Source organism: Myceligenerans pegani (assembly GCF_014892515.1).
Lineage (GTDB): Bacteria > Actinomycetota > Actinomycetes > Actinomycetales > Cellulomonadaceae > Myceligenerans > Myceligenerans pegani.
In genome coordinates, this window is record NZ_JADBGR010000084.1 from 57,672 (window position 1) to 113,744 (window position 56,073).

General features: G+C 73.2%; 56 protein-coding genes (2 of these 56 running past the window's edge). 40 read left to right on the top strand and 16 right to left on the bottom strand.

The window, feature by feature from the left end:
• The 12 genes from ftsZ to IIE03_RS12170 all read left to right on the top strand — a co-directional run.
• Positions 1 to 216: the final stretch of a cell division protein FtsZ gene (gene ftsZ, locus IIE03_RS12115; RefSeq protein WP_192863017.1), read on the top strand. It extends 1,116 nt beyond the left edge of the window; only the last 216 of its 1,332 coding nucleotides appear in the window; its start codon lies off the left edge, out of view; the stop codon is at positions 214 to 216.
• A 78-nt stretch (positions 217 to 294) separates the two neighbouring features.
• The gene (locus tag IIE03_RS12120) at positions 295 to 1,137 is read left to right on the top strand and encodes a purine nucleoside phosphorylase YfiH/LACC1 family protein (RefSeq protein WP_192863018.1); all 843 of its coding nucleotides are present in this window, start codon (positions 295 to 297) and stop codon (positions 1,135 to 1,137) included.
• Between the two features lie 200 nt (positions 1,138 to 1,337).
• Positions 1,338 to 1,811 carry a cell division protein SepF gene (locus tag IIE03_RS12125; RefSeq protein ID WP_192863019.1) on the top strand — a complete coding sequence of 158 codons (474 nt, stop codon included), beginning with the start codon at positions 1,338 to 1,340 and terminating at the stop codon, positions 1,809 to 1,811.
• A gap of 138 nt (positions 1,812 to 1,949) precedes the next feature.
• Positions 1,950 to 2,249, top strand: coding sequence for a YggT family protein (locus IIE03_RS12130; RefSeq protein WP_192863020.1), 300 nt, complete (start codon positions 1,950 to 1,952; stop codon positions 2,247 to 2,249).
• 187 nt (positions 2,250 to 2,436) lie between these two features.
• Positions 2,437 to 3,069, top strand: coding sequence for a DivIVA domain-containing protein (locus tag IIE03_RS12135; RefSeq protein ID WP_192863021.1), 633 nt, complete (start codon positions 2,437 to 2,439; stop codon positions 3,067 to 3,069).
• 223 nt (positions 3,070 to 3,292) lie between these two features.
• Entirely contained in the window at positions 3,293 to 3,754 is a 462-nt protein-coding gene (locus tag IIE03_RS12140) for a TraR/DksA family transcriptional regulator (protein ID WP_192863022.1), read from the top strand.
• A gap of 281 nt (positions 3,755 to 4,035) precedes the next feature.
• On the top strand, positions 4,036 to 4,395 hold the full coding sequence (locus tag IIE03_RS12145; RefSeq protein WP_192863023.1) for a hypothetical protein: 360 nt from the start codon (positions 4,036 to 4,038) through the stop codon (positions 4,393 to 4,395).
• Between the two features lie 250 nt (positions 4,396 to 4,645).
• Positions 4,646 to 5,287, top strand: coding sequence for a signal peptidase II (locus tag IIE03_RS12150; RefSeq protein WP_192863024.1), 642 nt, complete (start codon positions 4,646 to 4,648; stop codon positions 5,285 to 5,287).
• The gene (locus tag IIE03_RS12155) at positions 5,287 to 6,225 is read left to right on the top strand and encodes an RluA family pseudouridine synthase (RefSeq protein WP_192863025.1); all 939 of its coding nucleotides are present in this window, start codon (positions 5,287 to 5,289) and stop codon (positions 6,223 to 6,225) included. Before IIE03_RS12150 ends, IIE03_RS12155 begins: the two co-directional genes overlap by 1 nt.
• 100 nt (positions 6,226 to 6,325) lie before the next feature.
• Positions 6,326 to 9,892, top strand: coding sequence for a DNA polymerase III subunit alpha (gene dnaE, locus IIE03_RS12160; RefSeq protein ID WP_192863026.1), 3,567 nt, complete (start codon positions 6,326 to 6,328; stop codon positions 9,890 to 9,892).
• Positions 9,889 to 10,665, top strand: a complete 777-nt coding sequence (locus IIE03_RS12165) for an NUDIX domain-containing protein (protein ID WP_318842950.1) — start codon at positions 9,889 to 9,891, stop codon at positions 10,663 to 10,665. The genes dnaE and IIE03_RS12165 overlap by 4 nt, the downstream gene beginning before the upstream one ends.
• A complete protein-coding gene (locus IIE03_RS12170; protein ID WP_192863027.1) occupies positions 10,662 to 11,066 on the top strand; it encodes a pyridoxamine 5'-phosphate oxidase family protein in 405 nt (134 codons plus the stop codon). Before IIE03_RS12165 ends, IIE03_RS12170 begins: the two co-directional genes overlap by 4 nt.
• Positions 11,067 to 11,116: 50 nt before the next feature.
• Here IIE03_RS12170 and IIE03_RS12175 read toward each other — a convergent pair whose 3' ends face one another.
• Together IIE03_RS12175 and IIE03_RS12180 are read right to left on the bottom strand one after the other, a co-directional pair.
• Entirely contained in the window at positions 11,117 to 11,719 is a 603-nt protein-coding gene (locus IIE03_RS12175) for a response regulator transcription factor (protein WP_192863028.1), read from the bottom strand.
• Complete coding sequence (locus IIE03_RS12180) at positions 11,716 to 12,906, bottom strand: sensor histidine kinase (RefSeq protein WP_192863029.1); 1,191 nt, start codon at positions 12,904 to 12,906, stop codon at positions 11,716 to 11,718. Before IIE03_RS12180 ends, IIE03_RS12175 begins: the two co-directional genes overlap by 4 nt.
• A gap of 184 nt (positions 12,907 to 13,090) precedes the next feature.
• Between IIE03_RS12180 and IIE03_RS12185 the strand changes: the two genes are divergently transcribed.
• The gene (locus IIE03_RS12185; RefSeq protein WP_192863030.1) at positions 13,091 to 14,095 is read left to right on the top strand and encodes a hypothetical protein; all 1,005 of its coding nucleotides are present in this window, start codon (positions 13,091 to 13,093) and stop codon (positions 14,093 to 14,095) included.
• Positions 14,096 to 14,131: 36 nt separating this feature from the next.
• On the opposite strand, the gene IIE03_RS12190 is transcribed toward IIE03_RS12185, so the two are convergent.
• Complete coding sequence (locus tag IIE03_RS12190) at positions 14,132 to 14,389, bottom strand: RNA-binding S4 domain-containing protein (protein ID WP_318842951.1); 258 nt, start codon at positions 14,387 to 14,389, stop codon at positions 14,132 to 14,134.
• A 176-nt stretch (positions 14,390 to 14,565) separates the two neighbouring features.
• On the opposite strand from IIE03_RS12190, the gene hisD reads away from it, so the two are divergent.
• The 4 genes from hisD to IIE03_RS12210 all read left to right on the top strand — a co-directional run bounded on the left by hisD (position 14,566) and on the right by IIE03_RS12210 (position 22,686).
• Positions 14,566 to 15,921, top strand: coding sequence for a histidinol dehydrogenase (hisD, locus tag IIE03_RS12195; protein WP_192863031.1), 1,356 nt, complete (start codon positions 14,566 to 14,568; stop codon positions 15,919 to 15,921).
• Positions 15,922 to 16,007: 86 nt separating this feature from the next.
• Positions 16,008 to 19,334 (top strand): DEAD/DEAH box helicase, encoded by a 3,327-nt coding sequence (locus IIE03_RS12200; protein ID WP_318842952.1) that lies wholly within the window; start codon positions 16,008 to 16,010, stop codon positions 19,332 to 19,334.
• Positions 19,335 to 19,433: 99 nt separating this feature from the next.
• Positions 19,434 to 21,131 carry a cellulose-binding domain-containing protein gene (locus IIE03_RS25840; RefSeq protein ID WP_225997658.1) on the top strand — a complete coding sequence of 566 codons (1,698 nt, stop codon included), beginning with the start codon at positions 19,434 to 19,436 and terminating at the stop codon, positions 21,129 to 21,131.
• Positions 21,132 to 21,354: 223 nt separating this feature from the next.
• Positions 21,355 to 22,686 (top strand): carbohydrate-binding protein, encoded by a 1,332-nt coding sequence (locus IIE03_RS12210; RefSeq protein ID WP_318842953.1) that lies wholly within the window; start codon positions 21,355 to 21,357, stop codon positions 22,684 to 22,686.
• Between the two features lie 195 nt (positions 22,687 to 22,881).
• Here the strand turns inward: IIE03_RS12210 and IIE03_RS12215 are convergent, their stop codons facing one another.
• Together IIE03_RS12215 and IIE03_RS12220 are read right to left on the bottom strand one after the other, a co-directional pair.
• On the bottom strand, positions 22,882 to 25,200 hold the full coding sequence (locus tag IIE03_RS12215) for a RecQ family ATP-dependent DNA helicase (RefSeq protein WP_192863088.1): 2,319 nt from the start codon (positions 25,198 to 25,200) through the stop codon (positions 22,882 to 22,884).
• A 620-nt stretch (positions 25,201 to 25,820) separates the two neighbouring features.
• Entirely contained in the window at positions 25,821 to 26,240 is a 420-nt protein-coding gene (locus IIE03_RS12220; RefSeq protein WP_225997659.1) for a hypothetical protein, read from the bottom strand.
• 88 nt (positions 26,241 to 26,328) lie between these two features.
• On the opposite strand from IIE03_RS12220, the gene IIE03_RS12225 reads away from it, so the two are divergent.
• The 7 genes from IIE03_RS12225 to IIE03_RS12255 all read left to right on the top strand — a co-directional run bounded on the left by IIE03_RS12225 (position 26,329) and on the right by IIE03_RS12255 (position 31,689).
• Positions 26,329 to 26,787, top strand: a complete 459-nt coding sequence (locus IIE03_RS12225) for a Rieske (2Fe-2S) protein (RefSeq protein WP_192863035.1) — start codon at positions 26,329 to 26,331, stop codon at positions 26,785 to 26,787.
• 226 nt (positions 26,788 to 27,013) lie between these two features.
• On the top strand, positions 27,014 to 28,153 hold the full coding sequence (locus tag IIE03_RS12230) for a histidinol-phosphate transaminase (RefSeq protein WP_192863089.1): 1,140 nt from the start codon (positions 27,014 to 27,016) through the stop codon (positions 28,151 to 28,153).
• The gene (gene hisB, locus IIE03_RS12235; protein ID WP_225997660.1) at positions 28,150 to 28,803 is read left to right on the top strand and encodes an imidazoleglycerol-phosphate dehydratase HisB; all 654 of its coding nucleotides are present in this window, start codon (positions 28,150 to 28,152) and stop codon (positions 28,801 to 28,803) included. The genes IIE03_RS12230 and hisB overlap by 4 nt, the downstream gene beginning before the upstream one ends.
• Positions 28,804 to 28,808: 5 nt before the next feature.
• Entirely contained in the window at positions 28,809 to 29,414 is a 606-nt protein-coding gene (locus tag IIE03_RS12240) for a hypothetical protein (RefSeq protein ID WP_225997661.1), read from the top strand.
• Positions 29,414 to 30,073 carry an imidazole glycerol phosphate synthase subunit HisH gene (gene hisH / locus IIE03_RS12245; protein ID WP_192863036.1) on the top strand — a complete coding sequence of 220 codons (660 nt, stop codon included), beginning with the start codon at positions 29,414 to 29,416 and terminating at the stop codon, positions 30,071 to 30,073. The genes IIE03_RS12240 and hisH overlap by 1 nt, the downstream gene beginning before the upstream one ends.
• Before the next feature lie 129 nt (positions 30,074 to 30,202).
• Positions 30,203 to 30,943: a bifunctional 1-(5-phosphoribosyl)-5-((5-phosphoribosylamino)methylideneamino)imidazole-4-carboxamide isomerase/phosphoribosylanthranilate isomerase PriA gene (priA, locus tag IIE03_RS12250; RefSeq protein WP_192863037.1), complete on the top strand. Its 741-nt coding sequence runs from the start codon at positions 30,203 to 30,205 to the stop codon at positions 30,941 to 30,943.
• Positions 30,940 to 31,689 carry an SseB family protein gene (locus tag IIE03_RS12255; protein ID WP_192863038.1) on the top strand — a complete coding sequence of 250 codons (750 nt, stop codon included), beginning with the start codon at positions 30,940 to 30,942 and terminating at the stop codon, positions 31,687 to 31,689. The genes priA and IIE03_RS12255 overlap by 4 nt, the downstream gene beginning before the upstream one ends.
• Positions 31,690 to 31,736: 47 nt before the next feature.
• Here the strand turns inward: IIE03_RS12255 and IIE03_RS12260 are convergent, their stop codons facing one another.
• From IIE03_RS12260 to IIE03_RS12270, 3 genes are read right to left on the bottom strand one after another with little or no spacing between them, the layout of a single operon-like run.
• Positions 31,737 to 32,480 carry a S1 family peptidase gene (locus IIE03_RS12260; RefSeq protein WP_192863039.1) on the bottom strand — a complete coding sequence of 248 codons (744 nt, stop codon included), beginning with the start codon at positions 32,478 to 32,480 and terminating at the stop codon, positions 31,737 to 31,739.
• Entirely contained in the window at positions 32,477 to 33,055 is a 579-nt protein-coding gene (locus IIE03_RS12265; protein WP_225997662.1) for a hypothetical protein, read from the bottom strand. Before IIE03_RS12265 ends, IIE03_RS12260 begins: the two co-directional genes overlap by 4 nt.
• 59 nt (positions 33,056 to 33,114) lie before the next feature.
• Complete coding sequence (locus IIE03_RS12270; RefSeq protein WP_192863040.1) at positions 33,115 to 33,468, bottom strand: DUF1844 domain-containing protein; 354 nt, start codon at positions 33,466 to 33,468, stop codon at positions 33,115 to 33,117.
• 428 nt (positions 33,469 to 33,896) lie between these two features.
• On the opposite strand from IIE03_RS12270, the gene infC reads away from it, so the two are divergent.
• From infC to IIE03_RS12320, 10 genes are all read left to right on the top strand, one after another.
• A complete protein-coding gene (infC, locus tag IIE03_RS12275; protein WP_318842955.1) occupies positions 33,897 to 34,826 on the top strand; it encodes a translation initiation factor IF-3 in 930 nt (309 codons plus the stop codon).
• Between the two features lie 101 nt (positions 34,827 to 34,927).
• A complete protein-coding gene (gene rpmI / locus IIE03_RS12280; RefSeq protein ID WP_192863041.1) occupies positions 34,928 to 35,122 on the top strand; it encodes a 50S ribosomal protein L35 in 195 nt (64 codons plus the stop codon).
• 67 nt (positions 35,123 to 35,189) lie between these two features.
• On the top strand, positions 35,190 to 35,573 hold the full coding sequence (gene rplT, locus IIE03_RS12285) for a 50S ribosomal protein L20 (RefSeq protein ID WP_192863042.1): 384 nt from the start codon (positions 35,190 to 35,192) through the stop codon (positions 35,571 to 35,573).
• A 2-nt stretch (positions 35,574 to 35,575) separates the two neighbouring features.
• Positions 35,576 to 36,478, top strand: coding sequence for a TrmH family RNA methyltransferase (locus IIE03_RS12290; protein WP_192863043.1), 903 nt, complete (start codon positions 35,576 to 35,578; stop codon positions 36,476 to 36,478).
• Positions 36,479 to 36,578: 100 nt separating this feature from the next.
• Complete coding sequence (locus IIE03_RS12295; protein WP_192863044.1) at positions 36,579 to 36,953, top strand: spore germination protein GerW family protein; 375 nt, start codon at positions 36,579 to 36,581, stop codon at positions 36,951 to 36,953.
• Positions 36,954 to 36,995: 42 nt separating this feature from the next.
• Entirely contained in the window at positions 36,996 to 37,667 is a 672-nt protein-coding gene (gene thpR, locus IIE03_RS12300) for an RNA 2',3'-cyclic phosphodiesterase (protein ID WP_192863045.1), read from the top strand.
• Between the two features lie 307 nt (positions 37,668 to 37,974).
• Positions 37,975 to 39,081, top strand: coding sequence for a phenylalanine--tRNA ligase subunit alpha (gene pheS / locus IIE03_RS12305; protein WP_192863046.1), 1,107 nt, complete (start codon positions 37,975 to 37,977; stop codon positions 39,079 to 39,081).
• A 1-nt stretch (position 39,082) separates the two neighbouring features.
• The gene (gene pheT / locus IIE03_RS12310) at positions 39,083 to 41,698 is read left to right on the top strand and encodes a phenylalanine--tRNA ligase subunit beta (protein WP_192863047.1); all 2,616 of its coding nucleotides are present in this window, start codon (positions 39,083 to 39,085) and stop codon (positions 41,696 to 41,698) included.
• Positions 41,691 to 42,572, top strand: a complete 882-nt coding sequence (locus IIE03_RS12315) for an SDR family NAD(P)-dependent oxidoreductase (protein WP_318842956.1) — start codon at positions 41,691 to 41,693, stop codon at positions 42,570 to 42,572. The genes pheT and IIE03_RS12315 overlap by 8 nt, the downstream gene beginning before the upstream one ends.
• Before the next feature lie 162 nt (positions 42,573 to 42,734).
• Positions 42,735 to 44,003: a hypothetical protein gene (locus IIE03_RS12320; protein WP_192863048.1), complete on the top strand. Its 1,269-nt coding sequence runs from the start codon at positions 42,735 to 42,737 to the stop codon at positions 44,001 to 44,003.
• Positions 44,004 to 44,031: 28 nt separating this feature from the next.
• Here IIE03_RS12320 and IIE03_RS12325 read toward each other — a convergent pair whose 3' ends face one another.
• The 7 genes from IIE03_RS12325 to IIE03_RS12355 form a co-directional block, all read right to left on the bottom strand.
• Positions 44,032 to 44,466, bottom strand: a complete 435-nt coding sequence (locus tag IIE03_RS12325; RefSeq protein WP_192863049.1) for an SRPBCC family protein — start codon at positions 44,464 to 44,466, stop codon at positions 44,032 to 44,034.
• On the bottom strand, positions 44,466 to 45,251 hold the full coding sequence (locus IIE03_RS12330; protein WP_192863050.1) for an LLM class F420-dependent oxidoreductase: 786 nt from the start codon (positions 45,249 to 45,251) through the stop codon (positions 44,466 to 44,468). Before IIE03_RS12330 ends, IIE03_RS12325 begins: the two co-directional genes overlap by 1 nt.
• Before the next feature lie 114 nt (positions 45,252 to 45,365).
• Positions 45,366 to 46,169: a methyltransferase domain-containing protein gene (locus tag IIE03_RS12335; protein ID WP_192863051.1), complete on the bottom strand. Its 804-nt coding sequence runs from the start codon at positions 46,167 to 46,169 to the stop codon at positions 45,366 to 45,368.
• Between the two features lie 36 nt (positions 46,170 to 46,205).
• Positions 46,206 to 46,856: a response regulator gene (locus IIE03_RS12340; RefSeq protein WP_192863052.1), complete on the bottom strand. Its 651-nt coding sequence runs from the start codon at positions 46,854 to 46,856 to the stop codon at positions 46,206 to 46,208.
• Positions 46,853 to 48,085 (bottom strand): sensor histidine kinase, encoded by a 1,233-nt coding sequence (locus IIE03_RS12345; protein WP_192863053.1) that lies wholly within the window; start codon positions 48,083 to 48,085, stop codon positions 46,853 to 46,855. The genes IIE03_RS12340 and IIE03_RS12345 overlap by 4 nt, the downstream gene beginning before the upstream one ends.
• Positions 48,082 to 48,768, bottom strand: a complete 687-nt coding sequence (locus tag IIE03_RS12350; protein ID WP_192863054.1) for a DUF2306 domain-containing protein — start codon at positions 48,766 to 48,768, stop codon at positions 48,082 to 48,084. Before IIE03_RS12350 ends, IIE03_RS12345 begins: the two co-directional genes overlap by 4 nt.
• A 94-nt stretch (positions 48,769 to 48,862) precedes the next feature.
• Positions 48,863 to 49,846 carry a quinone oxidoreductase family protein gene (locus IIE03_RS12355; protein ID WP_192863055.1) on the bottom strand — a complete coding sequence of 328 codons (984 nt, stop codon included), beginning with the start codon at positions 49,844 to 49,846 and terminating at the stop codon, positions 48,863 to 48,865.
• Between IIE03_RS12355 and IIE03_RS12360 the strand changes: the two genes are divergently transcribed.
• On the top strand, positions 49,845 to 50,027 hold the full coding sequence (locus IIE03_RS12360; protein WP_192863056.1) for a hypothetical protein: 183 nt from the start codon (positions 49,845 to 49,847) through the stop codon (positions 50,025 to 50,027). The two genes, IIE03_RS12355 and IIE03_RS12360, sit on opposite strands and share 2 nt — an antisense overlap.
• Positions 50,024 to 50,518, top strand: coding sequence for a GNAT family N-acetyltransferase (locus IIE03_RS12365; RefSeq protein ID WP_192863057.1), 495 nt, complete (start codon positions 50,024 to 50,026; stop codon positions 50,516 to 50,518). The genes IIE03_RS12360 and IIE03_RS12365 overlap by 4 nt, the downstream gene beginning before the upstream one ends.
• A gap of 50 nt (positions 50,519 to 50,568) precedes the next feature.
• On the opposite strand, the gene IIE03_RS12370 is transcribed toward IIE03_RS12365, so the two are convergent.
• Positions 50,569 to 51,501: a cation diffusion facilitator family transporter gene (locus IIE03_RS12370; RefSeq protein WP_192863058.1), complete on the bottom strand. Its 933-nt coding sequence runs from the start codon at positions 51,499 to 51,501 to the stop codon at positions 50,569 to 50,571.
• Between the two features lie 131 nt (positions 51,502 to 51,632).
• Between IIE03_RS12370 and argC the strand changes: the two genes are divergently transcribed.
• The 4 genes from argC to IIE03_RS12390 form a co-directional block, all read left to right on the top strand.
• On the top strand, positions 51,633 to 52,715 hold the full coding sequence (argC, locus tag IIE03_RS12375; protein WP_192863059.1) for an N-acetyl-gamma-glutamyl-phosphate reductase: 1,083 nt from the start codon (positions 51,633 to 51,635) through the stop codon (positions 52,713 to 52,715).
• Between the two features lie 121 nt (positions 52,716 to 52,836).
• Positions 52,837 to 54,018 carry a bifunctional glutamate N-acetyltransferase/amino-acid acetyltransferase ArgJ gene (argJ, locus tag IIE03_RS12380; RefSeq protein ID WP_192863060.1) on the top strand — a complete coding sequence of 394 codons (1,182 nt, stop codon included), beginning with the start codon at positions 52,837 to 52,839 and terminating at the stop codon, positions 54,016 to 54,018.
• The gene (gene argB, locus IIE03_RS12385) at positions 54,015 to 54,980 is read left to right on the top strand and encodes an acetylglutamate kinase (protein ID WP_192863061.1); all 966 of its coding nucleotides are present in this window, start codon (positions 54,015 to 54,017) and stop codon (positions 54,978 to 54,980) included. Before argJ ends, argB begins: the two co-directional genes overlap by 4 nt.
• Positions 54,977 to 56,073: the 5' portion of an acetylornithine transaminase gene (locus IIE03_RS12390; protein WP_192863062.1), read on the top strand. 385 nt of this gene lie beyond the right edge of the window; only the first 1,097 of its 1,482 coding nucleotides appear in the window; the start codon lies at positions 54,977 to 54,979; its stop codon lies beyond the right edge, outside the window. Before argB ends, IIE03_RS12390 begins: the two co-directional genes overlap by 4 nt.

Genomic DNA, 56,073 nt, shown 5'->3' on the forward strand with positions numbered 1-56,073 from the left:
GCGGTCACCACGCTGCCGCACGTCGTGACCGACGACGGCGGGGACGACGTGCCCGAGAGCCTCGATGAGCCCGCGGTCGTGGTCTCGCCCGCGTTCGAGCGGCGGAACGCCGAGGGTGGTTCGGGCAACGGGGCGCGGGTCGAGGTGCCGCCGCTGTTCGACGAGGCGTCGCGCCGGTCGTCCGAGGAACTCGACGTCCCGGACTTCCTGAAGTGATTGTGGCGACGTGACCTCGTACGGCGGACGGTGCGGCGGCCGGCACGGCAGCTCGCACGGCCCGGTGGGCCCGTGCTCATGACGGCGGCGACCGGCATCGGCACGATCCCCGTCGATCTCGGCGCGGGCGTGCGGGCGTTCTTCACCACGGCGGCCGGGGGAGTCTCCCCGGCGCCGTGGGCGGGGCCGTCCGGCCCCGGCCTGAACCTCGGGCTCAACGTGTCCGACGACGCCGGTCGCGTCCGGGCGAACCGGGCCCGGCTCGGCGCGGTCCTGGGCGGCGCCCCCGTGGCGTTCGCCACGCAGGTGCACTCCGCCCGGGTGATCCCCCTCGGCCCCGGGGAACGCCGGCGCTGGCACGCCGACCCCGTCCCCGACACCGCGGGCGACGGCGACGCGCTGGTCACCGCCGAGCGCGGCCTGGGCCTCGGCGTCCTGGTCGCGGACTGCGTGCCCGTCCTTCTCGCCGATCCGGAGGCGCGGGTGGTCGGTGTCGCGCACGCGGGGCGCAAGGGCGTCGCCGCGGGTGTCGTGCTGCGCGCGCTGGAGTCGATGACGGAGCGGGGTGCCCGGCCTGGCCGGGTGCGTGCCGCGGTCGGCCCGGCGGTGTGCGGACGCTGCTACGAGGTGCCCGAGGAGCTCCGTCACGAGGTCGCCGCCGTGGAGCCCGCCGCCTTCGCCGAGACGTCCTGGGGAACGCCGTCCCTCGATCTGCCCGCGGCGGTCGGGGCGCAGCTCGCCGGTGCCGGGGTCGCCGTGACCCGCATCCCGCGCTGCACGCTCGAGGACGAGGAGCTCTACTCGCACCGCCGCGCGACCGCCCGTGGGACGACCACGGGCCGCCAGGCGGGCGTGGTTGCGCTGCTCTCCGACGTCGCGCCCCTCGACTGTCAGTCACCCCGGCTACCGTTCGAGTCCTGACCTGCGGAAGCACAGGCTTGTAATTTCAGTGGGCATGAGCTGAACAACTTTGGCAAAGTTGGTCATGGCACGGCGTGTCGCACTTCGGTGTCGGATCGCGCCAGGCTACTTTTGTCAAGCCGCACGGATCCGTGCGGACGCATGCAGGCAGACCGGATGGCGGAGAAGGACTCGCAAGAGGGCGACGAACGGAGAGAGCGATGGCCGGAGCGCTTCGAAAGACCATGCTGTATCTGGGCCTCGCCGACGAGCAGGGCGAGCGGGACGCGTACTACGACGAGTACGAGGACGTGGAGGAGACCGTGCAGGAGCACCGACACGCCCAGGTGACCCCGCTGCACCCCGAGGGCGCGCCCGATCACGTCGCGCTGTCCACGTCCGAGCTGCGCCGGATCACCACCGTGCACCCGCGTTCGTACAACGACGCGCGGATGATCGGTGAGGCGTTCCGCTCGGGCACGCCGGTGATCATGAACCTCACCGACATGGACGACGCCGACGCCAAGCGCCTCGTCGATTTCTCGGCCGGCCTGATCTTCGGCCTGCACGGCTCGATCGACCGCGTGACCAACAAGGTGTTCCTGCTGTCGCCGGAGCACGTGGAGATCGCGGGCGAGGAGCGCGTGGCCGAGCCGCCCGTCACGGGCAAGGGCGCGTTCTACAACCAGAGCTGACACCACCTCCGCGAGATCCTCTCCAGCCCTCCGGCCGAGCGCGCCGGGTATCCCCGTGATGCCCGGCGCGCTCGGCGCGTCCGGGTGTCCCCGGCGCGCTGCTACCGCGTTCCCAGACGCGTCGCGTAGGTTGGCCTCGTGGCTCTGTTCTGGGGAATCATCGACTTCGCGTTGTTCGTGTTCCTGCTCCTCCTCATCGGGCGGCTGATCTTCGACTGGGTGCAGTACTTCGCCCGGGACTGGCGGCCGTCCGGCGTCGTCCTCGTGCTCGCCGAGGCGATCTACACCGTGACCGACCCGCCCCTGCGGGTGCTGCGGCGGATCATCCCGCCGCTGCGACTGGGCTCGGTCCAGTTGGACCTTGCTTTCATGGCGCTCTTCTTTCTGGTGGTTATTGCCAGGTCGATCGTTGGCGGTCTCGCCATTGCGACGGCATGACTGTGACCCGCGTCATGCGATGGCGGGCGGGCTTGTGATGAATTCGTGACCGGGCGCGGTCCTGGTGTCCAGCCCGGTAACAATCCGCTAACGTGGGAACCCGGCGGGCGCACCAGGCAGCCACCATCACCGGTGAGTGCGGGTGTCCGCCGAGCAATTCCGGCTTCAAGGCATTGAGGTGACATGTATGGCACTGCTGACGGCTGAGGACATCCTGAACAAGAAGTTCTCTGCAACAAAGTTCCGTGAAGGGTATGACGTCGAGGAAGTTGACGACTTCCTGGACGAGGTGGTGCGGACCCTCACGTCCGTCCAGGAGGAGAACGAGGGGCTGCACTCGAAGCTGGCGGCCGCCGAGCGACGGATCGCGGAGCTCTCGCGCGGTGAGGGCGCAGCCCAGCGCCAGGCCGCCCCGGCCCCGGCGCCGGTCGCGGCGCCGATGGCGGCCCCGCAGGGGGCGCCCGAGCCGGAGAACGCCACGGGCATGCTCCAGCTGGCCCAGAAGCTGCACGACGACTACGTGCGCTCCGGCCAGGAGGAGGGCGACCGCCTGATCTCCGAGGCGAAGGCCGAGGGCGCCCGGATCGTGCGGGACGCCGAGGAGACGAGCCACCGCACCCTGTCGCAGCTCGAGCAGGAGCGTTCGCTGCTGGAGCGCAAGATCGACGAGCTGCGCCTCTTCGAGCGCGACTACCGCACGCGCCTGAAGAGCTTCCTGCAGAACCTGCTGGGCGACCTCGACGCCCGGGGTTCCGCCCTTCCGCAGGGGCGCGGGAGCCAGCCGCAGGGTCGTCCCGCGGAGATGGCGCAGGGAATCTGATGCCCCGGCGGGCGGAACGGGCCACCGGGCCTGCCCGCCCGCGGTCGCAAGGGCGCCGAGCGCCGGCCCCGGACAACGACCTCAATGCCACCGGCGCGCGGCGGCACCGACAGCGGTCCGCACAGCGAGTTCTCGTCGTCAGTTCGGCGAGTCCCGTTGTGCGGGCCGCTTCTTGTGCTTACGCTTCTCGGACTTGACTCGGGGCGGCCGTGAAGGGGATCCCATGACCAAGCTTTCGACGACGACGCGCACCGCGCTGAAGCAGTCGTTTCCGAACCTTGCCAAAGACGTGAAGAAGTTCCCGGTGCGTGATGGCGAGGAGCCATGGACGTTGCACGAGGTCGAGGAGCTCGCGGCGCTGCTGCTCGAGGACAGGGAGCGTCTGGAGGGCGAGCTGAAGGCGGCGGACGCCGAGCTCAGCGAACTCCTGCGCAACTCCGGCGACGGGGCGGGTGACGACCAGGCGGACTACGGCTCCAGCGCGCTCGAGCGTGAGCAGGAGCTGACCCTCGTGAACAACATGCGCGATCTGCTCGATCAGACGGAGCATGCCATCGAGCGGATCGCGGCGGGCACCTACGGGGTGTGCGAGATCACGGGCCTGCCCATCGGCAAGGCACGTCTTCAGGCGTTTCCGCGGGCGACCCTGTCGGTCGAGGCAAAGGCTCGCGAAGAACGCCGCTAGGCGGGCACGAAAGGCCGGTGTCGATGCCGGTGCCAGGCCGATTGTGACCCGATATCAATGTGGTGATGTCTGTGTTGCGGGTGTTGCTGGTGCATTGTCCAGGCATTCCATCCGGAAATGTCGCATTCTTTGTCGATGATCCTCGCGGAGTTCCGATTGACAAGGTGAATTTCTCGGAAGATGCTCGTCGCGATGAATCACACGCGTGTCATTCATGCGTGTGATTCATCGCTTTACATTCGACGCTATTTCGAGGAGACACAATGAAGCGAGGATTCCGCGTGGCAGGTCGCGCTGCGGCGGCCGTGGTGATGGCGGCCGGCCTGGTGGGCGCCGCCGCGACGGGCGCGAGCGCGTCGGTCACGACGGCCGAGGGCCCGGGCGACGGCAGCCTCAACGTGCTGAACAACGTCTGCGTCGCGCCGTGGCACTGGGACGGTCCGGGCAACGTCAGCGCCACCGGCAACCTGACCGACTACATCGCCTGCAACGGTGAGCCGGCCGAGATGGGCGGCGCCGGCTCGATCAACATCCTGAACAACGTCTGCGCCCTGCCCTGGTACTGGGAGGGCCCGCTGAACCTGCTCAACACGGGCAACGTGACCAGCTACAACGCCTGCAACGCCCCGGCCGGTTCCTGACCGAGGCGCTGTAGTCCGCGGCACGCGTCCGTAGACCGGCCGGCGCATCCTCCCAGCCGCCGCATGGTGAGCGACGATGCCGCATCAGGTGAGGCCCTTTCCCGGATTCCGGGAAAGGGCCTCACCTTCTTTCGTGGGTGCGCTTCCTCGTGCCGTTCCCGGCGGACGGAACCGCCTTCCGTGGACGGCCCGGGACACGGCCGTCCACCGCGGGCCCGTCCCGCGCGCGCCGCATGGGAGACTTTGCCTGATGTCTACTCCCGCAGAATCCTCCGCCGCGGCCGGCGGCGAGACCGACGCCCCGGCCACGCCCGCGCCGTCGGGCAGTCGCGTCCTGATCACCTGGACCGTCGTGCTCGCGGCCGCCGTCCTCGCCGCCGACCAGCTCACGAAGTGGTGGGCGGAGTCCGCGCTCGTCGAGGGCGGTGAGCCGATCCGCGTGATCGGCGAGCTCCTCCAGCTGCGCCTCGTGTACAACCCGGGCGCCGCGCTGTCCATCGCCACGGGGATGACGTGGGTCCTCACCATCATCGTGGTGGTCGTGGTGATCGCGATCCTGCGGCTGATGCGCAGGATCGGCTCGCGCGGGTGGGCGGTGTCGCTCGGCCTGCTGCTCGGCGGCGCCGTCGGCAATCTCACGGACCGCCTGCTGCGGGACCCCGGGTTCGCGCGCGGGCACGTCGTCGACTTCATCGACTACGCCGGGTTCTTCGTGGGCAACGTGGCGGACATCGCGATCGTGGTCGCCGCGGTCTGGATCGCGGTCCTGTCCCTCCTGGGCATCGGGGTCGACGGCCGGCGGGAGAGCGACGGTTCGCGCCACGCCGAGCAGGCGGCGGACGAGGCCGGCAGGACGTCGGGGGACGCGGACGGCGTCGCCGGGCCCGCCTGATGCCGCTGCGCACGCTGCCCGTCCCGGACGGGCTCGACGGCGACCGGGTCGACGCCGCGCTCTCGCGGATGCTCGGCCTGTCCCGGACGCGCGCGGCCGACCTGGCCACCTCCGGCGCGGTGCGGCTGGACGGACGCCCGGTCGGCAAGTCCGACCGGGTCCTGGCCGGCTCGAACCTGGAGGTCGACGTGCCCGACGAGCGCGGCGGGGACGGCGGTCACCTCGTCGAACCCGTGCCCGTCGAGGGCATGGGGATCGTGCACGACGACGACGACGTCGTCGTGATCGACAAGCCCGTCGGCGTGGCCGCCCACCCGTCCCCGGGGTGGACGGGGCCGACCGTGGTCGGAGCGCTGGCCGCGGCCGGCTACCGGATCTCCACCTCGGGCGCCCCCGAACGGCAGGGGATCGTGCACCGGCTCGACGTGGGCACGTCGGGCCTGATGGTGGTCGCGAAGTCGGAGGCCGCGTACTCGGCGCTGAAACGGGCGTTCAAGGAGCGGACCGTGGACAAGGTCTACCACGCGCTCGCGCAGGGCCACCCGGACCCGACGTCGGGCACCATCGACGCGCCGATCGGGCGGCACCCGAGCGCGGACTGGAAGTTCGCGGTGACCGCCGACGGCAAGCCGTCGGTGACCCACTACGAGACGCTCGAGATGCTGCCCGCCGCGTCACTGGTCGAGATCCACCTCGAGACCGGGCGGACCCATCAGATCCGGGTGCACTTCGCCGCGGTGCGGCACCCGCTCGTCGGTGACCTGACGTACGGCGCGGACCCGGTGCTGGCCACGCGGGCCGGTCTCGCGCGGCAGTGGCTGCACGCGGTGCGGCTCGGGTTCGAGCACCCTGCCACGGGGGAGTGGCTCGAGGTGTCCTCGGACTACCCCGACGACCTCGCGGCGGCACTCGACGCGGTCGGCGGAGAGTACCGCTGAGCGGGTGACGGCGCAGGCCGTGGCCGTGGAGGGAGGCTGTCGCGGGGAGTCCTGCGCGTCGTCCTTCGTCAGTGTCGGTGACCCCGCATAGGATCGGCCCATGCCGACCGCGACTGCTTCCTCCACGGCCTCGAAGAGCGAGGATTTCGTCCACCTCCACGTCCACACGGAGTTCTCCATGCTGGACGGCGCGGCGCGGATCGGGGACCTCATGGACGAGGTCGGGCGGCAGGGCCAGAAGGCCATCGCGACCACCGACCACGGGTACCTGTTCGGCGCGCACGAGTTCTGGGCGCAAGGGCAGAAGAAGGGCATCAAGCCGATCATCGGCGTCGAGGCGTACGTGACGCCGGGCACCAGCCGGTTCGACCAGACGCGCGTGCGCTACGGCGAGCCGGGCCAGGAGGCCGACGACGTGTCGGCGCGCGGCGCCTACACGCACATGACGCTGCTGAGCAAGAACAACACCGGCATGCACAACCTGTTCCGCGCCTCGTCGCTGGCGTCGATCGAGGGGCAGATGGGCAAGTGGCCCCGGATGGACCGGGAGCTCCTGGAGCGCTACTCCGAAGGGCTCATCGCGACCACGGGCTGTCCGTCGGGCGAGATCCAGGTGCGCCTGCGGCTCGGGCAGTGGGACGAGGCCGTCCGGCAGGCCGGTGAGCTGCAGGACATCTTCGGCAAGGAGAACTACTACGTCGAGCTGATGGACCACGGGCTCGAGATCGAGACCCGGGTGACCAAGCAGCTCCTGGAGCTGGCCGAGCACATCGGCGCGCCGCTGGTGGCCACGAACGACCTGCACTACGTCCGCGAGGACGACGCCACGAGCCAGGAGGCGCTGCTCGCCATCAACTCGGGGTCCACGCTGGACGACCCCAACCGGTTCAAGTTCGACGGCACCGGCTACTACGTGAAGTCGGCCGCCGAGATGCGGCGGATCTTCAAGGAACTACCCGAGGCCTGCGACAACACCCTGCTCATCGCCGAGCAGTGCGAGGTGTCGTTCGACACGAGCGCGAACTACATGCCGCGCTTCCCGGTGCCGGACGGGGAGGACGAGATCTCCTGGTTCATCAAGGAGGTCGAGAAGGGACTGCACCGCCGGTATCCCGCCGGGGTCCCGGACGCCGTGCGCAAGCAGGCCGAGTACGAGACCGACGTCATCGTCCAGATGGGCTTCCCGGGGTACTTCCTCGTGGTCGCCGACTTCATCAACTGGTCCAAGCAGCAGGGCATCCGCGTCGGCCCCGGACGCGGCTCCGCGGCGGGCTCGATGGTCGCCTACGTCATGGGCATCACCGAGCTCGACCCGCTGGAGCACGGTCTGATCTTCGAGCGGTTCCTCAACCCCGAGCGCGTGTCGATGCCCGACGTCGACGTGGACTTCGACGAGCGCCGGCGCGGTGAGGCCATCCAGTACGTCACCGAGAAGTACGGCGACGACCGCGTGGCGATGATCGTCACCTACGGCACCATCAAGGCCAAGCAGGCGCTCAAGGACTCCGCGCGGCTGCTCGGCTTCCCCTTCGCGATGGGCGAGAAGCTCACCAAGGCGATGCCCCCGGCCGTGATGGGCAAGGACATCCCGCTGTCGGGCATCTTCGACCCCAAGCACGACCGCTACGCCGAGGCGGCCGAGTTCCGGCAGCTCCACGACACCGACCCCGAGGCGCAGCGTGTCGTCGAACTGGCGCGCGGTATCGAGGGGCTGAAGCGGCAGTGGGGCGTGCACGCCGCGGGCGTGATCATGTCGAGCGATCCGCTGATCGACATCATCCCGATCATGAAGCGCCTGCAGGACGGCGCGATCATCACGCAGTTCGACTACCCGACGTCCGAGGGCCTCGGGCTCATCAAGATGGACTTCCTGGGCCTGCGCAACCTCACGATCCTCGACGACGCCCTCGAGAACATCGTGATGAACGGCAAGGACCCGGTCGCCATCGAGGATGTCGCGCTCGACGACAAGCTCACCTACGAGCTGCTCGCCAGCGGCAACACGCTCGGCGTGTTCCAGCTCGACGGCGGGGCGATGCGCTCCCTGCTGCGCCAGATGCGGCCCGACAACTTCGAGGACGTCTCCGCCGTCATCGCCCTGTACCGGCCGGGGCCGATGGGCATGAACTCCCACACCAACTACGCGCTGCGCAAGAACGGGCAGCAGAAGATCGAGGCGATCCACCCGGAGGTGGTGGAGCCGTTCGCGGAGATCCTCGACGAGACCTACGGCCTGATCGTCTACCAGGAGCAGGTGCAGCGCGCCGCCCAGATCATGGCCGGGTACTCGCTCGGCCAGGCGGACCTGCTGCGGCGCGCCATGGGCAAGAAGAAGCCCGAGGTGCTGGCCAAGGAGTTCGTCAACTTCGAGAAGGGCGCCAAGGAGAAGGGGTACAGCGACGGCGCGATCAAGGCGGTCTGGGACACCCTGGTCCCGTTCGCCGGCTACGCGTTCAACAAGGCGCACTCTGCCGGCTACGGCCTCGTCGCGTACTGGACCGCGTACCTCAAGGCGAACTACCCGGCCGAGTACATGGCCGCCCTCCTGCAGTCCGTGGGCGACAACAAGGACAAGATGGCGCTCTACCTCAACGAGTGCCGCCGCATGGGCATCACCGTGCTCCCGCCCGACGTCAACGACTCCGCCGTGAAGTTCACCGCCGTCGGGGGCGACATCCGCTTCGGCCTCACAGGCGTGCGGAACGTCGGCAAGAACGTGGTCGACGCGATCGTGGCCGCCCGCGAGGAGCGCGGCGCCTACACGTCGTTCACCGACTTCCTCGACAAGGTGCCGGCCGTCGTCTGCAACAAGCGCACCATCGAGTCGCTCATCAAGGCGGGCGCCTTCGACTCCCTCGGGCACACGCGGCGTTCGCTGCTCGTCGTGCACGAGCAGGCGGTCGACTCGGTCATCAGCGTCAAGCGCAAGGAGGCGGAGGGCCAGTTCGACCTGTTCGCCGACCTGGGCGGCGGCGACGCGGGCGACGACGGCGGGATGAGCTTCGCGGTGGACGTGCCCGACCTGCCCGACTGGGAGAAGAAGCAGAAGCTCGCCTTCGAGCGGGAGATGCTCGGCCTGTACGTCAGTGACCACCCGCTGTCCGGTCTGGACCACGTGCTGTCCCGGGCGTCGGACACGTCGGTGGCCTCGCTGCTCGGCGACGGTGAGCGGCCGGAGAACTCCGTGGTCACGGTCGCGGGGCTGCTCACGTCCGTGCAGCGCAAGATGAGCAAGAACGGCAACCCGTGGGCCGCGGTCACCCTCGAGGACCTCGAGGGCGCCGTCGAGGTGATGTTCTTCGGGGAGACGTACCTGGCCTACTCGACGGTGCTGGCCGAGGACCAGGTGGTGGTGCTGCGCGGGAAGGTGCGCAAGCGCGACGAGCAGGTTTCCCTCCAGGCGATGGAGGTCGCGCTGCCGGACATCACGGTGGGCGCGGACTCCCCGCTCGGCGTGACCGTGCCGCACACCCGCGCGGTCGAGCCGGTGATGGTGCGTCTGCGCGAGGTGCTCGCCGACCACCCCGGGTCGGCCGAGGTGCACGTGGCGGTGGACGAGCCGGGCAAGCGGACGATCGTGCGGGCCGCGGACTCGCTGCGCGTGGAGAAGACGCCCGCGTTGTTCGGCGACCTCAAGGCCCTGCTCGGGCAGAACTGCCTGTCATGAGCGACGCGGGGATCGTGCGGGACGCGGGAACGGTGCGAACGGGCGAGGAAGGGATGACCGACGCCGTGGTGGCTGGTGACGAGATCTCCGGGGCAGGGAGCATCTCCGGAGAAGAGAGTGCCGGGGAAGAGACCGCCGGACGGGAGAACGCGGGGGAGGAGGGCGCCGGGCAGGAGGCCGTGCCCAACGACCGCTACGACGAGCGCGACCACACACGGTTCGCCCTGGTCCCGGCGGCGTACGTGCTGCTGCGCCGGGAGGCGCCGCCGGCCCCCTGGAACGGCGGCACGGGCCGCAGAGGGCTGCCGCCCGGACCGGGCGCGCCCGGCTCCACGGAGGTGCTGCTCCAGCTCCGGCAGAACACCGGGTACCGCGACGGCTTCTGGGCGTGTGCCGCGGCGGGACACGTCGAGGAGGGCGAGTCCGTCGTCGAGGCGGCGGTCCGGGAGGCCGCCGAGGAACTGGGCGTGACGGTGGACCCGGCCGACCTGCGGCCGCTCACCGTGCTGCACCGGGGGGAGCCCGGCGGGCCCGCCGTCGAGCAGCGCGTGGACTTCTTCTTCGAGACCACGCGCTGGGAGGGCACCCCGCGCATCCTCGAACCGGAGAAGACGGCGGACCTCGCCTGGGTGCCGCTCGCCGAGCCACCCGTCTCGCTCGTGCCGCACGAGGCCGTCGTGCTGGACGCGGTCCGTGCCCGCGAGATCTCCGGCCGGGACGTGCCGCGCCTCATCACGTTCGGATTCGACGACGCGGCGGGGCGTGCCGGGTGATCAGGCTCAACCCGGAACAGCTCGTGTTCGTCACCGAGCGGCACCTGGCCACGCTCACCACGCTCCGCCAGGACGGCACACCGCACGTGGTCCCCGTGGCGTTCACGTGGGACGCGGCCGCCGGCGTGGTGCGCATCACGGCGAACCGCGGCTCGGTCAAGGCGCGCAACGCGCGTGGCTACCCGCCCGGCGGCGCAGCGCCGCGGGCCGCCGTCTGCCAGGTCGACGGCGGCCGCTGGATCACCCTGGAGGGACACATCGAGGTCAGCGAGGATCCCGGCGAGATCGCCTCCGCCGTCGAACGGTACGCGAGGCGATACCGTGCACTGGGTCCGAACCCCGAGCGCATCGTCCTGCGCCTGACCCCGGACAAGGTGATGGCCAGCACGTACATGGCCTGACCCCGCGTCGCCCCCGCCGGCCGCAGGCGGGCGCACCCGGCCCGGCGGCGTCAGATCCAGCCCTCCTCCCAGGCCCGGTGCGCCGCGGCGTGCCGCGTCGCGACCCCGAGCTTGGCCATCGCGGCCGACAGGTAGTTGCGTACCGTGCCGGGTGCGAGGTGCACGGCGGCGGCGATCTCGCTCACCTGTGCACCCGAGCGCGCCGCCCGGAGCACCTCGATCTCCCGGTCGGTGAGGGGACACTCGTTCTCGGTGAGGGCGGACGCCGCGATCTCCGGGTCGACGTACCGGCGGCCCGCCGCAACGTCCCGGATGATCTCCGCGAGTCGTTCCGCGGGCGTGGACTTGGGGACGAAGGCCCGCACTCCCGCGGTCAGGGCGCGGCGGAGGACGGCCGGCCGTGCGTGCCGGGTCACGAGGACGCAGTGCGTGGGCAGCTCGGCGCCGATCCGCGCGGCGGCGTGCAGGCCGTCGGCCGGCGGCATCTCCAGGTCGAGGACCGCGACGTCGGGCCGGTGCGCGGCCGCGAGGCGCTCGGCGTCGGTGGTGGTGGCGGCCTGGGCGACCACCGTGAGGTCGTCCTCGAGCTCCAGCAGCGCGGCCAGTGCCCCGCGGAGCATTTCCTCGTCGTCGGCGATCAGCAGCCGGATCACGGGACGGCCACCGTCGCGGTGACGACGAACCCGTCGCCGGCCGCCTCCCAGGTGAGCCGCCCGCCGACAGCCGTGAGCCGCTCCGCCAGCGATGCGAGCCCCGTACCGCCGGGCAGCACGTGGGTGCCGTCCGGCGCCCCGGTGGCGTCCACGCCGTCGTTGGAGATGCGCAGTCGTGCGCCGTCGTCGTCGGCGGTCAGCTCGATCGACGCCCGCGACGCGCCGCTGTGCCGGAGGATGTTCGTGGTCGCCTCGCGGACGACGAGGCCGAGCAGGTCGCGCCCGGCCGCGTCGAGGCCCGCCTCGGCCGCCGGGTCGGCCTCCACCCGGGCCACGACCCCGGCCGAGGACAGCACGCGGGACGCGTTGGTGAGCTCCGCGTCCAGCGTGGTGCGGCGGTAGCCCTGCACCAGCGCGCGGGTCTCGCGCAGCGCGTCCCGGGCGAGCTGCTGCACCTCCCTCATCGAGGCCGCCGCGCGCTCCGGGTCGGCCTGTGCCAGCCGGGCGGCCAGCTCGCTCTTCAGGGCGATGACCTGCAGGTGATGGCCCTGCACGTCGTGCAGCTCGCCCGCAAACCGCAGTCGTTCGCCGGCCACCGCGAGCTCGCCCGCCAGGCGGCGCGCGTCGTCGAGACGCTCCGCGAGCTGCCAGGCGTGGAGCATGCCGAGCGTCGTCGGCCCGAACGCGGCCACCATGAGCAACGGCATCCACGCCGCGTGCGCGGTGTCCCGCTCGCCCAGGAGGACCGCGACGGTCGCGCCGGCCAGCGGCAGGACCACCGCCGCGACGCCCAGCACCGCCCAGGCGCGGCGTGCCGGCAGGAACATGGCCAGCGCGGAGATGGTCGCCGCGGGAGCGAGCGACCAGAGCCCGAAGTTGCCGACCGCGAGCGGGACCACCCCCGCGACGAGCCCGCTGGTCGCGGCACCGGCGGTCAGCACGGCGGACGGCGTCCGGGAACGCAGCCGGAGCTCCAGCAGCGCCCCGCAGGCGACGATCGTGCCCGCCGTCGCCACGGCGGTGACGACACGGACGACGACGGCGACGCCGGGGTCCAGCACCCAGTCGCCCACGACCAGCCCCAGCACGCACGCGACCGTGCCGGCGAGGCCCCACCAGACATTGCGGCGGAACGCCGCCAGGCTGCGTCCGCCGTCGTCCCGGACCGCCGGTGCCACGGTGCTCATGGCGCCATTGTGGCAGCGCAGCGGCCGATCCGGGTGGCCCGTCGCGAAGGCCATGACATCTGTCACGGCGGGTCGTGACATCCGCCCGGCGGGGGGTGGTGTCCGGCACTACGGACGCCCCGCGCCGGGCGGAACCCTGGTTCATGAGGCGGCGGGCGCCGCCCGGCGAACCGAGGAGGACACGATGACCGAAGAGACGATCGACGCGGCGGTGCGGCCGGTGGTGCGGCCCGGGCGGCGGCCGGCGCAGGCGCGGGCTGCGGACGTGCGGCACGACACGACGCCGGGGACGCGGAAGGAGCGGTCCGCCGGACGGTTCCTGCTCCACCTGGCCGAGATGGTCGCGGCCATGCTGGTCGGGATGCTGGTGCTGGGCGGGGCCCGCGCCTGGGCGGTGGACGCGCTCGGTGTCCCGGCGTTCCCGTCCCGGCCCGACCTCGACACGATGCTGATGGTGCTGGACATGGTCGTGGGCATGACGCTGTGGATGCGGCTGCGCCGGCACGGCTGGGCCGCGATCGGCGAGATGGACGTGGCGATGGCCGCGCCGTTCGTGGTGCTGCTCCCGCTGTACTGGACCGGGCTCGTCTCCGACGGGGGCCTCGTCCTCTGGGGTCACGTGCTCATGGTCCCGGCGATGGCCGCGGCGATGCTCCGGCGCCCGGCCGAGTACGCGGGGCACAGCGCCGCGGGGCAGGGCAGCGCCGAGCAAGGCAGCGCGGACCCCGGCACCGCGGAGCGCGGCGCTGATGGTCGTGGTGCCGCCGGTCACGGTGCCGGCCGCGGGCTGGACCTGGCCTGGCTCGCCCGGCGCTGGCCCGTCGCGCTCGCGCTGCTCCTCTTCGTCGGCACGGTCGCCGGGGACGACGCGACGGTGCCCGCGTGGATGGTGGCCGGTATCGCCGCCGTCTATCCCGTCGTCGGGGTGCTGCGACGCACCATCCGGGACCGCTCCATGGCGCTGCTGCAGGCCGCGGGACTCGTGGCGTTCGCCGGCATCGCGGTGCTGGCGTCCGTGGTGGACCCGGTGACGGGGGCCTTCGTGGTGGCCGCCGGCCTCGTGGGCCACGCCGTGTGGGACGCGTTCCACCATCGGGCCAACGCTGTCGTCTGGCGGTGGTACGCCGAGGCCTGCGTGGTCTACGACCTCCTGCTGGCCGCCGCGGTGGTCGCGGCCGTGGCGGTGTGAGCGGGCGGGAACGACCCCGGAGCGTCGTCGTCGGACTCAGCCGACGACGGCGCTCTCCTCGCCGCCCGGGCCCCGTACCGTCACGCGGTCGCCTCGGGTGAGCTGCCGCCCGCGCCGGGTCTCCTGCTGGCCGTTCACCAGCACGTCCCCGGCGGTGACGAGTTCACGAGCCTGCACGCCGTCCTCGGCGAGGTTCGCCAGCTTGAGGAACTGGCCGAGGCGGATCGACTCGTCCCGGATCGGGACACGTTCGGGTTCGGGCAGCGCACCGGGCTGCGGATCACGGATCTTCACGCCCCCATCATCTCCCACGACGCACCGCCGTCGCGGGCGTGCCTCCCGTCGATGGTCCGCGCGGCGCACCTGCCGGCACGCGCCGCGAGGAAGACGCGGCGCCACGACTCCGGCCACCTCCGTCCACCACCTGGCCGTCCCTGTCGTCGGACCCCCGGGAAACTAGACTGGGCGTCGTGATCCAGCGCATCGATCTGACCGGGCGCGACCTGACGGCCCCGGTCGCACGCCGCGACCTGCTCGCCACCCTGCCACGCGCGGAGATGCGCGTGGACGACGCCGCCCGTGCGGTCGAGCCGTTGCTGCATCAGGTGCGCGACGGCGGTGCCGGTGCACTGCGCGACATCGCCGAACGCTTCGACGGCGTGCGCCCCGAGCACTTGCGCGTCCCGCCCGAGGCGCTGGCGAACGCCCTCGACACCCTCGCACCGGACATCCGTGCCGGCCTGACGGAGGCGATCCGCCGCGTGCGCGAGGTGCACGCCGCCCAGGTCCCGGCCGAGCGGGTCACGGAGCCTGCCCCGGGAGCCGTCGTCCGCCAGCGGTACGTGCCCGTGCGGCGCGTCGGCCTGTACGTGCCGGGCGGCCTGGCGGTCTACCCGTCGAGCGTCGTCATGAACGTCGTCGCGGCGCAGACCGCCGGCGTCCCCGGGATCGCCCTGGCCTCCCCGCCGCAGAAGGACCACGGCGGGCTCCCGCACCCCACCATCCTGGCCGCGTGCGCGCTGCTCGGCGTCGACGAGGTGTACGCCGTCGGCGGCGCGCAGGCCGTCGCGATGTTCGCGTACGGAGCCGCCGGCACCGCACCGCAGGACGGCGAGACCCTGTGCGAGCCCGTCGACGTCGTCACCGGCCCCGGCAACGTCTACGTCGCCGCCGCCAAGCGCCTCGTGCGTGGCCTCGTCGGGATCGACGCCGAGGCCGGCCCCACCGAGATCGCCGTCCTCGCCGACCGCACGGCCGACGCCACGCATGTCGCGCTCGACCTCGTCAGCCAGGCCGAACACGACCCCATGGCAGCCTCCATCCTGGTCACGGACTCGCCCGAGCTCGCCGACGCCGTCACCGAGCGCCTGGCCGACCTCGCCGCCGCCACCAAGCACAGCCTGCGCGTCGCCAAGGCCCTGGACGGCCCGCAGTCCGCGATCGTGCTCGTCGACGACATCGAGGCCGGGCTCGCCGTCGTCGACGCCTACGGTGCGGAACACCTCGAGATCCAGGCCGCCGGCGCCGCGGCGCTCGCGGACCGTGTGCACAACGCGGGCGCGATCTTCGTGGGGCCCTGGTCACCCGTGTCGCTGGGGGACTACCTGGCCGGATCGAACCACGTGCTGCCCACCGGAGGCACCGCGCGGTTCGCCAGCGCGCTCGGCGTGCACTCGTTCCTCAAGCCGGTCCAGGTGATCGAGTACACCCGGGACGCGCTGGAGCAGGTGGCCGGGCACATCAGCGCGCTCGCGAACGACGAGGACCTGCCCGCGCACGGCGAGGCGGTGCGGGGCCGGTTCGCCCATGGCGGCTCGGAAGTTTGAGGGTCGAGGTGTGAGGCTCGTTCCGTCGCGTCCGGGACCTGTGGATGACGCCGCGCCGTCCCGGGCGCGGATGGAAGACTGTTCTCGTGCCCTCGACCCCGCCGCCTCGCATCGGCATCGCCGCGATCAAGCATCTCGTGGGCGGCGGCGCCTTCGAACGGGGGCGGGGTTACCAGGCTGACGGGCGCGTGCTGGGCCGGATGTGGGATCCCGCGGCGCGCGTGCTGACCGGTTCGGTCGGCGGGACCAGGAGTCGCCCCTACGAATGCGAGATCCGGTTCACCGTGAGCCCCGTGGGACGGTACGCGGTGGCCGGGACGGAGTGCTCGTGTCCCGTGGGCGCGTACTGCAAGCATGTCGTCGCGGTGCTCCTGGACGCCGAGCAGGGCGCGGACGTGCCGCCCGGCGGCTCGGCCGCGACCCCGCGTCACACGCAGTGGCGGGGCTGGATGCGGCGGTTCACGGCGGCTCCCGTGAGGGCGCCGCGCGTGTCCGGCGGTGCGGCCGAGCCGGAACTCGCCCTGGGGGTCCAGGTGCGCGAGCGCGCCGAGGGGACGGTGCTGCAGGCCAAGCCGGTCCGCCGGACCCTCAAGGGGACGTGGAGCAGGAGCAACGACGTCACGTGGGACTCGCTGCGCCACGGGTACGGCTACGGCGTCGGCCGCGAGGTGGCGGGACGGGCGGACCGGCGCGTGCGGGCCTGGTTCGCCGAGCTGGGTGATCTCGCCGGGATGCGGTACGGGTCCGGAGCCTGGCGGGACCTGGGCGATTTCGGCCGTCTGCTGTGGCCGCTGTTGGGTGAGGCGGAAGAACTCGGGGTGCCCGTGGTGGGTGTCGGGCGCGGCGACGAGGTGCGCCTCGCGTCGTCGTCGGACCTGGCGCTGGACCTCCGCAGGGCCGACGGGGCGTCCGGGCTGCGCGTGGGCGCCTCGGTCCGGTTCGACGGCGAGGAGCCGCGCCGGGACTCGGAGTGCGGGGCGCTGGGCGCGCACGGGCTGTTCGCGGTGACGCCGCTGGGCACGACCCGGCGCCTGATCACGATCGGGCCGACGGCGGAACCGCTCACGGAGGCGCAGCTCGACGCGCTGGCCATGCCGGAGCTCGACGTCCCGGAACGTGACGTGCCGGAGTTCCTCACCGACTACTACCCGCGGCTGCGCAGCCGCGTGACCGTGCGGGCGGCGGGCGACCTCGACCTTCCGGAGGAGGTGGAGCCGGTCCTCGTGTGCACGGCGGTCTTCTCGGGGCCGGACCGGGCGACGGTCACCTGGTCCTGGGAGTACGGCACGGGCGCCCTCGGGCGACGGTACGCCGTCGGCGACGGCGGTGGGATCGACCTGCGTGACCTCGCCGCGGAGGCGCGGATCGCGGCCCTCGCCTCGGCGGCGGTACGGCAGAGCTCGACGTTCTCCGGTTTCCGGCTCGTCGGCCGGCACGAGGTCGGCGGCCTGGCGGTGCTGGAGCTCGGCACCGAGGTGCTGCCCGCGCTCGAGGCGATGGCCGGGGTCCGCGTCGAGACGCACGAGCGCCCCGACTACACCGAGCTGAGCGATGCGCCGACGGTGTCGGTCTCCGCCGCCGAGTCCGGCGACCTGGACTGGTTCGACCTCGGCGTCGCGGTGAGCGTGGACGGTCGCGAGGTGCCGCTGCCGGTGCTGCTGGCGGCCCTGACCCGCGGCGACGACCGCGTCGTCCTGCCCGACGGCGCCTGGCTGCGGACCGATCATCCGTCCCTGGACCGGCTGCGCGAGCTGGTCGCCGAGGCGGTCCGGCTCAGCGACCGGCCCGGAAAGCTCCGGCTGTCCCGCTACAACGCGAGCCTGTGGGGCGACCTCGCCGAGGTGGCCGACGTCGTCGAGCAGTCCGAGTCGTGGCGGCGCTCGGTCGACGGCCTGCTCGCGCTGGCCTCCGGGCCCGGCGACCTCCCGGATCCGGAGACCGAGGTACCGCTGCCCACCGGGCTCAAGGCGGAGCTGCGCCCCTATCAGCGGCGCGGGTACGCCTGGCTGACGTTCCTCGCGGAGCACGGGCTCGGCGGGATCCTCGCCGACGACATGGGACTCGGCAAGACCGTGCAGACGCTGGCGTTCCTTGCCCGTGCGCGCGAGGGACTCGGCGACGCCCCGCGCCGGGAGCCGGGGGACAAGCCATTCCTGGTCGTGGCACCGGCGTCGGTGGTGGGCAACTGGCTGGCCGAGGCCGGGCGGTTCACGCCGGACCTGCGCGTCGTCGCGCTGTCGTCGACGCCCGGACGGACGGGTACCACGGTGGCCCGGGTCGCGGGCGACGCCGACGTCGTCGTCACCAGCTACGCGATCTTCCGCCTGGCGCACGAGGGTTTCCGCGAGGTGGGGTGGAGCGGCCTCGTCCTGGACGAGGCGCAGTTCGCGAAGAACCACGCGACGCGGGCCAACGAGACGGCGCGACTGCTGCGCGCGCCCTTCAAGCTGGCGATCACCGGCACGCCCATGGAGAACAACCTCATGGAGCTGTGGGCGATGCTCGCGATCGTCGCACCGGGTCTGTACGGATCGCCGGGGCGGTTCCGCGAGGACTACGTGCGCCTGGTCGAGGCGGGGGCGAAGGATCCCGGTCAGGCCGAGGAGGCGGACCGGGTCGTGGCGCGGCTGCGCCGCCGGATCCGGCCGCTCCTGCTGCGGCGCACCAAGGAGCAGGTCGCGCCGGAGCTGCCCGAACGCCAGGAACAGGTGCTGGGCGTGGAACTGCACACCAGGCACCGCGCCGTCTACGACCGGCACCTCCAGCGTGAGCGGTCGCGGATGCTGGGGCTGCTGGACGACTTCGACGGCAACCGGATCGCGATCTTCCGGTCCCTGACGATCCTGCGCCGTCTCGCGCTGGACGCCTCGCTCGTGGACCCCGACTACGCGGGCATCCCGTCGGCGAAGCTCGACGTGCTGGCGGAGCAGCTGTCGGAGGTGGCCGCCGAGGGGCACCGCGCGCTGGTGTTCAGCCAGTTCACGTCGTTCCTGGGCCTCGCCCGGGACCGGCTGGAGGCCGCCGGGATCGCCACCGAGTACCTCGACGGGTCCACGACGCGGCGCCCGGAGGTGATCCGGCGGTTCAAGGAGGGCGGTGCCCCGGTGTTCCTCATCTCCCTCAAGGCGGGCGGGTTCGGCCTGAACCTCACGGAGGCTGACTACGTCTACCTGCTCGATCCGTGGTGGAACCCGGCGACGGAGGCGCAGGCGGTGGACCGGACGCACCGCATCGGGCAGACCCGCAACGTCATGGTGTTCCGGATGGTGTCCGCGGGGACGATCGAGGAGAAGGTCATGGCGCTCAAGGAGCGCAAGGCGAAGCTGTTCGACGCCGTGCTGAACGACGACGACGGTGCCTTCGCGGGCGGGCTGAGCGCGGAGGACATTCGCGGCCTGCTCGAGGACGGGTGACGGCGCCGGGTTCCGCCGGCTAATCGTTTCCGGGCCTGGTGGTTGATCGATAACGTTTTCGTAGCGTGCTCGGGTCATCACCGATCGAAGGAGATCCGCATGGATTCCGCACGATTCTCGCCCCGGCCGGCGTCGTCGAGGTCGCCGGCGCCGCCGGGACGGTCACGCACGCGACAGGTCCGGCGCCGGCCGCGCGGGGGCCGTCCCGCCCGGCGGCTGGTGGCCCTGGCCGCGGTCGCCTCCCTGGTCACGGCGGGCGCCGTGACGGCGATGACCGCACCGGCAGCGGTCGCGGCCGAAGGATGTTCCGTCGAGTACGACGTCGTGAACGAGTGGCAGGGCGGCTACCAGGCGGGCGTCACGGTGACCAACCTGGGCGACCCTGTCGCGTCGTGGGACGTGACGTGGGAGTTCGGGTCCGGCCAGGGCATCTCGCAGGCGTGGAACGCGCGGGTGACGCAGAGCGGGTCGCGGGTCACCGCGAGCAACGTCGCCTGGAACGGCAGCCTCGGCACCGGGCGGTCCGCGAACTTCGGCTTCATCGGCACGGGGCCCGGCGCTCCGGTGCCCGGCGCCTTCACCATGAACGGTGTCGCGTGCACCGGCGACGTCGGGAGCACGCCGACGCCGACCGGCCCGGATCCGACGCCGACCGGCCCCGGGCCGGGATCCGGCGGCGAGTTCGACGGCTCCGACTGCGACGTGTCGGGCAGTGGCCCGGGCGCCGATCCGCGGCTGCCCGACCCGTTCCTCTCGACGGACGGCAGCCGGATCACGCACCGGTCCGACTGGCGGTGTCGCCGGGCGGAGACCAAGAAGCTCGCCGAGGACACGATGTACGGCACGAAGCCCGGCCCGCCCGACAGCGTGACCGGCACGGTGACGGGGTCGAGCATCACGGTGAACGTCTCGGACGGGGGCCGGAGCACGAGCTTCTCGGCGAGCGTCGAGACGCCCGGGGGCAGCGGCCCGTTCCCCGCCGTCGTCGTCTACGGCGGCTTCGGCGGCGACACCGCGACGATCCTGAGCTCGGGCGCCGCCGTGATCCGGTACGACCCGCTGGTGGTGGGGCAGGAGGGCACGTCACGAGGCAACAAGTCCGGCGCGTTCTACGACGTCTACGGCTCGAACAGCGGAACCGGGCTGCTCGTGGCCTGGGGCTGGGGCGTGAGCCGCATCATCGACGTGATCGAGGCCGACGACGGCGGCGTGCTGGACCCCGACTCGTTCGGTGTGACCGGATGCTCGCGCTACGGCAAGGGGGCGTTCGTGGCCGGTGCCTTCGATCAGCGCATCGATCTCACCATGCCTGTCGAGTCCGGCGCGGGCGGCGCGCCGATCATGCGCGGGCTCGCCCAGGAATCCGGTGCCCAGTCGCCGAGCAGCGCCTACGGCGAGCAGCCGTGGCTCGGCGACGCGTTCGGCAGCTACCAGAGCAACGTCTCCGGTCTCCCGTTGGACACGCACCAGGTGATCGGCATGATCGCTCCGCGGGGCCTGTTCCTCATGGAGAATCCGCACATCGACTGGCTCGGCGCGGGCTCCGGGGCGACGGCGGCGCTCGCGGGCCGGGAGATCTACCGGGCGCTCGGTGAGGCGGGGAACATCTCGTACGTCTCCGCCGTCTCGGACGGCAACCACTGCGCGAACCGCTCGGAGTGGGTCCAGCCGATGCGGCAGCACCTCCAGGCGTCCCTGTTCGACGCGGGCCAGGGCCCGGGCGACTTCCGGATCTCGCCGAGCCGGCCGGGCGATCTCGACCGGTGGCGCGACTGGACGACGCCGTCCCTGAGCTGACGGGAGACGACCAGGTGCCGTCTCGCTCCGGTTGTCGGGGGGTGGTTGTCGGGGGTGGTGTGCCGCCGGTATGCGGCCGCCCGCCTCCGGCAACCGGAGCGACCGCTCGAGGCGCCGGTGTGGGAATCCCTCATGTCCGGACCGGCGTGCCTTGCTAGCGTCCTGAACAAATGGTCGCCGGAGCGCCCGCGCGGCCCGGATGCGCAAAGCAGAGGTGGTCGTCGTGAGATCCCGTCGTTCCCCGCTACTCGTCGCGGCCCTCGCGGCCGCCACCCTCGCCACGGGTGCCGTCGTCGTCCCCGGGTTGGTGGCAGCGGCCGTGGCGGCCGAGTGCACGGCGGCCGCCTGGACCGAGGGGACCACCTACGCGTTGGGTGACCAGGTAACCTACGAGAGTCACACCTACACCGCGCGCATCGCGCACACCGCCCACGTGGGCGCGGGCTGGAACCCGGCGGATACGCCGACGCTCTGGTCCGACGACGGCGCCTGCGACGGCGACCCGCAGCCGACGCCGAGCGACCCCGAGCCGACGCCCTCCGATCCCGAACCCACGCCCAGCGACCCGGGACCCACGCCGAGCGACGACCCGCCGGACACCGAGTGCGGCGTGCAGGGCCGGCCCGCGGGCAAGGTCCTGCAGGGCTACTGGGAGAACTGGGACGGCGCGTCGAACGGCGTGCACCCCGGCATGGGCTGGATCCCGATCGACGACCCCCGCATCACGGACCACGGGTACAACGTCGCGATGCTCGCCTTCCCGGTCATCCTCCCCGACGGCACCGCCCTGTGGGAGGACGGCATGGACCGCGGCGTGGACGTGCCGAGCCCTGCGGAGATGTGCGCCGCGAAGGAGGACGGCACACGACTGCTGCTGTCGATCGGCGGGGCGACCGCGAGCATCGACCTGACCAGCCAGGCCGTGGCCGACCGGTTCGTCGAGACCATCGTGCCGATCCTCCGCGACAACCACTTCGACGGGATCGACATCGACATCGAAGCGGGGCTCGTCGGCAGCGGTGACATCGACACGCCGTCGACGCAGCAGGCGAACCTGATCCGCATCATCGACGGCGTGCTCGCACGGATGCCGGCCGGCTTCGGCCTCACGATGGCACCGGAGACCGCGTACGTCACCGGCGGGAGCGTGGTGTACGGCGGGATCTGGGGCGCGTACCTGCCGATCATCAAGCGGTACGTCGACAACGGCCGGCTCTGGTGGCTGAACATGCAGTACTACAACGGCGAGATGTACGACTGCGACGGCAACGGCTACGCGGCCGGGACCGTCCAGGGCTTCGTGGCGCAGACCGACTGCCTGAACGAGGGGCTCGTGATCCAGGGCACCACGATCCGGCTTCCGTACGACATGCAGGTGCCGGGCCTGCCCGCGCAGCAAGGTGCGGGCGGCGGATACATGCCCCCGTCGCTCGTCAGCGAGGCGTACTCGTCGTACGACGGGCAGTTGAAGGGCCTGATGACCTGGTCGATCAACTGGGACGGGTCACGCGGCTGGACCTTCGGCGACAACGTCAAGGCGCTCCAGGGCCGGTAGGCGCCGAGGCCGGGCGGTGGGCCCGCCGGGATGACGGGCTCACCGGCCGCCCGGGACGGTCCGCCGTCGCGACCAACCGCCGTCGAGACCATCCGCCGAGGGGCATGCGGCACCTCCCGTCCGCGACGGGAAGGGCCGCATGGTTCTCGGCCGGTGCCCGGCACCCTGGGCCACCACGTCCGGAGGGCCCCGGAGTCAGCGGATTCCCAGCACGAACGGCAGTACCCGGGCGGCCCCCGCCTGCCGGAGCAGCCGCGCCGCGACCGTGAGGGTCCAGCCGGAGTCCGTGTAGTCGTCGACCAGGAGCACCGTGCGGCCCGGCAGACCGCGCAGCGCCGCCTCGCCGAGCTGCAGTTCGAGGCGCCGGGCGACCCCCGCGAGCCGCATCGCCGAGTTCACGTCGTGCCTGGCGGGTGCATCGTGGCCGGCGGCGGGGCCGACGGCGCCGATCATGGGCACCCCGAGATACGCCGCCAGTCCGGTGGCCAGGTGGTACGACAGCTGCGGGCGTGTCACCGACCGCACACCGACCACGCCCTCGACGAGGAGGCCGGCACCGGTCGCACCGGGTTCACCGGCGACGCTCGATGCGTCGCCCGGCGCCCCGGTCCCGTTACCGCCGGCGTCCTCGCCGGCGCTCTGCCCCGCGGGCTCCCGGAGCGCGGGCCACTCGTCCAGGACGCGCGCCGCCGCACGTCGCAGAGGCACCGGCAGCTCCCCGTCGGACGTGCCGGGACCGAACAGTTCACGCAGCGGTCCGGACCAGCCGAGCCCGTCCAGCCGGGCGATCGCGCGCCCCGGCTCGGCCTGCTCCTCCCCGGGGATCTTCCCGCGCAGATCCAGCCCGAGGGTCGACAGACCGCTGGGCCACATCCGGCGAGCCTCGACCGGCGTGCCCGGCCGGTCCATCTCGGCGCGCGCCTCGGTGACGGCCTCCGGGTCCGGCGGCTCGGGCAGGTCGACGCCGCCGCACCGGTCGCAGCGCCCGCACGTCCAGTCCCGGGTGAGATCCGGGTCGTCCAACTGGGCCCGCAGATACGCCATGCGGCAGCCCGGCGTGGCGACGTAGTTGACCATCGCCTGCTGCTCGGCGGCCCGGGTCGCGGCGACCCGCTCGTAGCGCTCGCGGTCGTAGGCCCACTCCCGGCCGGTCGACTCCCAGCCGCCCCTGACCCGGCGTACCGCGCCGTCGACGTCGAGCACCTTGAGCATGGTCTCCAGGCGGGAACGCTTGAGATCGACGTGCGTCTCCAGCGCGGCCGTCGACAGCGGCGCCCCGGCCTGTCGCAGCGCGTCCAGCGTGGCGCGCACCTGCGGCTCCGCGGGGAACGCCTGCGCGCCGAACCAGTCCCAGATGGCCTTGTCCTCGTGGCCGGGCAGCAGGACCACGACGGCCTGGTCGACACCGCGCCCGGCCCGGCCGACCTGCTGGTAGTACGCGATCGGGGACGAGGGAGCCCCGAGATGCACCACGAACGCCAGATCCGGCTTGTCGAAACCCATGCCCAGGGCGGACGTGGCGACGAGCGCCTTGACACGGTTCTCCTTGAGATCGGCCTCGAGCAGCTCGCGCTGCGCGGGCTCCGTGCGCCCGGTGTAGGCGGCCACGGCCAGGCCCGCCGCACGGAGCTGGTCGGCGACCTGCTCCGCCGCCGATACGGTCAGGCAGTAGACGATGCCCGAGCCGTCGACGTCCTGCAGTGTCTGCGCCAGCCACGCCACCCGAGTGGGCTGGTCGCCCAGCTCCAGGACCGCGAGGTGCAGCGACTCGCGCTCCAGCGGCCCCCGCAGCACGAGCACGTCCTCGCGCGGTCCGGCGGCCACCGGCCCGCTCTCGCCGTCCGTCGTGCCGACGTGCCCGCTCGCGCCGGTGCCTCCGGTCACGCCGAGCTGCTCGGCGACGTCGTCGGTGACGCGCCGGTTCGCCGTCGCCGTCGTGGCGAGCACCGGGATACCCGGCGGCAGGTCGGCCAGGAGCGTGCGGATGCGCCGGTAGTCCGGCCGGAAGTCGTGCCCCCAATCGGAGATGCAGTGTGCCTCGTCGATGACCACGAGCCCGGCATCGGCCGCCAGGCGGGGCAGCACGTCGTCGCGGAACGCCGGGTTGTTCAGCCGCTCGGGAGAGCACAGCAGCACGTCCACGGCGCCGGCGGCGATGTCGGCGTGGATCTGGTCCCACTCCGTGACGTTGGACGAGTTGATCGTCACCGCACGGATCCCGGCACGCTCGGCGGCGGCGATCTGATCGCGCATGAGCGCCAGCAGCGGGGAGACGATCACCGTGGGACCCGCGCCCCGGGCCCGCAGCAGCTTCGTCGCCACGAAGTACACGGCCGACTTGCCCCAGCCCGTGCGCTGCACCACCAGGGCGCGGCGCCGGAACGCGGCCAGCGCCTCGATCGCGCGCCACTGATCCTCCCGCAGCGCGGCGTCCTCCCGGCCGACGAGCGCCCGCAGCGCCGTCTCCGCCTCCTCCCGCAGCCCGGCACCTCGAGCCGCGGTCACCGGGGCCATGGCGACCGCTGCCGCGCGAGGCCGCGGCTCGTCGTGTGCCGTGTGCTCGTGCCCGGCCTGGTCGTGCCCGGCCTGGTCGTGCAGTGTCCCTTCGCCCTCGCCCTCGTCGCGCCCCGGTGCCCCGTGCGTCGTCGGCTCGTCCCCCGGCCCCGGCTCGGCGGAGGCCCGGCTCTCTGCGACCGCGCCCATGTGCGCGCCCGGCGCCTCGCCGTCGTCCGCCCCCGCTTCGTCGGCCCTCGCGGCGACGGCGCCACCGCTCGACCCGCCCGCCTCCTCGAGCATGCCGCGCAGCATCTGCAGCCTGGCCGCCTGGGCCTCAGGGGTGTTCCGGGCCGACGGCGGCAGCGCGGGCTCACCGAGCTCGACGAGAACGGCGTCGTCGTCCGGCGGCTCCTCCACGGTGAACGGAAGGTCTGCGAAGGGATCGTTGGTCACGCCGTCGATCGTAGGGGCCACCACCGACACGCGTGCGGTGCGCGCCGCCCGGGCTGTGGAAAACCTGGCGCGCGGCGGCCGCCGCGGCGGTTCGGCGCGACGTCGTGTCTACGTCGGCCGCCGTCCCGCCCCGGCGTATCCCGCCGGCGTCGTCCCGCCCGCGACGTGTCCCGGGTCGGCGTGTCCTACGTCGTCGTCCGCTCGCGCAGGAGCGCCATGCCCGAGCCCACGATCGCCGTCACGTCCGCCATCGCCGCGATGATCTCCGGCGTTCCGGCGAACTCGAAGGGCGACAGCACCCCGAAGAACCCGACCGTGGCCGACAGGAGGTACGCCGTCAGCGTCAGGAGCCCGAACCCGATCCCGCCGATCAGTGGCAGCCAGTGGCGCCACACGATGATCGCCGCGGTCAGGATCACACCGCCCACGGCGTTGAGCACGAACATCGGGCCGACGACGTCGATGTCGCGGTATCCCTCGAACCAGAGGACGAGGTGGACCATCGCGGAGACGAACACGCCCGCCGCGCCGAACCACCGCCAGACGGTCGAGACGGGAGACCTGTCCTGGTCCATCGCTGGCGTGTCGTGCGGTGACGGGTCCATGATCGACATGGTGCCGAAAGCGGCGCCGCTACGCCAGGGCGTCTCTCCGGACGACCTCTCCGAACGACGACGGCGAAAGGTGAGGGAGATGGCGGAACGCGCAGGGGCGACCGACATGACCCGCCGCGAGATCCTGCGCCGGGCGGGCGTCACCTCCGGAACCTTGGTGGGTGGGGTGGCGCTCGCCGCCTGCTCGGGGGGCGGCGAGGAGCCGGCCGCGACGTCCGGGGCCGGGCAGGGGACGGGCGGAGGGACGGACGGCGTCGTCGTCCCGCTCGCGGACGTCCCGGTCGGCGGGGCCGTGTCCGCCACGATCGACGGCCAGGAGGTCCTCGTCACGCAGCCGGTCGAGGGCGAGATCCACGCGTTCAGCGCAATCTGCACCCATCAGGGCTGCACGGTCGCGCCGGGGGACGGCGAGCTCGCCTGCCCGTGTCACGGCTCGCGCTACGCGCTGACCGACGCGGCGGTCCTCGCGGGCCCCGCGCCCGAGCCGCTCCCGGAGATCGCGGTCGTCGTCGACGGCGACGACGTGGTGACGTCGTAGCCGGGCACGTGACAAGCCGGGTACGTGGCAAGCCGGGCACATGGCAAGCCGGGCACATGGCGAGGCGGTGGCAAGGAGAGCCGGCGGGCGGGAGCGCCGCCCGCTGGGCGGACTCCCGCGCGGCCGTGTCGGCCCCCTTCCGTAGACTGACCCGGTGATCGCATCCCGCACCGAGACCCGGTCGTCCGGCGCCGCGGCGCCCGGCGGACCCGCCCCGTTCGGGGGCCTGCCGATCCGGCCCGAGCTCGCGCACGAGCAGCCGTACGGCGCCCCGCAGCTCGACGTCCCGGTGCTGCTCAACGTGAACGAGAACCCGTACCCGCCGGCCCCCGAGGTCGTCGAGACGATCGCCGGCGAGGTCGCCGGCGCGGCGGCCTCGCTCAACCGCTACCCGGACCGCGACTTCGCCGCGCTGCGCGAGGAGCTGGCGGACTACCTCGAGCTCGAGTCCGGCGTGCCGATGGGGCCCTTCTCGGTCTGGGCGGCCAACGGCTCCAACGAGGTGATGCTCCACCTGCTGCAGGCGTTCGGCGGGCCGGGACGCACCGCGCTGTCGTTCGCGCCCACCTATTCGATGTACCCGGAGTACGCTCGCGACACCCACACCCGCTGGGTCACGGCCCGCCGCGAGGACGACTTCACCGTCGACCCGGTCAAGGCCGCCGCCGCGATCGCCGAGCACCGCCCGTCCGTGATCCTGCTGGCCAGCCCCAACAACCCGACCGGCACCGCGCTGCCGCTGAGCACCGTCGAGGCGGTCCTCGACGCCGCGTCCGCCGTGGCCCCGGCCACCCCCGCCGTCGTCGTCGTGGACGAGGCCTACGCCGAGTTCCGCCGCGCGGGCACGCCCAGCGCCGTCGGTCTCCTGGCCCGCCACCCCAACCTCGCCGTCACCCGCACCATGTCCAAGGCGTTCGCACTGGCGGGCGCCCGCGTCGGCTACCTCGCCGCCCAGCCGCACCTGGTGGACGCGCTGCGCGTGGTGCGCCTGCCCTACCACCTGTCCGCCGTCACGCAGGCGGTCGCGCGAGCGGCGCTGCGGCACCGCGACGCGCTGATGGCGCAGATCGGCAGCCTGCGCGGGGAACGTGACCGGCTCGTCGCCTGGCTGCGGGAGCAGCACGGCCCCGACGGCGTCCCGCTCCGCGTCGCCGACTCCGACGCCAACTTCGCCCTGTTCGGCACCTTCGCCGACCGGCACGCCGTCTGGCAGGGCCTGCTGGATCGCGGCGTGCTGATCCGCGAGACGGGCCCGGACGGCTGGCTCCGCGTGTCCGTCGGCACGCCGGAGGAGAACACCGCGTTCCGTGACGCCCTCACGGATGTGCTCGAAGACCTCACGCACGTGACCGAGGAGACCGCATGATGCCCGCCGAACCGTCGTCGCCGGCCGCTCAGGCCCCTCCGCCCGGCCCGGCCCCGCGTACCGCCCGCATCGAGCGCGCCACCTCCGAGTCGAAGGTCACCGTCGAGCTCGACCTCGACGGCGCGGGCCGCACCGACATCGCCACGGGCGTGCCCTTCTACGACCACATGCTCACCGCGCTCGGCAAGCACTCGCTGATCGACCTGACCGTCCACGCCGACGGCGACACGCACGTCGACGCCCACCACACCGTCGAGGACGTCGCGATCTGCCTCGGACAGGCGCTGCGCCAGGCGCTCGGCGACAAGCACGGCATCGCCCGCTACGGCGACGCCACGGTCCCCCTGGACGAGGCGCTCGCGCTCGCCGTGGTCGACGTCTCCGGCCGCCCGTACCTCGTGCACGAGGGCGAGCCCGCAGGCCAGGAGTACCACCTGATCGGCGGCCACTTCACGGGCAGCCTCACCCGGCACGTCCTGGAGTCGCTGGCGCACCACGCCCACGTCACCCTGCACGTGCGCGTGCTCGCCGGCCGCGATCCCCACCACATCGTCGAAGCCCAGTTCAAGGCCCTGGCGCGTGCCCTGCGCGCCGCCGTCGCGCGCGATCCGCGCGTCGAGGGCATCCCGTCCACGAAGGGTGCGCTGTAACGCCCATGACCGACACACCCCGTCCCGTAGGCGACCCCGGCGAGAACGAACCGGAGTTCCCCGCCGTCCCCGACGACCTGAGCTCGCTCGACGACCTCGGCATCGAGGTCCCGGACGACCTGTCAGAGCTCACCCAGCCCTCGTCCGAACCGGACATGGCCGTCCTGATCACGCAGATCGCGGGTGCCGAGCCGCTCGCCGCGGCCGCGTCGCTGGCCGGGCTGGACCTCGACGCGGTACCCACCGAGGTCGGGGCGCTCGCCGTGCTGCGCGACCCGACAGGGGGCGGCCCCGACGCGGCCGCGGCCGCGCTGTCGCAGGTCGTGCGCGGCGTCCCCCTGGTCCAGGTGACGCGCAAGGGCGAGCAGCTGACATGCGTCCGCTGGTCCGACGGCGAGCGCGGGGACGAGATCTCCCCGGCGCTGCTGCTCGGCGGCGCCCCGCAGACGGTCGAGGACGTGCTGACCGGCTACGCGAAGGTGGCGGACCTCGAGGGCGTCGTGGCCTCCGGCTCGATCGGCCGGGTGAAGGCGATGCGTATGCTGGCCTCGGCCGCGCGCAAGGCCCGCCGGGCGAGCCGCGGCAAGCCCGGCAAGCGGGACGACGTCTGATGGGCTCGCGCGTCGTCGTCCTCGACTACGGCTTCGGCAACGTCCGCTCGGCCACGCGGGCCTTGGAACGGGTGGGCGCCGAGGTGACGCTCACCGCCGACCGGGCCGCCGCCCAGGACGCGGACGGCCTGGTGGTGCCCGGCGTGGGCGCCTTCGCCGCCTGCATGGCGGGCCTGCGGAAGGTGCGGGGCCACGAGGTGATCGGCCGCCGCATCGCGGGTGGCCGTCCCGTGCTCGGCATCTGCGTCGGTATGCAGATCCTGTTCGACGCCGGGGTGGAGCACGGCGAGCGCGCCGAGGGCATGGGGGAGTGGCCCGGGGCCGTCGAGCGGCTCGACGCCCCCGTGGTGCCCCACATGGGCTGGGCACGGATCGAGGCTCCGGAGGGATCACGGCTCTTCGAGGGAGTCGAGCAGGAACGCTTCTACTTCGTGCACTCGTACGCCGCGCAGACCTTCACGCGGGGCCACGACGCGTTCGCCGACCCGCGCTTCCGGCCGCCCCTGGTCACCTGGGCGCACGCGGGCACGCCCGGACACGGCACGCGATTCGTCGCCGCCGTCGAGGACGGGCCGCTGTCGGCGACGCAGTTCCACCCCGAGAAATCCGGCGACGCCGGAGCCCGGCTCCTGGAGAACTGGGTCCGCGGCCTCGGCTGAGCGCCGCGGTCGTGCCATGTCCGACGACGGCGTCCGTGGTCCGTTCCGTACGGGGCGGACCACGGACCGCCGTCGTACACCGACGATCAGACGGACCATGATCGGATGGTCAGTCAGACAGGATTACCGATGACAGACCGACTGGTGCTGCTGCCCGCCGTCGACGTGGCGGACGGCCAGGCCGTTCGCCTCGTGCAGGGCGAGGCCGGCTCCGAGACCTCCTACGGCGACCCGCTCGCGGCCGCGCTCGACTGGCAGAGCGGGGGAGCCGAGTGGATCCATCTGGTGGACCTCGACGCCGCCTTCGGGCGCGGTTCGAACGCGGAACTGCTGGCCGACGTCGTCGGGCGGCTGGACGTGCAGGTGGAGCTGTCGGGCGGGATCCGCGACGACGCGTCGCTCGCCCGGGCGCTCGCGACCGGGGCACGCCGCGTCAACCTCGGCACGGCGGCGCTGGAGGATCCCGCCTGGACGGCCAAGGTCATCGCGGAGCACGGCGACCGCGTCGCCGTCGGCCTGGACGTGCGTGGCACGACGCTCGCGGCGCGCGGCTGGACGCGCGAGGGCGGTGACCTGTACGAGGTGCTCGGACGCCTCGACGAGGCGGGCTGCGCGCGCTACGTCGTCACGGACGTGACGAAGGACGGCACGCTCCGCGGCCCGAACCTGGATCTGCTGGCGGACGTCGCCGAGCGGACACCCGCGCGGGTCGTGGCGTCGGGCGGGATCTCCTCCCTGGACGACCTGCGCGCCCTGCGGGCCCTGCGGACGCCCTCGGGGGCCGCGATCGAGGGCGCCGTCGTCGGGAAGGCGCTGTACGCGGGGGCGTTCACGCTGCCCGAGGCGCTGGACGTGGCGGGCCGGCCGTGACCGGGGGCCGCTCGATCCAGCCCACGAGCCAGTTCGCCGGCGACGACGGCTCGGCCGACGCCGAGCTCACGCGCCTGCTGGCGCTGCACTCCACGGGCGCCGTCCCGCTGGCGGACGTCGTGGCGCGCCTCGCGGACACGCGCGTGCTCGTACCCGTGCTGGCCGAGCTCGCGGTGGGGGAGGACGTCGCGGGTCCGGAGGGGCGGACGCTGCACGTCGACAAGGAGGCGTCGTCCGGCGTGGTGGCCCTCCGGGCGCCCGACGGCCGCAAGGCGCTGCCGGTGTTCACGTCGGTGGCGGCGATGTCCGCGTGGCGCGCGGACGCCCGTCCGGTTCCGGTCGAGGCGGCTCGCGCCGCGCTGTCGGCGGTGAACGAGGACTGGTCGCTGCTGGTCGTCGATCCGGGCGGTCCCGTGACCGTGCTGGTGCCGCGGCCCGCCGTCTGGGCGCTGGCGCAGGGGGAGCGGTGGCGCCCGGCGCTCGAGGCGACCGAGGACGGCCTGCGGGTGGAGCGCGAGGTCGCGGAGTCCGTGACCGTGGCGGCGGCGCCGGTGCAGCATGTGGTGCGCGCGCACGCGGAGCCGGGTCGCAAGGCCGAGGTCGCGGTGGTGCTGGCGCTCGATCCCGGACTCGACCGGGCCGGGCTCGACGCCGTCCTCGCGCAGGTCAACGCCCGGCTCGGCGCCTCCGACGTGATCTCGCGGCGGGTCGACTCGCTGGAGCTGCGCATCGGCGCGGCGCGCTAGCTGCCGGCCGGACGGCACTGCGCGCGTCCAGGCGCCCCGCGCAGGTCTCACGGTCCCGCGCAGGTCGCGACGTCCTCGAACGCCGCGGCGTCGGCCAGCATCTCCCGCACGGTGGAGATCGGGACGAGCAGGCTGTCGTCGTCGGCGGTCTTCGCGTACACGACGCCGATCACCCGGCCCTGGTCGTCCAGCGCCGCCGAGCCGGACGAGCCCGGCTCCACCTTCGCGTCCGTGACGAGTACCTCGCCGAGGTTGGCGTTCAGGGGATCCCGGGTCGAGCCGATCACGCGCCCCGAGGAGATGGTCAGCTCCCCGCCGGACGGGTAGCCCGCGATCGTCACGTCGTCGCCCTGCTCCGGGTCCGACTCCGCGAGCACGGGGTAGGAGGGCAGCGGGTCGCGGGTGCGGACGATCGCGAGGTCCGCCAGCCCCGCCGTCGCGGCCGTGCCGACGTCGATGTCACGGCCGTCGTAGGTGCTGACCTGGAGGTTGTCGCTGTCCGCCACCACGTGCTTGTTCGTGATGAGGGTGTACTCGTCGATGGCGAAGCCCGACCCGGTCGACAACTCGTCGCACCCCACGTTGCGCACGCGCACGGCCATCCGCTGCACGGCGTCGAACCCGTCCGGCGAGATCGAGTCGCTGTCCTCGGCCGGCTCCAGGCCGGCCACGGGCGACGGGACGATCTCGCTCGGTACCGGCTCGGGCAGCGGGGGCAGCACGCCACATCCGGCGGTGGTGACGGCGATCAGTGCGGCGAGCACGGCGGCGGGGCGCGTGCCGCGCCTCACGACGCGAGCTCCTGCTGCAGCGCGTCGTTGGCGTCGCTCGCCTTGTCGCAGAGGTCGCCGACCTGGTTCTTGAAGCGGGTCAGGTCGGCGGCGTCGTAGGCGTCGGCGTCCTCCAGGTAGCCGATGAGCTGATCCTGCGCGTCCACGCACTGGCCGAGGGCGACGGCGACCTTGGCGGCCGCCTCGCTGACGCGTGCCTGGTAGTCGAGGTGCTGCCGGGACGCCACGTTCTCGTCCCCGAGCTGCGCCTTCTCGTTGGCGAGCTCGCTGATCCTGCCGGTCGCGGTGGCCAGTTGATCGCGGGCGGCGGCGAGCTCCGCGTTCGCGCCGTCGAGCTGCTGCTCCAGGGTCGCGGCCTCGGAGGCGTAGCGATGCGCCTCCGCCTCCCACTCCCCGGCGGTGCGTTGCCACTGCGTCGTGGTCACCCAGAGATAGCCGGCGAGCACGAGCGCCAGGACCAGCACCGCGGCGAGCCATGGCGCGGCGCCGGCCCGGTGTCTCGGCCCGCCCGCTCCGGACGGCGGGGGCGGCGAGCTGTACCCGGTGGGCGGCGGGACGGGAGGAGTCGTGGTCATGGGCCTACTTCGGTCGCGGACGGGTCAGCCGACGTCGAGGAGGTCGGACGCCGTGGAGGTCAGACGACGGAGCCGGTGTACTTCTCGCCCGGTCCGTCGCCCGGTGCGTCGGGGATGACGGAGGCCTCGCGGAACGCGAGCTGGAGCGAGCGCAGGCCGTCGCGCAGGGAGCGCGCGTGCTGGTTGCCGATGTCGGGGGCCGACGCCGTCACCAGCGCGGCCAGCGCCGTGATGAGCTTGCGGGCCTCGTCGAGGTCGAGGTGCTCGCTCGCGTCGTCGCCCTCGGCCAGGCCGCACTTCACGGCGGCGGCGCTCATCAGGTGGACCGCCGCGGTGGTGATGACCTCGACGGCCGCGACGTCGGCGATGTCGCGGGTCGCGTCGCCGGCGTTCTTCTCGCTGGTGGTGCTCATGGACCCATCTTTTCATCCGTGGCGCGATACGCTCGCCACTGAAGCGCTTCAGTAGTGTTCGCGAGGTGACGTTCACAAGGGACCCTCGGAAGGTGACGTCCGGACGTCGACGTTCGCGAGGCCGGGCGCGCTGAGGGCGGTGAGAGGCCCGGGCGGATGGTGCCGCCGGGGCCGCCGCCTCGTGAGCCGCGCGTCACAGCGCCCGCGCTGGGACGGCCGGGGTCGTGCGTGCTAATCTGGTCAGCGACCGACCCGGGGACTCGCTCCCCGGGTGCACCAAGTGGATCCCATCCCACCCGAGTCGCCACCGAGCGCCATGCGCCAACAGTGTCCGGGTCCCGGTCGGGCAGTCGTGTTCGTGCATCGTGCGGCTCCCCACCCGTGATGGCCTCCGCTTGTGCTCAGGGCGGGGGCCCTTCTCGTTCCTGGTGGTCCACCTGCAACTTCCTAGGAGCATCACCATCAGCGAGCCTCGCATCAACGACCGGATCCGTGTTCCCGAGGTCCGGCTCATCGGCCCGGGCGGGGAGCAGGTCGGCGTAGTTGCCACGGCAGTCGCCCTGAAGCTTGCCCAGGACGCTGACCTCGACCTCGTCGAGGTCGCCCCGAACAGCCGGCCGCCCGTCGCCAAGCTCATGGACTTCGGCAAGTACAAGTACGAGTCCGACATGAAGGCGCGTGAGGCGCGGCGGAACCAGACGAACACGATCCTCAAGGAGATCCGTTTCCGGCTGAAGATCGATCCGCACGACTACGAGACCAAGAAGGGTCACGTGGAGCGGTTCCTCTCGGCGGGCGACAAGGTCAAGGTCATGATCATGTTCCGCGGCCGTGAGCAGTCCCGTCCGGAGATGGGCCGGCGCCTGCTCGAGCGGCTGGCGGACGACGTCGTGGAACTGGGCTTCGTCGAGTCCATGCCGAAGCAGGACGGTCGCAACATGACGATGGTCCTCGGTCCGGTCAAGAAGAAGGCCGAGACCAAGACCGAGCGTCCGACGAAGCAGCGCGGTCACGAGAAGCTGAGCAAGTCCCAGGCGCGCCGTGCCGCGGAGGCGGCCGAGGCGGCAGCGGCGGCGGAGACCGAGTCTCCGGCCGAGGACACGGCGAGGACCCCGGCCGCGTCGTCGGGTCCGGCCTCCGCGCCCGCCGCGGCGGCCCCGGAGCCGGACACCAGGAAGCCCGCGCCGAGGCCGCGCACGGCACCGGCGCCGAAGCCCGCCGCCGCGAAGCCGGCGGCCGCGCCGAAGCCGGCTACCTCGAAGCCGGCGACCGCCAAGCCTGCCGTGCCGAAGCCCGCCGCGAAGCCCGCGGCTCCCAAGCCGGCCGCGCCGAAGCCGCGTGCGCCACGCAAGGGCTGAGCGACAACCACAGACCACCCTGACACCGGGACCGCCTCACCGGGCCCGGTACGCAGTGCCGGGCCCGGCGGGCCCGGCCGACATGAGGAGAGACGGCAGTCATGCCGAAGAACAAGACGCACTCCGGTGCCAAGAAGCGGTTCCGGATCACCGGGAGCGGCCGGGTCATGCGCGAGCAGGCGATGCGCCGCCACTACGCCGAGCACAAGCCGACCAAGCGCACCCGCCGTCTGGCGATGGACCAGCCGGTCGCCCAGGCCGACGTCAAGAAGATCAAGAAGCTGCTCGGCAAGTGACCCGCCCGGCGCCTGAGACGACGGCGCCCCGGACCACTTCCAGCCCGAAGGACACAAGGAGCTACACGTGGCACGCGTGAAGCGGGCGGTCAACGCCCAGAAGAAGCGTCGTACGACCCTCGAGCGGGCCAGCGGTTATCGCGGCCAGCGCTCGCGCCTCTACCGCAAGGCGAAGGAGCAGGTCACCCACTCGCTGGTCTACAGCTACCGCGACCGGAAGGCGCGCAAGGGCGACTTCCGCAAGCTGTGGATCCAGCGCATCAACGCGGCCTCCCGCGCGCAGGGCCTCACCTACAACCGCCTCATCCAGGGCCTCAAGGCCGCCGGTGTCGAGGTCGACCGCCGCATGCTCGCCGAGCTCGCGGTGAACGACGTGGCCGCGTTCAACGCGCTCGTCCAGGTCGCGAAGGACGCCCTCCCGGCGGACGTCAACGCCCCGGCCGCGGCCTGAGGTTGACCGAGAACCACCCGGACGCCCGGACGGCGCCCAGCACCTTCGACGTGACGCTCGCGAATCCGCGGGCGGATCGCGTCAGGCAGGTGCGGGCCCTGTCCGGGCGTTCGGCGCGCTCACGGCACGGGCTGTTCCTGGTGGAGGGGCCGCAGGGCGTGCGCGAGGCGGTGCGCTGGGCGCCCGACGGGACGGTCCGCGACGTCTATCTCACTGCCGCCGCCGCCGAGCGGTACCCCGAGATCGTGGACGCGGCGAAGGACAACGCCGCCGGGCAGGCCGCCCGCACCGGGTCCACCGCCGGGACGCTCCGGATCCACGTCGCCACGCCCGAGGTGCTGGCGGCGATGAGCCCGGACGCGCAGGGCGTGCTTGCGGTGCTGCGCTCGGGGCATGACGAGGCCGGCGCCGCGCTCCCGGCGGCTCGGCTGGTCGCGATCCTGTCCAACGTCCGCGACCCGGGCAACGCCGGGACGGTGATCCGTGCCGCCGACGCCGCCGGGGCCGACGCGGTGATCCTCGCCGGCGAGAGCGTCGACGTGCACAACCCGAAAGTCGTGCGCGCGACGGCGGGCTCGCTGTTCCACCTGCCGGTCGTGACGGGCCGGTCGCTGGCCGACGTCGTCGCGCGGCTCCGTGCGACGGGGTGCCAGGTGCTGGCCGCGGACGGCGCGGGTGAGCACGACCTGGACGAGCTGCAGGACACCGCCGGGCAGGGACGGAAGCCGGACCTGGCGGGCCCGACCGCGTGGGTGTTCGGCAACGAGGCGTGGGGGCTGCCGGAGGCGGACCGCGCGCTGGCGGACGCCGTGGTCCGGGTGCCCATCCGCGGGAGAGCGGAGTCGCTCAACCTGGCGACCGCGGCGGCGGTCTGTCTCTACGCGAGCAGCCGCGCGCAGCGCTGACCCGCTGCGCCGATTGCGGCGTCGTCCCCGTGCGGCGTGTCCCGTCCGGCGTGCCGGTGGTGCCCTGGCCGGGGGGCGCGCCCGCCGATAGCGTGGCGCCATGAGATATGTGCCCGATCTGACTCGCATCACCGACGCCGCGGCCGAGCAGTTCGGCGTGCGGCAGGTCTTCGGCGAGGCGTACGAGCGCGACGGGAAGCTCGTGATCCCCGTCGCGCGCATCTGGAACGGCGCGGGCGGCGGTGGTGGCGGCGGCGCGGAGGACCACGAGGGCGGCCCCGAGGGCGGCGGCGGGGGCGTCGGGTTCGGCCGCCGCGGCGAGCCCGCGGGCGTCTTCGAGATCGACGACGACGGAGCCCGCTGGGTGCCCGCCGTGGATGTGGGCCGGATCGTCCTGGCCGGCCAGATCGCGGCCGTCGCGATCACCGTGGCGGTCTGCTGGGCGGTCTCGCGGCGCCGGTCCGAGGGCCGGTGAAACACCTACCGGTTCCGGCCCGTGCCCGCCTAGGATCGATGGGTGCGCTTGTTCACGGCGGTCTTCCCGCCCGAGGGTGTCCTTGACCATCTCGATCTCGCCATCCATGGCGTGACCAGCGTCGGCGCCTCCCCGCGGTGGGTGCCGCGCGAGAACCGGCACGTCACGCTGTCGTTCTACGCGGACGTGCCGGAGGGTGCCGTGGACGACCTGGTGGAGGAACTCGCGGGGGTCGCCGGCAAGCACGGGCCCCTCGACCTGCGTCTCCGCGGCGCCGGATCGTTCGGCAGCCGGGTCCTGTGGATCGGGGTCGACGGCGACGTGGGCACGCTGCGCGACCTCGCCGAGGACTGTCTCGCCGCGTCCCCGCGCGAGGTCCCCGAGGACGTCAAGCCACATCGCCCGCATCTCACGATCGCGCGGGCCCGGGCCGGGCAGGTGCGTCCGCCGCGCGGCCGGGACCGCTGGGGCAAGCGGCGGAGCGCCTACGACGGCGGCCGTGGTGGCGGCCGGGCGGCGACGTCCTCCGAGGTCGTCCGGGATCGTTTCGCGGGTGCCCGGTCCGAGCTGGAGCCCGCCGCGCACGCGCTGTCGGTGTACGCCGGGCCGCCGTGGCCGGTCGGGGAGTTCGCGCTCGTGCAGTCCCGCCCCGGCGAGGGCGCCCAGGGCGGGCCGCGGTACACCGTCCTGGAGACGTTCGACCTGCGGGGCTGACGTCTCAGGCGCGCGGCCACGACACGGCAGGTAATAGTGTGCCAAGCGTGCCGCGACCCATACCGGCGTGACGAGCGCGGGTGGGTTGTGCCAGGATGATCGGCATGCAGGCGCGTGATCACCGATTTACCGGGCCCGTCAGGGGCCTAGTGGTGCGCGCTGTTCGCGTGTGCTGATCGTCGCGCGATTCCTCCCTGTGGATGGAGCGACCGGGGCCGTGGCGGGCATCTAGACTGCACCTGCCGCGTGCGGCGCCGCCCGATCCGGGTCGGTGCCCCCGGCTCCCGACCCCGCCAGGAAGGCAAGCATGTCCACGCCCGACGTTCAGGCCGCCGTCGATCCGCTCGACGAGGCGGCGCTCGATGCCGCCGTCGAGCAGGCCCTCGCCGAGATCGCGAAGGCCGCAGACCTCGACGAGCTCAAGGCCGTCCGTACCACCCACACCGGAGACCGCAGCGTTCTCGCGCTCGCGAACCGCGCCATCGGCGCGCTGCCCGGACCCGACAAGGCGAGAGCCGGCAAGCTGATCGGCCCGCGCCGCGGCCGCGTCAACAAGGCCGTCGCCACGCGCCAGGCCGAGCTCGAGGCCGAGCGGGACGAGCGCGTGCTCGTGGAGGAGTCCGTCGACGTGACCCTCCCGACCGCGCGTACCGCCGCCGGTGCGCGGCACCCGATCGAGCTGATCCAGGAGCGCATCGCCGACTTCTTCACGGGTCTGGGCTGGGAGATCGCCGACGGTCCCGAGCTGGAATCCGAATGGTTCAACTTCGACGCGCTGAACTTCGGCCCGGACCACCCTGCCCGCCAGATGCAGGACACGTTCTACGTCGGCGGGACCGAGACCGCCGGCGCGTCCGCCCCGGCAGCCGGCTCGCCTGCCGGGACGTCGTCGAACCTGGTGCTGCGCACCCACACCTCGCCCGTGCAGGCCCACAGCCTGCTCGAGCGCGGCGTGCCGCTGTACGTCGCGTGCCCCGGCAAGGTGTTCCGCACCGACGCGCTCGACCAGACCCACACGCCCGTGTTCCACCAGGTCGAGGGGATCGCGGTGGACGAGGGCCTGACGATGGCGAACCTCGTGGGCACGCTCGACGCGTTTGCGCGGGCGATGTTCGGCCCGGAGGCCCGGACCCGCCTGCGGCCGAGCTTCTTCCCGTTCACCGAGCCCAGCGCCGAGATGGACCTGTGGTTCCCGCAGAAGAAGGGCGGCGCGGGCTGGATCGAGTGGGGTGGCTGCGGCATGGTCAACCCCAACGTGCTCCGGTCGGCCGGCATCGACCCGGAGGTGTACTCCGGGTTCGCTTTCGGCATGGGGATCGAGCGCACGCTCATGCTGCGCCACGGCATCGCTGACATGCACGACATCGTGGAGGGCGACGTCCGCTTCTCCACCCAGTTCGGGACGGAGATCTGACGTGCCCCGCATCGTGAAGGACTGGCTCGCCGACCACGTCGAGCTGCCCGCAGGCCTCGCCGCCGAGCAGCTCGCCGAGGCCCTGGTGAAGGTCGGCCTGGAGGAAGAGGAGATCCACCCGGCGGCCGTGACCGGGCCCCTCGTGGTCGGCAGGGTGCTGGAGCAGCACCCGGAGCCGCAGAAGAACGGCAAGACGATCAACTGGTGCCAGGTCGACGTCGGTCCGCACAACGAGGACGGCAAGCCGGTTGCCGACGGGGGGACGCCGCGCGGCATCGTGTGCGGCGCCCACAACTTCGGCGTGGGCGACCTCGTGGTCGTCTCGCTGCCCGGTACCACGCTGCCCGGTGGTTTCCACATCACCGCACGCAAGACGTACGGCCACGTGTCCGACGGCATGATCTGCTCCCCGGCGGAACTCGGTCTGGGCGGGGACGCCGGCGGGATCATCGTGCTGCCACGCGACATGGGTTTCTCTGAGGCGGACCTGACACCGGGGCAGGACGCGATCGAACTGCTCGGCCTCGGCGAGGAGGTCCTGGAGATCAACGTCACGCCGGACCGTGGGTACGCGTTCAGCTACCGTGGCGTGGCGCGCGAGTACGCCCACTCCACGGGGGCCACGTTCACCGACCGCGGCGTGCTGACCGGCTCGGAGCCGGCGGCGACGCCCGACGGATTCGAGGTCCGCCTCGAGGACGCGGCACCGATCGACGGGCGGGTCGGCTGCGACCGGTTCGTCACGCGGATCGTGCGCGGCATCGACCCGTCCGCACCGTCGCCGGAGTGGATGCGCCGCCGCCTGGACAACTCCGGGATGCGGTCCATCTCGCTCGCCGTGGACGTCACGAACTACGTGATGCTCGACCTCGGCCAGCCGCTGCACGCCTACGACCTCTCCCGGGTCGCCGCGCCGCTCGTGGTGCGCCGTGCCGCGGCGGGGGAGAAGCTCACCACGCTGGACGACGTCGAGCGCACGCTGCACCCCGAGGACCTGCTCATCACCGACTCGCACGACGACGGCACCGGGTCCCGCGTGCTCGGACTCGCGGGAGTGATGGGCGGTGAGTCCACCGAGGTCAGCGACGCGACCACGGACGTGCTGGTGGAGGCCGCCCACTTCGACCCGATCACCGTGGCGCGCACCGCGCGCCGCCACAAGATCCCCAGCGAGGCGGCCAAGCGGTTCGAGCGTGGCGTGGACCCGCTGCTGCCCGCCGTGGCGGCGCAGCGCGTCGTCGACCTGCTGGTCGAGTACGGCGGCGGAACCGCGGATCCGGCGGTGGGCGACGTCGGCGGCACCGCCGAGGCGTTCTCCCGGACCCCGATCGTGCTCCGGGCCACCGAGCCGACCAGGCTGTCGGGCGTCGAATACACGCCCGAGCAGGTGCGGTCGACGCTCGAGGAGGTCGGATGCGAGGTGCGGGCGTCGACGGACACCCCGGGAGATGCACCCGCCGAGACCTTCGCCGTCACACCGCCGACCTGGCGTCCCGACCTGACGGACCCGGCCGATCTGGTCGAGGAGGTCGTGCGCATTCGAGGCTACGACCAGATCCCGTCGGTGCTGCCCAAGGCGCCGGGCGGCCGCGGCCTGACCGCCGAGCAGCGCACCCGTCGGTCCGTCGCCCGCGCCCTGGCCGAGACAGGATTCGTGGAGGTGCTCAGCTACCCGTTCGTCGGTGCCACCGACTACGACGCCCTGGGCCTGCCCTCCGACGACCCGCGCCGCACCTCGGTCCGGCTGGCCAACCCGCTGGCCGAGGACCGCCCCTACATGCGGACGAACCTCCTGGTCACGCTGCTGGAGACGGTGCGGCGCAACGTGTCGCGCGGTCTGTCGGACCTCGCGGTGTTCGAGACCGGTCTCGTGACCCGTCCGGCGGCGGACGCGCCGGCGGCTCCCGCGCTCCCGGGCGGTGCGCGCCCGTCCGATGCCGATCTGGCGGCCCTCGCCGCCGCCACGCCCGACCAGCCGCGCCGGGTGGCCGGCGTCCTCACCGGCGACCGCGAGGCGGCCGGTTGGTGGGGCACGGGTCGCGCTGCCGACTGGGCCGACGCGCTCGAGGCGGCGCGCCTGGTCGCCGAGCGCGCAGGCGTCGAGGTCACCGTGTCGGCGGATTCCGGGCACATGCCGTGGCACCCCGGCCGTTGCGCGAAGCTGGAGGCCACCGATTCCGCCGGCCGGACGCACCTGATCGGCCACGCCGGCGAGCTGCACCCCAAGGTCGTGGAGGCGTTCGGCCTGCCCGCCCGTGCCTCGGCGTTCGAGGTCGGCCTCTCGACGCTCGTGGCCGTCGCGCCGGACGAACCGGTGACGGCCACGCCGGTCTCCGCGTTCCCGGCCGCGAAGGAGGACTTCGCGTTCGTGGTCGATGCCGGGCTCCCGGCCGCCACTCTGCGGGACGCGATCGTGTCCGGCGGCGGTGCGCTGCTGGAGGACGTGAGCCTGTTCGACGTCTTCACCGGCGAGCAGATCGGTGAGGGCCGCAAGTCCCTCGCCTACGCGGTGCGGCTGCGCGCGGCCGACCGCACGCTGTCCGCTGACGAGGTGCGCGGGGTGCGTGAGTCGATCGTCGCCGCCGCGGAGCGGGCAGGGGCGGTGCTGCGTGCCTGAGGCCGTGGACGCCGTCGACACCGTCCCGCCCGCCCGGACCGCGCTCGTGACGGGCGCGTCGCGCGGTATCGGCCGCGAGATCGCCCTGGGCCTCGCGCGCGCCGGGCTCGACGTCGCCCTGCTCGCGCGGGACGGACAGCGGCTGGCCGAGGTCGCGGAGGAGATCCGCGGCCTCGGCCGGGCCGCCGTCGTCCTCACGGCCGACGTGACCGCGGAGGCCGAGGTGCGCGACGCCGTCGCACGCGCCGAGGCACCGGCGGCCGACGGCGGCCTCGGCTCCCTCGACCTGCTGGTGAACAACGCCGGACGCATCGAGGCGGAGACGCCGCTGTGGGAGTCCGACCCGGACGACTGGTGGGCGACGTTCGAGGTCAACGTGCGTGGCGTCTACCTGGTGAGCCGGTACGTCGTGCCGGGCATGCTCGCGCGCGGCGCCGGACGCGTCGTCGACCTCGCGTCCGGGGCCAGCACCCACGGGCGCCCCGTGATCAGCGCGTACGTCGGCAGCAAGACCGCGATCCTGCGGATGGGCGAGCATCTGCACCTCGCCGGGTACGACCGCGGCCTGCGGTCCTTCGAGGTCGCGCCCGGCGTCGTCGCCACCGACATGACCGCCTCCATGCCGATGCACCAGGAGCGTACCGAGTGGACGCCCGTCGCACGGACGGTGGACCTGGTGAACGCGATCGCGGCCGGAACGCTCGACGCCTGCTCGGGCTGGCACGTCCGCGCCACGGACGACACGCCCGAATCGCTCCGGGCCCTTGCCGCCTCCGCCGGGAACGGTCCCGTGCCCGCGGCGGCCCGCCGTCGGCTCCGGGTGCTGCCCGCCGGGCCCGAGGACCCCTTGGGCGACCTCTTCACCGGACGGTGACCCGCCGGGCGGGTCACCGCCCTGCAGGTCGGGAACGGCCCTGCCGGAGAGTGCCTGACCTGGGACGGTACTCGTCACTTTGCTGGCGCACGCGGCATCCGGTCTCTACGGTGTGGGAGGTCGCCGCCGCGACCAGTTCGCTACCGAACGAGGGGGAGAACCATGCGACACGGACGTACCACTGTCCGGACCACGCGGACGCTGAGCGCCGCGCTCGCCGCGGGGCTGCTCGCGGCCGCCGGCCTGACCGCCGCCGCACCGGCCACCGCGGACACCGAAGCCGTGCCAGGGTCGTCAGCCGCGGCCGTCGAGGCAGCCGCGACCAGACTCACGGCGAGCAACTTCCGGTACGGGCTGGGCGAGACCTCGCCGTCCCTGATCAGTGCGCTCGACAGCGCGCTGCCCAACGTCTCGGTGTCGACGGTCGCGAACGACGGGAACCGTACGGGGGCGACGTGCGGCGCGCCGTCGGTCAGTCACCGGCGGGCGTACTTCTGCTGGAACTCCGGGGACCAGTCCACCTCCGCGTGGTACCCGCAGGGCATCACCACCAGCTCGGACGCGTACGGCGCCGGAACCTACGAGGGCAAGCGGATCCTCGTCGCGAGCTGGTACGACCACGACGGGGGCATCGACAAGGGCGCCCGGCTCAGCTTCGTCGACCTCGACGGCGGCACGTCGAACCCGTCCTACCGGCACGTGCTGCTCGTCGAGCCGACGGGGACCAGCAGCTCGCCGTCGTACAGGCCGGTCAGCGTCCACGCCGGTGGCCTCGCCTGGTACGGCAACCACCTGTACGTCGCCGACACATCGGGCGGCTTCCGGGTCTTCGACCTGGACCACCTGTGGCGTGTGTCCACGGGCAGCTCGACGAAGATCGGCCGGCAGTCGGACGGCTCGTACCACGCGTTCGACTACAAGTACGTGCTGCCGCAGACCGCGAAGTTCTCGGACTACACCGTGAACGGCTACGCCCAGATCCGGCACTCGTCCGTGTCGCTGGACCGCTCCAGCACGCCGGACTCGCTGATTGTCACCGAGTACCAGTCGCCGAGTGCGGTCGACGGGGGTACCCAGGTGCGCACCATCCGGATCCCGATTGACTATCGCGACCGGTACCTCAAGCCGGCGTCGGACGGCGTCGTCAAGGCGACCGAGGCGTACCGGATCGATCTGGAGAGCGTCCAGGGGTCGACCGCGCTCGACGGGGAGTTCTACTACTCGCAGAGCGACGGATCGAGCGGCAGCCCGAACTCCGACGGTGACCTGTACACGTTCGCGGCGCCGTCGGGCTCGCTCGTGCGGCACGGCAACGCGCTCACGATGGGGCCCGAGGACCTGTCCTACGACCCCACCCGCGACCACCTGTGGACCCTGAGCGAGTACCCGGGGCACCGCTGGGTGTACGCGACGGACGCGTCCAGTTACTGACGCGACCGACGCGCGAGGTGCTGCGGGCTCAGTCCGCTCCGGACTCCGCGCGCGCCTTCAGCCCGGCGAGCTCGGTCTCGACGAGCTGGCGCGTGCGTTTCCTGGTGAGGACGCCGAGCGGGCCGGCGAGCGGTCCGACCTGGGTGATCGTGAGCGTCACCCGGGACCGGCCCTCGCCGGCCCGCTCGACGACGTGCTCCGCCTGGGTGCGCATGCCCGGCACGGCGCTGGTCCAGGCGAACATGCGTGGCGGGTCCCAGTCGTCGACCGTCCAGACGGCGAGCGGCAGGCCCGGTTGCTCGATGCGCACGGCCGTACCGGCGTCGGGCGGGTTCGGACCGTCGACGATGCGGACCGACGTCATGGAGGACGTCCAGCCCGGCATGCCCTCGACGTCGGACAGGACCTGCCAGACGATCTCCGGTGGCGCGGCGACCTCGGCCGACGTCGAGTAGGAGGCCATCAGCCGGCGGCCTGCGCGTCGCGCCAGTCGATCCACCGCTTGACGTCGGACAGGTCGTAGCCGGGGCCGTTCGTGCCGATCGTGAACAACGTGGCCCCCGCGGCGACGAGGGCGTCCCCCGTCCGGGCGGGATCGCCGACGACGTCGACGGACCGCTCGACGAGCCGCGCCGTGTCGCGCCCGACGGAGGTGCCGTGCTCGTCGAGGATCGCCGACTTGCGGGTCAGGACGTCGACGCCGCCGAAGCTGTGCCAGATGTCGGCGTGCTCGGCGACGATCCGCAGGGTCTTCCGCTCACCACCGCCGCCGATCATGATCGGGATGTCCCGCGTGGGCGCGGGGTTCCCGGCCGCCAGGCGCTCGACGATGCGCGGCATCGCCGCGGAGAGCTCGGCGATGCGGGATCCGGCGGTGCCGAACTCGTAGCCGAACCGGTCGTAGTCCTTCCGGAACCAGCCGGCGCCGATGCCGAGGATCAGGCGGCCGCCCGACATGTGGTCGACGGTGCGGGCCATGTCGGCCAGCAGATCCGGGTTGCGATAGGAGTTGCAGGTCACGAGGGCGCCGATCTCGACACGCTCGGTCTGCTCCGCCCAGGCGCCGAGCATGGTCCAGCACTCGAAGTGCTTGCCCTCCGGGTCGCCGTGCAGCGGGTAGAAGTGGTCCCAGTTGAAGATGACGTCGACACCCATGTCCTCCGCGCGCAGGACGGCGTCGCGGATCTGGGAGTAGTCGGCGTGTTCGGGCTGGAGCTGGACTGCGATGCGGATCGGGCGGTCGGTCATGGCGCCAGGCTACGCCGCGGCAGCGCCGGATTCGCGGGCTCGGCTCTCGGCGAATACGGGAATACCCGCGTGCGAGGGACGCCGTACCAGGGATGCCGTGCGAGGGGTGCGGCGTCAGCCGCGTGCGGCGACCACGAACACCCGGCGGAACTCCAGCGGTGTCCCGTAGGGCCGCTCCGGATACGCCTCGCGCAGCGCGGCGCCGTAGTCCCTCTCGAACCGCTCCCGGAGCGCGGGATCCGCGTCCTGGAGCGCGTGGAGGGTCGGCTGGGCGCCGGTGGCGCTGATCCAGCTCAGTACCGGGTCCGGTCCGTGGAGCACGTGCGTGTACGTCGTCTCCCACGCGTCGACGCCCCAGCCCGGGCCGGCGAGCAGGTCGAGGTATCCCCCGGGATCCTCGGTGGCGCGGCGGGGCACCGGCGCGCCGAGCGCGGAGGCGTACGGCTCACGCGCGGCGATCTCGCGCAGCAGTCGGTGCGACGGCGCGTCGTGGTTTCCCGGGACCTGGAACGCGAAGACCCGTCGCGCGGAGTCCCGCAGATCGGGCAGGAGGCTCCGGTGCTCCGGGACCCACTGCAGCGCGGCGTTGCTCACCACGACATCGGCACCGGTCACGGAGAGACGCCCGGCCGCGTAGTCGGCGATGTCGCCCTCGATGTAGGTCGTTCCCGGATCGTGCAGCTCCCGCGCCGTCGCGATCATGGCGGGCGACGAGTCCACGCCCGTCACGGCAGCGTCCGGCCAGTGGGATCGCAGCACGCCGGTCAGGTGCCCCGGACCGCACCCGAGGTCGACGACGCCCGAGGGTGTCACCTCGCGTGCGGCCAGCAGTTCCGCGACGCGGGCGACCAGCTCACGGAACGACCGCGACCGCTCGTCGGCGAATCGCAGGTACCGGGTGGGGGACCAGTCGGCCATCGCGAACCCTCTCGCTCGACATCGAGTATCTCGACATCAAGATACACCGTGCTCGTACGCCCAGCGGGCCACCTCGACGCGATTCCTGGTGCCGGTCTTCGTCATGATCGCCCCCAGGTGCGTCTTCACCGTGCTCAGCCCGAGGTGCAGGTCCTCGCAGATCTCGCCGTTGGTCCTGCCGGCGGCGACCAGGCGGAGCACCGATGTCTCGCGGTCGGTGAGCGGAGCGGCCGGCGGGCGCGGAGGGTCGCCCGGTGCCGCTCCAGCGAAGTACGCGAGCAGCCGCACGGTGACCGCCGGGTCGATCAGCGCGTCGCCGTCGGCCGCGGCGTGCACCGCCTGCGAGAGCAGGGCCGGTCCGGCGTCCTTGAGCAGGAACCCGCGCGCCCCGGCCCGCAGGGCCGCGTGGACGTTCTCGTCGAGATCGAACGTCGTGATGACCACGACCGCCATGGGGTCGGCGACGTCCGGCCCCGCGAGCAGTCGCGTGGCCGAGACGCCGTCGAGCACAGGCATGCGGATGTCGAGGAGGCAGACGTCCGGGCGCAGCCGGCGCGCCTCGCTCACCGCCCGGGCGCCGTCCGCCACGTCCGCGACGACCTCGATGTCCGGCTGCGCGTCCAGGATCGTGCACAGGCCGGTGCGCACGATCTCCTGGTCGTCGGCCACCAGGACGCGGACCGTCATCGGCCCCCCTCGGCGGCGTGGCCGGGCCGCTCCGCCGGGACGGGCAGGACCGCGTGCACGGTCCAGCCGCGCTCCTCGTCGGGCCCGGCCACGAGCGTGCCGCCGAGCGCACGCGCCCGTTCGTTCATCCCGGTCAGCCCGAATCCCGTGTCCGACGGCGGCTCGTGGCCGGTCCCGTGCCGGGTGTGCGGCACGGCGGCGCCGTCGTCGTGCACGATCAGGTCCAGGACGCCGTCGTGACGCTCGAGCGTGACGGTGATGCCGGTCGCTCCCCGGGCGTGGCGCCGGGCGTTGGCGACGGCCTCCTGGGCGATGCGGACGACGGCCGTGCTCGTGGCCGCGGGGAGCGGCTCGACGCCGTCGGCCACGTGCAGGCGCACCGGGGGCGGGCCCGGGTCGGCGAGGTCCTGGAGCCGGTCCAGGCCGCGCGTCAGCTCGCGGGGCGTCTCGCTGCGGAGCACGCCGACGAGCGATCGCATCTCCGCCAGGGCACGCCGCGCCTCGGCCTCGACGAGCCGGAGGGCCTCGACGGCCGCGGCCGGATCGCCGGCCGCGGCCGTCGCGCTGACCTGGCCGGCCTGGGCCCGGACGGCGACGGCGGACAGGTGGTGGGCGACGGTGTCGTGCAGGTCGCGGGCGACGGCCTCGCGCTCGCGGGCCCGGACACGGTCCAGCTCGCGGGCCCGCGCCATCGACCGCTGGCGCACGACCTCGCCGACGAGCGCGACGAGGACGAGAACGGTGACGCCGCCGATCGCGTCGTCGAGGCCGCCCACGCCCGCGATCACGGACAGCGCGAGGCCCCCGGCGATCAGGGGCGTGCCCGCCAGGATCGCGCGGCCCGAACCCCAGCGGAAGAGCGCGTACGGCGCGAGGACGATGAGCACCGCGGAGTACATCGCGGTGGATCCGTGCCCCGCGAGGATGTCGGCGAGGTCGTGCGCCGCGCCGATGCCGAACGTCCAGGCGACGACGGCGAACGGGCGCACCCGCCGCCAGGGGAGCGCGACGAGGGCCGCGAGAGTGGCCAGCGCGGAGGCCACCGGCCACGCGAGGTCCTGGCGGAGCGCCGCTTCGACGACGAGGCCGACGGCCGCGATGCCCACGATGATCCAGTCGCGCCGTGCGGGCGGTGCGGCGCCCGGGGCGGCGGGTCGCCGGACGGCGGTACCGAGCGGGCGTCGGAGCGCCTCGCCGTTCGTCGTCCGCATATCGGTGATGGTAGTCATCGGGCGATCTTTCCGGGACGGCGGCGGAGGATGACCCATTCCGCGACCAGGGCGTTGATGACCCAGGCGAGGGTCATGAGGATGGTGTTGACGACCGGCATGGTGGGGTCGTCCGGCTGCGGGTTCGCGACCGCGAGCCAGGGGCCGAGCAGCACGGCCTGTGTCCCCGCGCCCATCGCCAGGGCGTAGGCCCGGGTCATCCAGGCGCCGTGCGTGACGTAGTCGTGCCGCCGCAGCGCGCGGACGGCCAGGACGAGCGCGGCCACCATGACGGTCCCGACCACGTAGCGGACGCCGTTCACCACCGCGGTGTCCTTGGCGGGCAGGTCGTAGAAGGCCGTCATCCACAGGCCGGACAGCGCGGTCGCCAGCCCGGCCGGGATCAGGACGGTGCCGGCGGCCCGGTGCCAGGCGTTGCGCCGGCGCCGGAAGCCGGGGGAGAACTGCAGCGCGCCCAGCAGGGAGTAGACCGTGACGGCGACGATGTGCACGAGGACGGGCAGCGGCGCCTCGACGAACCGCGCGTTCTCCTCGGTGACGGCCGGATCTCCGGCGAGCTCGGTGACGCGTAGGGCGCCGCCCAGGGCGGGGACGGCGGACAACAGCACGAGGCCCGACGGGATGAGCCAGTCGGCGGGACGCGATCGGGGACGGACGGCCGGGCGGGTGGTCGTGGAGGACATGCCCCGAGTCTTCGCCGGCGGCACCCGCCCCGGTATCGGCCATCCGGCCGGACCTCGCCGGCCGGACGGCCGATACGCCGACGCCCCGGGGCGGTCACGGCAGGAGCAGCACCTTGCCCGTCGTCGCGCGGCCTTCCAGCGCCCGGTGCGCCTCGGCGGCGTCCGCGAGCGGGAACCGCGCGCCGATCCGCACGTCGAGCCGGCCCGAGGCGGCCGCGCCGAGCACCTCTGCCGCCCGCCACTCCAGCTCGCCGCGCGTCGCCAGGTAGTGCCCGAGCCTCGGCCGCGTCAGGTACAGGGAGCCCTTCCGGTTCAGGAGCTGCGGATCCAGCGCGGGTACGGGCCCGGACGCCGCGCCGAACAGGACCAGCATCCCGCGGCGCCGGAGCGAGTCCACCGAGGCGTCGAAGGTCGCCCGTCCGACGCCGTCGTACACGACGTGCACGCCCGCGCCGTCCGTCAGGTCGCGCACCACCGCGGGCAGCTCAGCGGTGAGGTCGGACATCGCGGCGTAGTCGATCGTGTGCGCGGCGCCCGCCCCCGCCGAGAGGGCGGCCTTCTCGGGCGTCGACACCGTCGTGATGACGCGCCCGCCCCGCGCCGCGGCGAGCTGCGTGGCCAGCAGCCCGACGCCGCCGGCGCCGGCGTGCAGCAGCACGTCGTGCCCCGGACCGATCTCGAACGTCGAGGAGACCAGGTAGTGCGCCGTCATGCCCTGCAGGGGGAGGGCAGCCGCGGTCTCCAGGTCGAGGCCGGCGGGGACGTGGATCGCCTCGGCGGCGTCGACGAGGGCGAGTTCCGCGTAGGAGCCGGGCCCCTCCGCCCACGCGACCCTGTCGCCGACGGCGAATCCGTCGACCTCGTCCCCGACGGCTTCCACGGTGCCGGCTCCCTCGGACCCGACGACATGCGGGAACTCCATCGGATACATGCCGGACCTGCGGTAGGTGTCGATGAAGTTGACGCCGGCCGCCGCGACGCGGACCAGTATCCGGCCCGGTCCGGGGCTCGGATCGGGCACCTCGTCGTAGGACAGGACCTCGGGACCGCCCGCCGCGCGGGCCATGACTGCACGCATGCTGCGACCCTACGACGACGGCGGCCGGTCGCTCGACAGCCGGTCGTCGAGTGTCCGGCCCGAGGCGCCGGCCGTGCGGACGACGCCGGCCGCCGCACGGCTGGTCCCCGCACGGCTGGTCCCCGCACGGCTGGTCCCCGCACGGCCGGCGGGTCGTCGCCGGGTACCGTGCGACTCGTGACCCGTACCGTCCGACCCCTGACCGAGGCCGACTGGCCCGCCGTCTGGCCGATCATCGAGGCCGTGTGCCGCGAGGGCGAGACCTACGTCTACCCGACCGACATCACCGAGGAACAGGCACGCGCCTACTGGCTGGAGCCTCCGCCGGGCGCGGTCGTCGTGCTCGAGGAGGGCGGAGAGATCCTCGGGACCGCCAAGATGGGGCCGAACCGCCCCGGCCACGGCGACCACATCGGGACGGCCTCGTTCATGGTGGCCCCGGCGGCGCGCGGCCGCGGCGTGGCGCGAGCCCTGGGAGAGCATGTCATCGCCTGGCACCGGGAGCGCGGCTACCGGGGCATCCAGTTCAACGCCGTGGTCGCGTCCAACTCGCCCGCGGTGCACCTGTGGCAGAAGCTCGGCTTCACGATCGTCGGGACGGTGCCGGGCGCGTTCCGCTCGCCCGCGCACGGCGAGGTCGGCCTCCACGTGATGTTCCTGCCCCTGGAGTGAGGCGCGGGGCCGTTCGTCGAGCGTGCAGGCCGGGCCGCGGCCGGGCGTGGCTACGCGTGGCGCGAGGTCTCGTGGCCGATGTGCCCGGCCGGCTCGAGCTGGAACGTCGAGTGCTCGACGCTCACGGCGAACTCGGTGGCGACGCACTGCTGCAGCGCGTCCAGGACCTGGGGCGCGCAGCCGTCGCGGAAGCAGGCGTCGTGCACGACGACGTGGGCGGACAGCGTCGGCAGGCCGGTGGCGACGAGGGAGGCGTGCAGGTCGTGCACCTCCGCGACATGGTCCACCGCGAGCAGCCGGGCCCGCACCGCTCCCAGGTCGAGCCCTGGCGGCGCGGACTCCAGGAGCACGGAGGCGGTCTCGAGCAGGAGCCGCACGGCGCGCGGCACGATGAGCGCGGCGATCACGAGGCCCGCCACGGCGTCGGCCCGCTGCCAGCCGGTGGTCGCGATCACGACGGCTGCCACGATGACACCGAGGGAGCCGAGCGCGTCGTTCAGCACCTCCAGGAACGCGGCGCGCAGGTTGAACGACGCCGATCGGGCGCCCGCCAGCACCGCCAGCCCCACGAGGTTGCCGGCGAGCCCGACGAGACCGAAGACCAGCAGTTCGACGCCGGGCACCTCGGCCGGCTCGATCAGCCGCAGCACACCCTCCACCAGCGCGTAGACGCCGACGGCGAGCAGGACCGCGGCCTGGGCGAGCGCGGCGAGCACCTCGGCCCGGCGGAAACCCCAGGTGCGCTGCGGGGTGGGCGGGCGCAGTGCGAGCGTGGCCGCGACCAGCGCGATGCCGAGGCCGGCGACATCGGTCAGCACGTGCGCCGTGTCGACGAGCAGCGCGAGGCTGCCGGTGATCCAGGCGCCGACGGCCTGGGCGGCGAGGACGGCGGCTCCGACGCCGAAGGCGATCGCGAGCCGCCGGCGGTGGCCCGGCGCGGCGGGATCACCGGAGTGCGCGTGGTCGTGGGTGTGCTCAGTCATCGTGAGCATCCTCGGACACGTTCCCCCGCTCTGGCCACCCGGGGCCCGTTGTCCACAGGGCCGCCGCGCGCGGTCGGCAGGGGGCCGCGGGTTGGTTGAGAGCGATGGAATAACTATGTAGACTCCCGAATATGTCTTCCACGTTCCGTGTCGCCGTCGCGGGTGCGTCCGGGTACGCGGGCGGCGAGATGCTGCGGCTCCTCGCGGCCCACCCGCAGGCCGAGGTGGGTGCGGTGACCGCACACACCTCCGCCGGCTCGCTGCTCGGCGAGCACCAGCCGCACCTGCGCTCGCTCGCGCACCGCGTCATCGAGCCCACCACGCCCGAGGCGCTCGCCGGGCACGATGTCGTGGTGCTCGCCCTGCCGCACGGTGCGTCGGGCGAGATCGCGGCGCGGCTGCCCGCCGGCACGCTCGTCCTCGACCTCGGGGCCGACCACCGGCTCACCGACGCCGACGCGTGGAGGGCGTTCTACGGCAGCGAGCACGCCGGCTCGTGGCCGTACGGCCTGCCCGAGCTCATCCTCGCGGAGGGGGCCGGCGGGGACGCTCCCGCCAGGCAGCGTGACCGGCTCGCGGGGGCGACCCGCGTCGCCGTTCCGGGCTGCAACGTCACGGCGGTCACGCTCGGCCTGCAGCCTGGCGTCGCGGCGGGCCTGATCGACCCGTCTGACGTCGTCGCCGTCCTGGCGAACGGCTACTCCGGCGCGGGCAGGAGCCTCAAGCCGCATCTCCTGGCGAGCGAAGGGCTCGGCTCGGCCCAGCCGTACGCCGTCGGCGGCACGCACCGGCACATCCCGGAGATCGTGCAGAACCTGCGCGCCGCGGGAGCGTCCGGCGTGCGCCTCAGCTTCACCCCCACCCTCGTCCCGATGGCGCGCGGCATCCTCGCCACGGCCACCGCACCGCTGGCCGCCGGCGTCGACCCCGCCGCCGCGGCGCGAACGGTCCGCAGCGCCTGGGCCGAGGCGTACGACGGCGAGCCCTTCGTCCACCTCCTGCCCGAGGGCCAGTGGCCCGGTACGGCCATGACCCAGGGGGCCAACACGGCGCTGGTCCAGGTCGCCGTCGACGCGGCCGCGGGCCGGGTGGTCACCGTCACGGCCATCGACAACCTGGTCAAGGGCACCGCCGGGCAGGCGGTCCAGGCCATGAACATCGCGCTCGGCCTGCCGGAGACCACCGGCCTGGACACCGAGGGAGTCGCGCCGTGACCGCTCGCCGCCGGGCCGCCGCGGGGCCCGCGCCGCTCGGTCCGCGACCCGGTGTCCGAGGCGGCATCCGACCCGGTGCCCGGCACGCAGTGCCCGATACCGCTACGACAGGAGGAGCAGAGTGAGCGTCACCGCAGCCCAGGGCTTCCGGGCCGCCGGCATCACGGCCGGGCTCAAGGCATCCGGCAGGCCGGATCTCGCGCTGGTCGTCAACGACGGCCCGCGGTACGCCGCCGCGGCCGTCTTCACGTCCAACCGAGTCGTCGGGGCCCCGGTCCTGTGGTCCCGTCAGGCGGTCAAGGACGGCGCGGCGCGCGCCGTCGTGCTCAACTCCGGCTCGGCCAACGTCTGCACGGGGCCCGGCGGCTTCCAGGATGCGCACGCCACCGCCGAGGCCGTCGCCGAGAGCCTGGGGATCGGCGCGATCGACGTGCTCGTCGCCTCGACCGGTGTGATCGGCGTCCGGCTGGCCCGCGAGAAGCTGCTCGCCGGCATCCCCGTCGTGACGAGTGCCCTGGCCGACGACGCGGCCGCCGGCCAGGCGGCCGCCGCCGCCATCATGACGACCGACACGGTGTCCAAGACCGCGGTGCGCACGATCGACACGCCCCGCGGCGCCGTCACCGTGGGCGGCATGGCCAAGGGGGCCGGGATGCTCGCCCCTGCGCTGGCCACGATGCTGTGCGTGATCACCACGGACGCCGTCGTCCCCCACGAGGAGGCCGATGCCGCGCTCCGGGCGGCCACGCGGGTCACCTTCGACCGGGTGGACTCCGACGGCTGCCAGTCGACGTCGGACACCGTGGTCCTCATGGCCTCCGGGGCGTCCGGTATCGCTCCGGACAGCCGCGAGTTCGCCGCCGCGGTTCGTGAGGTCTGCGCGGATCTCGCCCGCCAGCTCCTCGCCGACGCCGAGGGGGCCGCCCACGACATCGCCATCACGGTGCGGAACGCGACCAGCGAGGACGCGGCGCTCGCCGTCGCCCGGGCGGTGTCGCGGTCCAACCTGGTGAAGACCGCGATCTTCGGCAACGACCCCAACTGGGGCCGGATCCTGGCGCAGGTCGGGACGGTCCCCGTGGAGGTCGCGCCCTTCGACCCCGAGGCGCTCGACATCTACGTCAACTCCGTAAAAGTGTGCCAAGCGGGTGGCGCCCACGAGTCCCCCGACAAGGTCGACCTGGCCTCGTCCCGCGAGGCGACGATCGACATCGACCTGCACGCCGGCGAGGCGGAGGCCACCCTCTGGACAAACGACCTCACGCACGCCTACGTCGAAGAGAACAGCGCGTACACGTCATGACCGGCACACCGAACAGCGCGGTCCTCGCCTCGCTGACCGCGGACCAGAAGGCCGAGGTCCTCATCGAGGCTCTGCCATGGCTGCAGGAGTTCGCCGGCGCGCTCGTCGTGATCAAGTACGGCGGCAACGCCATGGTGCGCGACGATCTCAAGGTGGCGTTCGCACAGGACATGGTGTTCCTGCGGCAGGTGGGGCTGAAGCCCGTCGTCGTGCACGGCGGCGGTCCGCAGATCAACGCGATGCTCGATCGCCTCGGCATCGAGTCCGAGTTCCAGGGCGGCCTGCGCGTCACCACGCCGGAGACGATGGAGGTGGTGCGCATGGTGCTCACCGGCCAGGTCTCGCGCGAGCTCGTCGGCCTCATCAACGCGCACGGCCCCAACGCCGTGGGCCTGAGCGGCGAGGACGGCGGCCTGCTCGGCGCCGCGCGGCGCCACGCGACGGTCGACGGCGAACCGGTCGACGTCGGCCTCGTGGGCGACGTCGTGCAGGTGGACCCGCGGGCCGTGCAGGACCTGCTCGATGCGGGCCGTATCCCCGTCGTGTCCACCATCGCGCCCGATGTCACCGATCCGACCCAGGTGCTCAACGTCAACGCCGACACGGCGGCGAGCGCCCTCGCGGTGGCGCTGGGCGCGAAGAAGCTGATCGTGCTGACGGACGTGGAGGGCCTGTACACGGCGTGGCCGGACAAGGATTCGCTGGTGGAGCAGATCACGGCGCCGGAACTGCGGGCGCTGCTGCCGCGCCTGGCGTCCGGGATGATCCCGAAGATGGAGGCGTGCCTGCGGGCGGTGGACGGCGGAGTGCCGCGTGCGACGGTGATCGACGGCAGGCAGCCGCACAGCGTGCTCCTGGAGGTCTTCACGGCGCGCGGGAACGGGACGATGGTGGTGCCGGTGCCGCCGGGCGGCGCCTCGTCCGCGGGGCCCGAGGAGATGTCGAAGGTGGTGCCGGAATGAACGATCTGACGACGGCGGGTGTCGTGTCGCGGGCGGCCGCGGGTGGCTCGCGGGGCGCGGTGGCGCCGGGCGAGGCGACGGGCGCGGCCTGGACGGAGCGGTACACGGGCGCGGTGATGGACACGTTCGGGCCGCCGCAGCGTGTGCTCGTGCGCGGTGAGGGCGCGTACGTGTGGGACGCGGACGGGAAGCGGTACCTGGACCTGCTGGCGGGGATCGCGGTGAACGCGCTGGGGCACGCGCATCCGACGCTGACGGCGGCGATCAGCGCTCAGCTGGGCACGCTGGGGCACACGTCGAACTTCTTCGGGACGCCGGCGCAGATCTCGCTGGCCGAGCGGCTGCTGGCGCTGGCCGGTGCGCCCCCGGGGTCGCGGGTGTTCTTCACGAACTCGGGTACCGAGGCGCTCGAGGCGGCGTTCAAGATGACGCGGCGGGTGCCGGTGTCGCCGGGCGGGGTGCCGGGCGAGGTCTCGTCCGGGGCGCGGGGCGGTCGCTGCCGTACCCGGGTCCTCGCGCTGGAGGGCGCCTTCCACGGGCGGTCGATGGGCGCTCTGGCGCTCACGTACAAGCCCGCCTACCGGGAGCCGTTCGAGCCGCTCCCGGGTGGCGTGGAGCACCTGCCGTTCGGGGACGCGGCCGCGCTGGAGGAGGCGTTCTCCCCCGAGGTGGTCGCGGAGCGTGGCGAGGTGGCGGCGTTCGTCGCCGAGCCGCTGCAGGGCGAGGCGGGTGTGCGCCCGCTGCCGCCGGGCTACCTGGCGCTGGCACGACGACTCACGCGGGAGCACGGGGCGTTGCTGATCCTGGACGAGGTGCAGACGGGGATCGGTCGCACGGGTGAGTGGTTCGCGTTCCAGCACCCGGGCGTCCTGGGGCCGGCGGGTGCCGCCGGTGCGGCGGGCTCTGCGGGCGTCGCCGTCGCGGCCGGCGCCGACGTGCTTCCCGATGTCGTGACGCTCGCGAAGGGCCTGGGCGGCGGCTTCCCCGTCGGCGCGGTGATCGCGTTCGGCGAGGAGCCAGCGCGGCTGCTGGGCCGGGGGCAGCACGGGTCGACGTTCGGCGGGAACCCGGTCGCCGCGGCGGCGGCGCTGGC

Bases quoted from the DNA above. Each gene is read 5' to 3' on its own strand.
- IIE03_RS12120 (WP_192863018.1), top strand. From the start codon at position 295: ATGACGGCGGCGACCGGCATCGGCACGATCCCCGTCGATCTCGGCGCG.
- IIE03_RS12125 (WP_192863019.1), top strand. From the start codon at position 1,338: ATGGCCGGAGCGCTTCGAAAGACCATGCTGTATCTGGGCCTCGCCGAC.
- IIE03_RS12135 (WP_192863021.1), top strand. From the start codon at position 2,437: ATGGCACTGCTGACGGCTGAGGACATCCTGAACAAGAAGTTCTCTGCA.
- IIE03_RS12140 (WP_192863022.1), top strand. From the start codon at position 3,293: ATGACCAAGCTTTCGACGACGACGCGCACCGCGCTGAAGCAGTCGTTT.
- IIE03_RS12150 (WP_192863024.1), top strand. From the start codon at position 4,646: ATGTCTACTCCCGCAGAATCCTCCGCCGCGGCCGGCGGCGAGACCGAC.
- IIE03_RS12155 (WP_192863025.1), top strand. From the start codon at position 5,287: ATGCCGCTGCGCACGCTGCCCGTCCCGGACGGGCTCGACGGCGACCGG.
- dnaE (WP_192863026.1), top strand. From the start codon at position 6,326: ATGCCGACCGCGACTGCTTCCTCCACGGCCTCGAAGAGCGAGGATTTC.
- IIE03_RS12165 (WP_318842950.1), top strand. From the start codon at position 9,889: ATGAGCGACGCGGGGATCGTGCGGGACGCGGGAACGGTGCGAACGGGC.
- IIE03_RS12180 (WP_192863029.1), bottom strand. From the start codon at position 12,906: ATGAGCACCGTGGCACCGGCGGTCCGGGACGACGGCGGACGCAGCCTG.
- IIE03_RS12185 (WP_192863030.1), top strand. From the start codon at position 13,091: ATGACCGAAGAGACGATCGACGCGGCGGTGCGGCCGGTGGTGCGGCCC.
- IIE03_RS25840 (WP_225997658.1), top strand. From the start codon at position 19,434: ATGGATTCCGCACGATTCTCGCCCCGGCCGGCGTCGTCGAGGTCGCCG.
- IIE03_RS12215 (WP_192863088.1), bottom strand. From the start codon at position 25,200: ATGGCCCCGGTGACCGCGGCTCGAGGTGCCGGGCTGCGGGAGGAGGCG.
- IIE03_RS12220 (WP_225997659.1), bottom strand. From the start codon at position 26,240: ATGGACCCGTCACCGCACGACACGCCAGCGATGGACCAGGACAGGTCT.
- IIE03_RS12225 (WP_192863035.1), top strand. From the start codon at position 26,329: ATGGCGGAACGCGCAGGGGCGACCGACATGACCCGCCGCGAGATCCTG.
- hisB (WP_225997660.1), top strand. From the start codon at position 28,150: ATGATGCCCGCCGAACCGTCGTCGCCGGCCGCTCAGGCCCCTCCGCCC.
- IIE03_RS12240 (WP_225997661.1), top strand. From the start codon at position 28,809: ATGACCGACACACCCCGTCCCGTAGGCGACCCCGGCGAGAACGAACCG.
- hisH (WP_192863036.1), top strand. From the start codon at position 29,414: ATGGGCTCGCGCGTCGTCGTCCTCGACTACGGCTTCGGCAACGTCCGC.
- priA (WP_192863037.1), top strand. From the start codon at position 30,203: ATGACAGACCGACTGGTGCTGCTGCCCGCCGTCGACGTGGCGGACGGC.
- IIE03_RS12265 (WP_225997662.1), bottom strand. From the start codon at position 33,055: ATGACCACGACTCCTCCCGTCCCGCCGCCCACCGGGTACAGCTCGCCG.
- IIE03_RS12270 (WP_192863040.1), bottom strand. From the start codon at position 33,468: ATGAGCACCACCAGCGAGAAGAACGCCGGCGACGCGACCCGCGACATC.
- rpmI (WP_192863041.1), top strand. From the start codon at position 34,928: ATGCCGAAGAACAAGACGCACTCCGGTGCCAAGAAGCGGTTCCGGATC.
- IIE03_RS12295 (WP_192863044.1), top strand. From the start codon at position 36,579: ATGAGATATGTGCCCGATCTGACTCGCATCACCGACGCCGCGGCCGAG.
- pheS (WP_192863046.1), top strand. From the start codon at position 37,975: ATGTCCACGCCCGACGTTCAGGCCGCCGTCGATCCGCTCGACGAGGCG.
- IIE03_RS12320 (WP_192863048.1), top strand. From the start codon at position 42,735: ATGCGACACGGACGTACCACTGTCCGGACCACGCGGACGCTGAGCGCC.
- IIE03_RS12325 (WP_192863049.1), bottom strand. From the start codon at position 44,466: ATGGCCTCCTACTCGACGTCGGCCGAGGTCGCCGCGCCACCGGAGATC.
- IIE03_RS12330 (WP_192863050.1), bottom strand. From the start codon at position 45,251: ATGACCGACCGCCCGATCCGCATCGCAGTCCAGCTCCAGCCCGAACAC.
- IIE03_RS12335 (WP_192863051.1), bottom strand. From the start codon at position 46,169: ATGGCCGACTGGTCCCCCACCCGGTACCTGCGATTCGCCGACGAGCGG.
- IIE03_RS12340 (WP_192863052.1), bottom strand. From the start codon at position 46,856: ATGACGGTCCGCGTCCTGGTGGCCGACGACCAGGAGATCGTGCGCACC.
- IIE03_RS12345 (WP_192863053.1), bottom strand. From the start codon at position 48,085: ATGACTACCATCACCGATATGCGGACGACGAACGGCGAGGCGCTCCGA.
- IIE03_RS12350 (WP_192863054.1), bottom strand. From the start codon at position 48,768: ATGTCCTCCACGACCACCCGCCCGGCCGTCCGTCCCCGATCGCGTCCC.
- IIE03_RS12360 (WP_192863056.1), top strand. From the start codon at position 49,845: ATGCTGCGACCCTACGACGACGGCGGCCGGTCGCTCGACAGCCGGTCG.
- IIE03_RS12355 (WP_192863055.1), bottom strand. From the start codon at position 49,846: ATGCGTGCAGTCATGGCCCGCGCGGCGGGCGGTCCCGAGGTCCTGTCC.
- IIE03_RS12370 (WP_192863058.1), bottom strand. From the start codon at position 51,501: ATGACTGAGCACACCCACGACCACGCGCACTCCGGTGATCCCGCCGCG.
- argC (WP_192863059.1), top strand. From the start codon at position 51,633: ATGTCTTCCACGTTCCGTGTCGCCGTCGCGGGTGCGTCCGGGTACGCG.
- argB (WP_192863061.1), top strand. From the start codon at position 54,015: ATGACCGGCACACCGAACAGCGCGGTCCTCGCCTCGCTGACCGCGGAC.